We start from the raw sequence: 55,415 nt of genomic DNA on the forward strand, positions 1-55,415 counted from the left end.
TCGACGGGCTCGGCGAGAAGGTCGAACTCCGGCAGTCGAAGGGGGAGTTCAAGCCCTTCATCGCCGGCGGCGACGCGATCAGCGGGTCGGGCGGGCGCTGCTCGCTCGGCTTCAACGTGGTCAAGGACGGCGAGCCCTACTTCCTGACCGCCGGGCACTGCACCGAGGCCATCTCCACCTGGTCGGACTCCTCCGGCAACGTGATCGGCCAGAACGCCCAGTCCAGCTTCCCCGGCAACGACTTCGGCCTGGTCAAGTACACCTCGGACGTGGACCACCCGAGCGAGGTCGACCTCTACAACGGCTCCGCCCAGCAGATCACCGGCGCGGCCGAGGCCACCGTCGGCATGAAGGTGACCCGCAGCGGCTCCACCACCCAGGTCCACGACGGCACGGTCACCGGCCTCAACGCCACCGTGAACTACTCCGAGGGCACGGTGAGCGGACTCATCCAGACCGACGTGTGCGCCGAGCCCGGCGACAGCGGCGGCTCGCTCTTCTCGGGCAGCAACGCGATCGGCCTGACCTCGGGCGGCAGTGGCGACTGCACCTCCGGCGGCGAGACGTTCTTCCAGCCGGTGACGGAGGCACTGTCGGCTACGGGGGCCCAGATCGGCTGACGGCTCCGGCACCCGGTCGAGCCGGTGGGACCCTCAGGCTCACACCTGGGGGTCCCACCGGCTCGGGAGGGCCGGCCTGCGCCGGGCAACTCGCCTGCGTGCCGGACGGTTTCCTCGCTGACGCGAGCCGTCGTCAGCCGGCGGAGCTCCCGGTGAGGTCGACGGAGACCAGGACCGGTTCCTCGAGGGCAGGAGAAGACCCGGTCCAGTTCATCGCCGGCGGATGGCTCCCGGGGCCGCCGTCCGAGGTGAGCGGGGTCGTGGGGAGCGTCCGGCTGCGAGCCGCTGGGGGCACCCCCTACGGGGAGGGGGTATCGGACCCCGCGTCTGCGGCATGATCCGCCGGGCAGCCCGTAGTGGTCCAGGGCGGTTTCGGGATCGGGTGTCCGGAGGCCTCGGCGGGCCGACGTCATCGCCCGAGGGGCGAGGCCGATCTGACGGCCGGCCCTCTGCTGTCAGCGAATCCGCACGGCCGGGCGGTGACCCGGTGCTTGTGTGTCGGTATGGAGATCCTGGTTCTGGGCGGAACGGCATGGGTGGCTCGGGAGCTGTCGCGGCAGGCGCTCGAACGCGGCCATCGGGTGACCTGCCTCGCGCGTGGCGAGAGCGGAGAGGTCGCGGACGGAGCGACACTGGTCGCCGCCGACCGGCGCGCCCCGTCGGCGTACGAGCCCCTGCTCGACCGCGTATGGGACGCGGTCGTCGAGGTGTCATGGCAGCCGGGCTTCGTCCGTGGAGCGCTCGACGCGCTGGGCAGCAAGGCCGGGCACTGGGTGTACGTCTCGTCCGGCAACGCCTACGCCTCCCACGCCACGCCGGGAGCGGACGAGTCCGCGGCCCTGCTCGCCCCGACCGACCGCAGCGAGGTCGACCGCGAGTTGTACGGCGAGGCGAAGGTCGCCTGCGAGCAGGCGTCGACGGCCGCTGTGGGCGACCGCCTCCTCATCGCGCGAGCCGGGCTCATCGGCGGTCCGGGTGATCACAGCGGGCGCTCCGGCTACTGGGTCGCCCGCGCCGCACGCGATCCGCGAGGGCCGATGCTGGTCCCCGACACACCGGCCATGCCCACCCAGGTGGTCGACGTGCGGGACCTCACCTCCTGGCTGCTCGACTCCGCGGAGACGGGAACCACCGGCACGTACGACGCCGTCGGCCCGGTCGTTCCGTTCGAAGAGTGGATCGAGTTGTCCCGCGCCGTCGGCGGGCACACCGGTCCGGTGGTCACCGCCGAACCGGCGTGGCTGCTCGCCAACGGCGTGGCCCAGTACATGGGGTCCGAATCGCTGGCGATGTGGCTGGTCGAGCCGGGCTGGGAAGGGTGGTCGGCCCGGGACGGGTCCTCGGCGCGCGCCGCGGGGCTGCGTCACCGGCCCCCGGCGGAGACCCTGGCCGACACGCTGCGCTGGGAGCGCGAGCAGGGGCTGGACCGGGAAAGGCGCGCAGGCCTCAGCGCGCGGCGCGAGCGCGAGTTGCTCGACGCCCTCGCCTGACGGCGCTGGACCGGTCTCGCGCACCCGGGCGCCTGTACGGGCGCCTTCCGTCCCGGCTTCCCGACCTCGTGGCGGGCCCGGCCGCGAACCGGTAGGGCCACCACGTGATCATCGGGGGTTGCGTGGACTCCTGAAGATCGTGCGGTGGCCACAGACCACAGCGTGGACCCTGCCCGCCGGCGGGCCATGTCCGACCAGCTCATGGCCCGAATCACGGGCCGGTCCCGGCGAACGGACCCCGGCCCGATACGGCGTTTGCTGCGCCGCGCCCGCTGGGGCACCGATGCGGTCCGCGACGAGGCACGCGCCTACGCCGCCGAACACCGTCGGCACGCGCCGACCCTTGACGGGTCGCGGCTGTGCCGAGATGGACGCCGCCCGTCCCGAATCGCTGAATCACCCCCGCGTGAGGCGTGCCGCGGGGGTGTTCTCCTCCAACTGCTCCGCCCGGCCGGGGAGCTGACGGTGCGGGGTCTTTCCGGATGTCGTTCACCCTCCCAAAGAATCGCCGATGTGTTCGAATGCGGGTCGCTGACCGGGGCTGATGGGGTTAGAGTAATCGAACGAGCGTACGATGAACATATCGGGCTTATGGTCGAAAAGGGGTGGAGTGATGGAGGTGCGGCATGACGGGCTTCGCCCATCTGCACGTCGCGTCCGGTTACTCCGCCCGCTACGGCGCCTCCCATCCCGAGCAGCTCGTCCAGCGGGCGGCCGAGCGGGGCATGTCCGCGCTCGCGCTCACCGACCGGGACACGGTCACCGGAGCTGTTCGATTCGCGCAGGCCTGCATGAAGGACGGGGTCAAGCCGGTCTTCGGCATCGATCTGGCGGTGCGGGCCATCGCGCCTCCGCCGCCCGCCCAACACCGTCGCACCCCGGCGCGCGGCGGCGCGCACGTGATCGAGCCGCCGCTGCGGTTCGTGCTGCTCGCCCAGGACCGGGCGGGCTGGGCCCGGCTGTGCCGGATCACGTCGGCCGCCCATGTCGGGGCCGTGTCCGGTGTGCCGCCGGTGGTGCCGTGGGAGGCGCTGCGCGAGTACGGCGGCCCCGGTCTGACCGTGCTGCTGGGGCCGCTCTCGGAGCCGGTGCGGGCGCTGTCGGTGGGCCGGGAGGACGTCGCGGTGAAGCTGCTGGCGCCCTGGCAGGAGATCTTCGGGAGGGATGTTCGATTGGAAGCCGTCGCGCAGAAACGTTCCGGCACAGGTCCGGGATCCCTGCGCCTGGCCGCCCGCACCCTGGCGCTGGCCGACCGCACCGGCACCACCGCCGTACTCTCCAACGCGGTCCGCTACGCCGACCCCGACCAGCACCGCCTCGCCGACGTCCTGGACGCCGCCCGGCTGCTGCGGCCGATCGACCGGCGCCGCCTGGACAGCGGACAGCGCTGGCTCAGGGACGAGAGGGGGATGGCGGCCGTCGCCCGCATGATCACCGACTGCGCCGGAACGGACGCCCGCCGGGCCCACCGGCTGATGGCGGACACCGTCGCCACCGCGGACGCGTGCACCGTCGACCCGAAGGCCGACCTCGGCCTCGGCACCCCGCACCTTCCCGAACCGGCGCTCTTCGGCGCCGAGCCCGCAGCCGGCGGCGCGGCCCGGCTGCTCCGCCAGCGCAGCGAGGCCGGCCTGGCCCGCCGCGGCCTCGACCGTGACCGGGAGGCGCTCGCCCGGCTGGACGAGGAGCTCGCCGTCATCTCCCACTGGAACTACGACGCGTACTTCCTCGCCGTCGGACAGGTCGTCGCCGACATCCGGGCCAAGGGCATCCGGGTGGCGGCCCGCGGTTCCGGCGCCGGCTCGCTGGTCTGCCATGCCCTGGACATCGCCACCGCCAACCCGCTCGACCACAGCCTGCTGTTCGAACGCTTCCTCAGCAGGCGCCGGGAGTCGCTGCCCGACATCGACATCGACGTGGAGTCCGCCCGCCGCCTGGAGTGCTACGACACGATCTTCGAACGCTTCGGCAAGGAACGCGTCGCGGTCACCGCCATGCCGGAGACCTACCGCGCCCGCCGCGCCCTGCGGGACACCGGCCTCGCCCTCGGCATCCCGCCCGCCGACGTCGACCGGATCGCCAAGAGCTTCCCGCACCTGCGCGCCTGCGACATCACCGGTGCGCTCGCCGAACTGCCCGAACTGCGGCAGCTGGCGACGGAGATGGATCGCTACGGCCCGCTGTGGGAGCTGGCCGAGGGGCTGGACTCCCTGGTCCACGGCATGGCCATGCACCCCTGCGGCGTGGTCATCAGCGACGCCACCCTCCTGGACCGGCTGCCGGTGCAGCCCACCCCGCAGGGCGACTACCCCATGGCCATGGCCGCGAAGGAGGAGATCGAAGCGCTGGGCAACATCAAACTGGACGTCCTGGGTGTCCGGATGCAGTCCGCGATGGCCCACGCGGTCGCGGAGATCGAACGGACCACCGGCAACCACATCGACCTGGACAACCCCCGGCAGGTGCCGCTCGACGACGTCTTCGCCTTCAAGCTCATCCAGGCCAGTCAGACCCTGGGCCTGTTCCAGCTGGAGTCGCCCGGCCAGCAGGACCTGCTGTCCCGGCTCCAGCCCCGCGACGTCCAGGACGTCATCGCCGACATCAGCCTCTTCCGTCCCGGCCCGGTCGCCGGTGGCATGCCCGAGCGGTACATCGCCGCCCGGCACGGCGGCGCCCCCTCCTACGCCCACCCCGACCTGGAGCCGGTGCTCGCCGACACCTACGGCGTGACCATCTGGCACGAGCAGATCATCGAGACACTGCGGGTGCTGACCGGCTGCGACCGGGCCTTCGGGGAGATCACCCGGCGGGCGCTCGGCGACAAGGAGCAACTGCCCAGGATCAGGGACTGGTTCCACGAGCGGGCCCGCGCGCGTGGCTACAGCGCGGCCGTGCGGGACGAGGTGTGGAAGACGGTCGAGGCCTTCGGGGCGTACGGCTTCTGCCGCGCGCACGCGGTCGCCTTCGCCGTGCCGGCGCTGCAGAGTGCCTGGCTCAAGGCGCACTACCCGGCGTTCCTGCTGGCCGGTCTCCTCGAACACGACCCCGGGATGTGGCCCAAGCGCGTCCTGGTCGCCGACGCCCGCCGCGGCGGCGTCCCCGTCCTGCCCGTCGACGTCAACAGCTCCCGGGTGCGGCACACCGTGGAGAAGGTCGACGGAGACCGGTGGGGTGTGCGGCTGGCGCTGTCGGCGGTGCGCGGCATCAGTGAGGAGGAGGGTGCCCGGATCGAGGCGGGGCAGCCGTACGGATCGCTGTCGGACTTCTGGCAGCGGGCCCGTCCCAGCAGACCGGTCGCCGAGCGCCTCGCCGAGATCGGCGCGCTCACCTGTCTGCACGACGGCCGCCTCACGCGCCGTGACCTGCTGCTCCAGATCGCCGAACTCCATCGCCAGTCCCGCAACCGGACCGCGGGCTCAGGTCAACTGCCCATCGACGCGGGCGCGGTCGGCGGGGCGGAGCCGAGCGGCCTGCCGGAGATGACCGGCCGGGAGGCCCTCAGCGCCGAGCTGAACACCCTCGGCATCGACGTCTCCCGGCACCTGATGGAGCACCACCACCGGCTGCTCCGTGAGATCGGCGCGACCGACGCGGCCCACCTGGCCGCCCTGCGCGCCGGTCAGCAGGTCCTCGTGGCCGGGGTGCGGGCCTCCACCCAGACCCCGCCGATCGCGAGCGGCAGGCGGATCATCTTCGTCACCCTGGAGGACGGGTCAGGCCTGGTCGACCTGGCCTTCTTCGAGGACTCCCACCCGGCCTGCGCGCACACCGTGTTCCACAGCGGGCTGCTCCTGGTCCGCGGCACGGTCCAGGTGCGCGGCACCCGTCGTACCGTCGTCGGGACGATGGCCTGGGACCTGGACGAGATCGCCGCCGCCCGCCGTGACAACGGTCCCGAGGCGGCCCTGGCCCTGCTCGGCCGGAGCCGTCCGCATCCGACCCCCGCCCAGCCGCGGCGCACCCTGGCCGACGGCACCGCCGGCGCACGGCTGCATCCGTACGCCGACCTCCAACCGGCCGGCACCCGCTCGGCCGACCTGAAGAAGTTCGGCCACCGAAGCCCTGGGAGCGCGGGATGAGCGGGATGAGCGGAATGGGTACGCGGCAGCGGTACATCGCCCACCTTCACCTGCACTCCTCGATGGCCGAGGATCAGTACGCCGATGTAATCGAACTGGTGTCTGGTATCACGCCGCACGTCCAGGCCGTCCCGCCCAACGCCGTGCAGTTGGACCTGACGTCGGCGCTCCGGTACTTCGACCTGTCCCCGTACGACATGGTCCAGACCACGATGATGAGGTTGCAGGCCTTCTACGGCATCGACAGCAGTGCCGGGCTCGCGGGCAACCGCATGCTGGCGGCGATGGCGGCCGACGCCTCCGCGCCGGGCGGGACCACCTGGGTTCCCGCCGCCGACGCGGCCGAGTGGCTGTATCCACGACCGGTCACCGCGCTCCCGGGGGTCGGCCGGGCCACGGCGGAGACACTCGGCAGGCACGGCCTGCACACCATCGGCCAGGTCGTCGACCTGCCCGCCGGGACACTGCAGCGGCTTCTCGGCGCGGGTCCCGCCCGGCTGCTGGCCGAGCGTGCCCGCGGCCGCGACCCCCGCCCGGTCACCCCTTCGGAACCGGCGGCACAGCTGGCCGCCGACCTCGTGCTGGAACGGGACTGCCTCGACCCGGCGCAACACCACCGGGCAGTCCTGGGGCTCACCGAACAGATCGGCAGGCGCCTGCGCGGCGAACATCAGATCACGGGCCGGCTCACCCTCACCGTGCGGTACGCCGACCGCAGCTCCACCACCCGCACGCGTGCCCTGCCGGAACCCACCGACCACTCACCGGCCCTCGCCGCGGCAGCCCTGGGGCTGCTGGCCTCCCTCGGACTGCAGCGCGCACGAGTCCGCGCCTTCGCGATCCGCGTCGACAACCTGCTGCCGGCCGACAGCGCCTACCGGCAGCTCTCCCTGGATCCCGGCGACGCCCGTGCCCGCGCCGCCGAAGCCGCCGCAGACCGCGCCCGCCGCCGCTTCGGACCGGAGGCGGTACGGCCGGCCGCCCTGGCGAACTGAGGGCGACTGCCCACTGGGGTGCGGCGCGGTGGTGAGGCCGTCGACCTCGGTGCGTCAGTACGTCAGTTGGCCCACGGCGGCACGATCCTGCTGCCGTCGGCCAGTTCGGCCTCCAGGCCGATGGATGTGGTGACCCAGGAGAGCGCGGTGTGGTCGGTCGGGTTCTCGACGGTGAGGGTGGCGCCGGGGTTGACGATGACGGTGTCGCCGGCCCGGACGCGGTCGGTGCGGCCGTCGACGGTGATCAGGAGCTCGCCGACGAGCAGGTGGAAGATCTCCTCCCGGTTGACGGTGTGGGCGGGCGCCTTGGTCCCGGCCGGTATCTCCCCTCGCCAGGCGCACAGTTCCTTGCTGCCGGTGCGGGGAGTGGCGTACGAGACGAAGCGGGCGCCGTGGGTCTCGTGGGTGGTGGCCTCGGAGGAGCGGATGACGGGCACGGATGCCTCCCGGTGTGATGGTCAAGCTGCTTGACTACATGGTCAAGCGGCTTGACCGATGCGTCAAGGGTGTTTCAATGCCTCCGTGCAGAACTCCGAGGCCATGGCCCTGTCCGCAGCCCTGCTCGCCGCAGCCGGTGAGCTGACCCGGCGCATCAACGAAGGGGTCGTCGCCCGCGGCTTCGAGGGGATGAGGCCCGCCCACGGCTTCGCCTTCGCGCGGCTCGCGCCCGGCGGGGCCACCGTCACCGAACTCGCCGCGCATCTCGGGGTGACCAAGCAGGCGGCGAGTCAGCTTGTCGATGAAATCGTGCGCAGGGGGTATGCCGAGCGCCGGCCGCACCCCGAGGACGCGCGGGCGCGGCTGATCGTGCTCACCGGGCGGGGGTGGGCATGCACGCGGGCCGCGGAGGAGGCGGCCGCGGAGGTCGTGCGGGGCTGGGGCGAGGTGCTGGGGGAGGGGGAAGTGCGCGTGTTGCGGGACTGTTTGACCCGTATCGCGCCCTATGGTCCCCTCAGGCCCAGCTGGTGACACCCCATCAGGCGAGTGGTGGGCGACCGGTTACTCAGAAGTTTTACCGACGCGTAACTTCACGCTTGCACTACTCGTCCGTAACTTGATGAGTGAACAGCATCCTTCGTGATCCGGATCACAGGGCGTAAGGCCGTCGCAACTCCCTTGAGCCGCAAGGAGATCACCCGATGCTGCCCTGGAAACGAGTGCTCAGACCTCTGACCGCGCTGCTCCTCGCCGCCGCCGTCGCCACCGTTCCCGCCGCCACCGCCCACGCCTCCAGTGCCCCCACCACCGGCTGGAACGACTACTCCTGCCGCCCCTCCGCCGCCCACCCCCGCCCCGTGATCCTGGTCCACGGCACCCTCGGCAACTCCGTCGACAACTGGCTCTCCCTCGCCCCCTACCTGGAGGACCGCGGCTACTGCGTCTTCTCCCTCGACTACGGCCAGCTGTCCGGCGTCCCCGTCTTCTACGGCCTCGGCCCCATCGACAAGTCGGCAGAACAACTCTCCGCCTTCGTAGACAAAGTGCTCGCCGCGACCGGCGCCGCCAAGGCCGACCTCGTCGGCCACTCCCAGGGCGGCATGATGCCCCGCTACTACCTGAAGTTCCTCGGCGGCTCCGCCAAGGTGAACGCCCTCGTCGGCCTCGCCCCCGACAACCACGGCGCCACCCTCAGCGGCCTCACCAACCTGCTGCCGTACTTCCCCGGCGCCTCGGACCTGATCAAGGCCACCACCCCCGGCCTCGCCGACCAGATCCCCGGCTCCGCCTTCCTCACCAAGCTCAACGCGGGCGGCGACACCGTCCCCGGAGTGCACTACACGGTCATCGCCACCAAGTACGACGAGGTGGCCACGCCCTGGCAGAGCCAGTACCTGAGCGGCTCCGACGTCCACAACGTCCTGCTCCAGGACCTGTGTTCGCTCGACCTCTCCGAGCACGTGGCGATCGGGCTCTTCGACCGGATCGCCTTCCACGAGGTGGCCAACGCGCTCGACCCGGCCCACGCCGGCGCCACCACCTGTGCGTCGGCGTTCAGCTGAGCCGTCGCCCAACTGAACGCCGCCGGGGCCTGTCCGGCCTGAGCCGCCGGTCAGGCCCCGGAGCCATGCGGGATCAGCGCCGCGGCGCCCGCCGCCGCACCGACAGGAAGAGCGCGCTGGAGCCCAGCGCCAGAGCGGCCGCCCCGCCGATCGCGAGGTACGGCGTGGAGCCGTCGCCGCCGGTCGCGGCGAGCGTGGTCCGCGTACTACCGGCGGGCTCGGGCGCGTTGGCCTCCGTGACCGTGCCGCCGGCCGCGACCGCCGCCCTGCACGCGTCCGACGTGGGGCTCTCCGGGTTCTCCGCGTAACACTGGGCGACCCGGCTGACCGGGTCGCCCATCGTGCCGTGCGCGGACGCGGGCGCGGCGGCGAACGTGACCGCACCCACGCCGAGCGCGACGGCGACGGCGACCTGACGGCGTGCTGCGGGCATGCGGACACTCCTCGGAACGGTCCTCGGGGCGGGCTCGGTCGCGCCGGATCCCGTCGGGGGCGATCAGAAAGCTAGCCCCAAGAAACCGTGGAATCGCCTGCTGGGAGCGGGCGACGGAGATCCTTATGGTCGCCTTAAGGGAGTGTTCGGACTGCGCTCAGGTAGCTAGCGTTCACGCCATGACGAACGACGAGATCCGGCCCGCCCGGGCCGCCGACGTTCCGGCCGTGAAGGCCGTGACCGACATGGCGTACCACCACTACATCGCGCGGATCGGGGTGGTGCCGCAGCCCATGGAGGCGGACCACATGGCGAATGTGGCCGCGGGCCGGGTGTTCGTCGTCGGAGAGCCGGTGACCGGGCTCGTTGTCATCGAGGCCCACGACGACCACCTGTTCCTCGACAGCATCGCCGTCCGCCCCGACGCGCACGGCACGGGGGTGGGACGGCGGCTGCTGGAGTTCGTCGAGGCACGCGCGCGTGCGCTCGGCCTGCCCGAGATCAGGCTCTACACGAACGCGGCGATGTGGGAGAACCAGAGGATCTACCCGAAGTACGGGTACGAAGTCGTCGAGCGGCGGGTGGACGGGCCGTACGACCGCATCCACTACCGCAAGCGGCTGCACTGAAGGGGCGCGGGAAGATCCGGCACGGTCAGCCGTCCGGCCACCAGGTGCGTGCGATGTCCTTCCGCACCTCCGGGCGTCCGGCGGGGCGCTCGTCGGCCTCCTCGCGGATCCGGCGGCTGTCCGTCCTCTTCAGGGGCTTCTGCACGGTTGTGCGGCGCATGCCTGCCTCCTTCAGTGCCTACCGGGTTCCGTGTTGTCACGGAGGTAGACGCTTTTGGCGAGAGTTCCTCATCGGTGCCGGTCTGTCAGTGGTCGCTGTCACACGGATCGAGTGTCAGTGGTGGGTGTCACGCTGGGGGCATGACGAACGACAGTGATCGGACAGTTGCGGCGCGTGTCGACTGGGATGCGGAGGCCGCCACCTTCGACGCGCAGCCCGATCATGGGCTGGGCGCGCCCGAGGTCCGTGCCGCCTGGGCGGCTCGGCTCCGGGCGTGGCTGCCCGCCCTCCCCGCCGACCTCCTCGACCTCGGCTGCGGCACCGGCAGCCTGGCCCTCCTCGCCGCCGAGCAGGGCCATCGCGTCACCGGTGTCGACAGCTCCCCGGCGATGGTGGAGCGGGCCCGCGCCAAGCTGGCCGGCCGTGACGCGGTGTTCCTCCTCGGCGACGCGGCGGCACCGCCGGTGGGCGAGCGGCTCTTCGACACCGTGCTGGTACGGCACGTGCTGTGGACGCTGCCCGACCCCGCGCGCGTGCTGCGGCACTGGCGCGGCCTGCTGCGCCCCGGAGGGCGGTTCGTGCTGGTCGAGGGGGTGTGGGGGACCGTGACCCCGGTCGGCATACCCGCCGACCGGCTCACCGCCCTCCTCGCGCCGCTCGCCGCGGACGTGCGCGTGGAGCCGCTGTCGGCGCAGGCGATGCTGTGGGGGAAGGAGGTGGACGACGAGCGGTACGCGGTGGTGGCGACGGTCTGAAAGGGTTCACGGCAGCTGGGCCAGCAGGGTGGCGAAATCCGGCTTCCGGGCCAGGCCCTCCAGCGTGTCCAGCGCGGCCGCTGCCGCCGCCGCGGCCTCCGGGTCCCGCTCCGCCAGCCCGCTCTCCGCGAACTCGTCCTCGTCCAGGCGCCGTACGTCCGTGCCGTCGGCGGAGCGCCACAGGTCCAGGTCGAGGTCCTCGACGACCAGCCGGCCGCCGCTGAGCGTCGCCGGACGGGTGACGTCGCAGTACCAGCCCTTCAGCGCGCCGTCGGCGGCGCGGACCTCCTTCACCGCGTACCACCGGTCCCGCCAGTAGAACTCGGTGAAGACATCACCCTGTTCGAAGCGGACGAAGCCGAAGTCGCGTGGCGTGTCGCCGGCCCACGGGGCGCGTACGGCGATCCGGGTGCCGTCGTCGTGCAGCAGCTCGGCGGGGTACCGGATCTTCGTACGGCCCGCCTTGACCAGCACGACGTCCACCGTGCCCGCCGGCTCAGCCGAGTTCACGGACATACCTGACCTCCGTCGCACAGATCTCGTACCCGAACCACTTGTTGATCGCCAGCATCGGGCCGTTGCCGCTGTCGTTGCCCGTGAACGCCTGTGTGAAGCCGGCGGCGCGGGCGCGGTGCAGGGAGTCGTTCTTGGCGAGCTTGGCCAGACCCCGGCCACGGAAGGCGCGGGCCGTGCCGGTCATGACGGTGCCGTACCGGGTGCCGCCGTCGGTGCGGGCCGCGCTGAAGGCCGCGGGGCGGCCGTCGACCAGGACGACCGAGCTCAGCTCGTGGCTGAGCAGCGGATGCCGCCAGGTCTCGTCCAGCCAGGCCTCGTAGTCGGCGAACTCGATGTCGATGTCGCTCGGTTCGTCCAGCAACGTCTCCGCGTCGAGGTCGAAGAGCGGGCGCGGATCGTCCGCGAAGTCGGCGGCGGTGCGTAGTTCGACTCCGGGCGGCGGAGTCCGCAACGGGGGAAGTGCGCCGTGCGCGAGGTCGAGACGGAGGAAGTGCGCGGAGCGGCTCGCGGTGTAGCCGCGGCGCTCCGCGAAGGCGCGGTTGGGCGGGGCGTCCAGGACCCAGGCGTACGAGGTGCTCGCGCCCACCGCCGACAGGTGCGCCTCCGCCGTACGGGCCAGGAGGGCGCCGGCGCCCCGGCCGGTGCGCTCCGGATGCACGTACACGTTGGCGAAGCCCTGGCCCGGCTCCGTGCTCTCGTGGGCGAGGCCGACCTGGGCGGTGCCGATGACCTCGCCGTCCTCCTCCGCCACCAACTGGCGGAAGTGGGCGTCGGCGTGTGCGTGCGTGAGGTCGTGGACCAGGGACTCCGGGGTGTACAGCATGAAGGGGAGGGCGAGCTGCCGGACCCGGGCGAAGCCCTCGGCGTCGGACCGGACGTCGGGGCGCAGGTCACGCACGATCACTGTCATGGGGCGCACGCTATGCGGGACGTGTGCGGGGTGCCTCTCATTTTCCGGTGGGTACGGGAGAATCGGGCCGTGACCTTGAAGATCCACATCGATGACAGCGCGCCGCCGTACGAACAGGTGCGGGCGCAGATCTCCGAGCAGGCGCGGGGCGGGGTGCTCCCGGTGGGGTACCGGCTGCCGACGGTGCGGGGGCTGGCCGAGTCGCTGGGCCTGGCGGTGAACACGGTGGCCAAGGCGTACCGGGCCTTGGAGACGGACGGGGTGATCGAGACGCGGGGGCGCAACGGCACGTTCGTCGCGGCGGCCGGCTCGGCCGCGGCACGTGAGGCGTCGCTGGCCGCCCAGGCCTACGCCGAGCGGGCACGGCGGCTGGGGCTGGCCGAGGAGGAGGCGCTGTCCGCGGTACGGGACGCGTTGCGGGCGGCGTACGGGAAGGGCTGAGAGCAGCCCGGCACCGCCGAGATCCGCCGTCGCGGCTGATCACCACCGCGGCGGAAGAAAAAGAGCCGGTGGGAGGGGTCGGGTTGGCGGGGTGGGGTGAGTCGGCGGGACGATCAGCCACGGCGGTGGGATCCGGCGGTGCCGTACTTTGCTCGGCCCGGCGTGGCAAGTGCGGCGTCAGCCGCTCCTGCTCAGCTCCGGCGTCCTGGTCACCGTCAGCCCCGCCCGCCGCGCCGCCCTTCCGAACGCCACCGCGTCCCGTACCGCCGCCCCGCCCGGGTCGTTGTTGAAGTACGTGTAGACGTCGGCCTTCTGGGGATACGCCGTGGCGATACGGTCGATCCAGGTTTCCAGGGAGCGGCGGCCGTAGCGCGGCCAGGGGCGGGCCCGGCCCTGGTGGAAGCGGACGTAGGCCCAGTCGGTGGTGCGCCAGAGCGGGGTCATGGGGTGGGCCTGGACGTCGGCCCAGCACAGGGCCGCGCCCCGGGATTCGAGGACCTCGCGGGTCTCCGGCGTCCACCAGGAGTCGTGCCGGGGCTCGACCGCGACGCGGACACCACGCGGGAAACAGGACAGGCAGGCGTCCAGCAGCGGCGGGTCCGCCTTGAGCGTCGGTGGGAGCTGGAGGAGGACCGGGCCCAGTCGGTCGCCGAGACCCGCCGCGTGGGTCATCAGGCGGTCGACCGGCTCCTCGGGGTCCTTGAGGCGCTTGATGTGCGTGAGGTAGCGGCTCGCCTTGACCGCGATCACGAAGCCCGGCGGGACCCGGTCCCGCCAAGACGCGAAGTTCTCGCGGGTCGGCAGGCGATAGAACGCGTTGTTCAGCTCGACCGTCGCGAAGTGCGTCGCGTACTCCTCCAGCCACGAGCGCATGGGCACGTCGGCCGGGTACAGGACCCCCCGCCAGTCCCTGTACTGCCAGCCCGACGTTCCGATGAAGAGGGGCATACCTCCATCAAAGCACCGGCTAGAGGTACAGGCCCGCGTCCGCGCCCTCCCGCGCCCCCGGTACCGACGTCGGCGTCGTGCCCCGGCGCAGTGCGTACAGCTCCGCCAGGGTCGCCCCGTCCCGGCCCACGCCTTCCTCCGCGCCGAGCCAGTTCACCGCCTCGGGGTGGGTCAGCGGGCCCACCTCGATCCGGGCCAGGCAGCGGCCGGGGCGGACCACGGCGGGGTGCAGCCGCTCCAGGTCCTCGTTGGTGGTGACCCCGACCAGGACGTTGCGGCCCTGGCCGAGCAGACCGTCGGTGAGGTTGAGCAGCCGGGACAGCGCCTGGCCGGCCGTGTGCTTGGCCTCGCCCCGGATCAGCTCGTCGCAGTCCTCAAGCAGCAGGAGCCGCCAGCGGCCCTTGCCGGCGCCGTCCTCCTCGCCGATCGCGATGTCCATCAGATAGCCGACGTCGGAGAAGAGCCGTTCCGGGTCGAGGACGCAGTCCACCTGGCACCAGTCCCGCCAGGACCGGGCGAGGGTGCGCAGCGCGGAGGTCTTGCCGGTGCCGGGTGGTCCGTGCAGGAGGAGCAGACGGCCCGCGATGTCCTCGGGCGTCGTCTTCATCAGGTGGTCCATCGCGTCCGCGACCGGTGCCGTGTAGTTGGCGCGGACCTCGTCCCAGGTGCCCGCCGAGATCTGCCGGGTGGTGCGGTGCGGGCCACGGCGCGGGGAGACGTACCAGAAGCCCATGGTCACGTTCTCCGGCTGCGGTTCCGGCTCGTCGGCCGCGCCGTCCGTCGCCTCGTTCAGCACCTTGGCGGCCAGTTCGGCGGTGGTGGCGGTGACCGTGACGTCGGCGCCCCGGTTCCAGCGGGACACCAGCAGCGTCCAGCCGTCGCCCTCCGCGAGCGTCGCGCTGCGGTCGTCGTCGCGGGCCACCCGCAGCACCCGCGCCTCCTTCGGCAGCAGGGTCGCCCCGGAGCGCACCCGGTCGATGTTGGCCGCGTGCGAGTACGGCTGCTCGCCCGTCGCGAAGCGGCCGAGGAACAGCGCGTCGACGACATCGGACGGGGAGTCGGAGTCGTCGACGTTGAGCCGGATCGGCAGCGTCTCGTGCGGCTTGGCAGACATGCCGCCATGATCTGTCACCGGGGCCCGCAGCGCACCCGTTTTCCGAAGTGGGAGGGGAGTGTCGGGTGTGCACCGAGCTTCCGGAGTATCCCGGAGCGGCCGTGCACGCACCCCCGGAACGCCCACGGCCCTGTTACACAGCTGTCGATCGCCGATACCTGCCCCGGGGGCGATTTCCGCCGTTAATGTTGTCCTTGATGGGACGTCATGGGTGGAATTCGGGGGCTCGGCGGTGGCGGCTCACCGCCCTGCTCGGGGTGGGTGTGGCCGCGCTCGCCCTGATCGTGACACTGGTCAACACACTTCCCGGGGGCGGCGCGAGCACCGCGGGCACGACCCGCGACGGCGACAAGGTGCACGGCACCCCCGCCACCCCGCCGGACACCACCGAGCCGTCCGTGGGCTGGGGCTTCACCCACACCCGGTACAGCGCCGACGAGGGCAGCACGACCGCCACCGAGCGGGTCGAGGACCTGCTGTCCCAGGACGCCGGGATGCCGCAGGACCAGGCGATCATGGGCTGGGGCGCCGACAACCCGGAGCCGGTGAAGGGGCGTTACGACTTCGGCGCGCTGGACCGGCGCGTCGACTTCATGCGCAGGTCGGGCGGCACCCCGGTGATCACCCTGTGCTGCTCCCCGGACTGGATGAAGGGCGGCAGGGCCGGTGTGAACAACACCGACTGGAGCCAGGCCGCCCTGGAGACGGCGCCCACCCCGGACCACTACCAGGACTACGCCGACCTCGCCGCGACCGTCGCCAAGCGCTATCCGGACGTACGGCACTTCATCGTCTGGAACGAGTTCAAGGGCTTCTGGAACAACGCGAAGGGCCGCTGGGACTACGAGGGCTACACCGAGCTCTACAACCTCGTCTACAAGGCGTTGAAGGCCGTCGACAAGGACATCATGGTCGGCGGGCCGTACCTCGTCATGGACAGCTTCGACCCGCGCCAGACCGAGAACGCCTCCGCCACCCTCAAGGGGGACTGGGGCGTCATGGACCAGCGGGTGATCGACGCCTTCGACTACTGGAACGCCCACAAGGCGGGCGCCGACTTCGTGGTCGTGGACGGGTCGAGCTACACCAACGACGACGACATGCTGCCGAACGAGTTCGCCGCCACGGAGAAGCTCACCGCCGTCAGCGCGTGGGTGCGGAAACAGACGCACGACCTGCCGCTGTGGTGGGCCGAGTACTACGTCGAACCCGCCGACGGCCAGGACGAACGCGACGGCTGGACCGAGGACCACCGGGTCGCCGTCCAGGCCACCGGCATGATCGCCCTGGTCAGGGGCGGCGCCGACTCCGGCTTCTACTGGAACCCGGAGGACGAGAAGGGCGGCGACTGCGCCGGCTGCCTGTGGACCACGACCGATGACGGGGGCGGCGGGCGGGCGTTGCCGATGTACGGCCTGGTGTCGCGGTTCGGGAAGGCGTTCCCGCCGGGGACCAGGTACGAGACGGTCTCCGTCGCCAAGGACGACGTACCCAACGTCCGCGTCCTCGCCAGCGACAGGACGGTCCTGGTGGTCAACACCCTCGACCGGGCGATCAGCGCGCAGGTGGACGGGAAGCGGTTCGACATGAAGGCCTACGAGGTGAAGTGGCTCACCAGGTGAACCGGGTGAGCCACTTCGGAACCCTCACTTGATGGTCAGGAACCGCTGTACCAGCGAGGCCAGCAGCACCGACAGCAGCGGCAGCGAGAACCAGAAGCTGCCCTGGAGCCACCGCACTTGACGCACTCCGGGCCGGACCGCGACCCGGACCACCTCGCGCGCCGTCAGCAGCAGGATCAGCGCGACGGCGGAGAGACCGCCGATCACCGACCACGGCGTCCAGGTGATCCGCGGCCCGATCGGCCCCGGATCCGGTTTCTCCACCGCACCCGTGGGCTGCGTGCGCAGCGCGTACATGGTGGCGTCGGCGTTGACCAGGACCTTCGTCAGGTCCTGCCGGTTGTCCAGGTTCTGGATCAGCCGGCTCTCCCAGGTCGCCGAGTAGCCGGCGTCCATCCGGAGATAGGTGGCCTGACTCCTGTTGATCATCAGATACGAGTTCGGACCCGCGTCCTTCAACGCCTTCACCAGGCTCGACACCAGAACGGGATCGGTCGGCGCCAGTGTCGGCACGTAGTCGACCCGTTCCATGTCCTTCGCGCCCCACGGGATCGCCGGGGTCACGTCGTTGACCGTGTCGTTGCTCAGCCACAGCAGCCGTACCGTGGGCTTGTCGTGGGCGTAGACGTAGTCCATGGCGGCGACCTCGCCGGGCCTGACCCGCTCGAAGGACTCGTTGCCCCAACGCGCCACCAGGAAGCCGCCCATGAGCAGCAGCCCGGCCATGAGCGCGGCCACGGGGGCCAGGCTCACCTTGTCCTTCTCCCGCTCCTTCGCCGTGACCCCGGTGCGCGGGAACAGCGCGAGCCCGGCCAGCAGGGCCGCGCCCGGCACGGCGAACATGAAGACGCGCAGCGCCATCTCGCCGCCGTACGACTGCATGCCGAAGCCCAGGAACGGCACGAAGGTCAGGACCAGCAGGGAACGCTCGCGGTACTTGTGGAAGCGCCGGCGCCACCAGCCCCAGACGGCGAACACCATCATGCTCCCGGCCAGCAGGACCCGGACGTACAGGACCAGCTTGTGGGTCGAACTGCCGCCCTGGATACGGCCGGAGACCGAGGTGGAGACATTGCTGCCGACCCCGCCGACCCCGCCGAACAGCTCGTTGAAGTGCCCGGACCAGTACGGCTCGGCCATGAAGCCCAGCCAGACGGCCGCGACCACCCCGAACAGGATGGGCAGACCCCGCAGTTCGGACCGGCCGATCAGCACCAGGGCCGCCAGCACGCCCAGCATCACGAACGGGGTGAGCTGGTGCGCCGGGACGGTCGCCGCGTACAGCCCAATCAACACCAGGAGCAGCACGGCCTGTTGACGGCGGTCGGTCGGCTCGACCTCCGCCTCACCCGGCCGGAACCTGGTCCAGATGACGTGCGGAGCGCGGAACCAGACGAGCAGGATCGCCAAGAACATCAGATACAGCAGGTACGTGAAGCCCTGCGGGGAGAAGTAGTCCTGGCCGACCCAGCCGCACAGCGCGAAGATCCAGATGCCGGTCCACTTCGCCCGCCAGCTCGCCCGCAACGACCGTACGAGCAGGAACATCGGCGCCAGGTAGGCGAGCTGGATGAACGTCGGCCACCAGCGGATCACCTCGGTGAAGTCCGTGACCCCGCACGCCCGGCCGACGAACGCGGCCGCCGCGAAGAAGCCCGGCCAGCTCCAGCGGGCGTCCAGGTCCGGTACGGCCGAGCCGGTGCGGTCGATGTAGTCGATGAAGCCGAGATGCTGCCAGGCGGTCGGGAAGCGCGGCTCCGTCTCGATCACGGCGGGCAGGGCATGCAGCGACACGACCGTCGCCAGCAGGGTGACGAGGAGCAGCGCCCTGTGCTCCCGGCGCAGCCACAGCAGTGCGGCGAACACCGTGACCAGCAGGGCCGCCCCGGCCAGCGTCGGCAGCGGCAGCACCGAGATCAGCCCTAGCCCGCCCATCCGGTCCAGGTCGGCGTCGTCGAGCCGGGCCGCCGGCACCCAGTAGAGCAGCAGGGCGGCGACGAGCAGACAGCCGAGGACGACCCCTGTGCGGGTGGGCGTCAGCCGCTCCCGCAGTGAGCCCGTGGGCGCGGACTCCGCAGACTCCCGCGGAGCCTCGGCCGGCACCGCTGCATCCTCCGGCTCCCCCGGCTCCTCCGGTTCTGGTGCGACCGCCTTCCCGAACGGCGCGTCGACCTCCGCCTCCCTCAGCAGCGAGGCCTCGGCCGGCCCGAGCGAGGACTCCGAGTGCGGCTCCCTCTCCTCCACCGGCAACCCCAGATTCCGTGGCGGCCGAAGCGCCCACGTCGGCCGGTCGTCCGGTCGGACAACGGGCGTACCCGTGGGCGGAGTTCCCGGACCGGGCCGGACGTCCGGCCGCCGCTCCACATGGTCGAAGTCCACATGGATGCCGAGGGCGAGGGTGTCGGTGTCCAGCGCCCACGCCGGGCCCCGCCTGCGCGGTACGGCGGCGGGCGGCACCGTGGGGGTCCCCCCGCTCGAGCGAAGCCGGGAGTGGGGGAGGGTGCCCAGGTCGGCGAGGTCGCCGTCCGGTGCCATGTCCTCGGGGACCTCGGCCGGGGCCGCCCGGAGCGTCTTCCACAGCCGGGGCGCCGCGACGGTCACGATCACCGCGAGGCTGGAGATCTCGGCCACGCCCGCGCCGGTCAGCCCCATCCGGGGCAGGAGCAGCAGGGTCAGACCGAGCACCAGGACGCACAACAGGCCCTGCAGCCAGGCCAGTCCTGCGGTACGGCTCTGCGCGCGCAGCACCGCGAAGTACGTCTCCATCACGACCCGGAGCAGCGCGCCGACCGCGAACCAGCGCAGCAGCGGGGTCGCCGCGTCCGCGTAGCCGGGGCCGAACACGCCGAGGATCCAGGGCGCCCCGAAGAACAGCAGCGCGCAGAGGGGGATCATGATCCGGGCCATCCGCTTCAGCGCGGCCCGGGTGTTGGCGGCCAGCCGGGCCGGGTCGTGCGACCCCTCGACGGTCAGCGAGGCGCCCATGTTGATGGCGAGCAGGTTGGTGGTGCCGCCGATGGTGGTGGTGATGTAGAAGTACGCGTTGTCCTCGGAGCTGACCTGCGAGGCGATGATGACCGGGACCAGGTAGACCACGGCGAGGGAGAACAGCGAGCCGGTGTAGTCGCCGGCCAGGAACCTTCCGATCTCCTTCAGCGTGGGCGGCTTGGCGTGGTCCGCGGTCGCCTTGACATGCCGGGGCACCAGGCGCCGGAACACCAGCCAGCCCAGAGGTACGAACGAGGTGGCGATCGCGGCGACCCAGGAGACGAAGACACCGGCCATCGGGATCGCCGCCGCGAAGGCGACAAGCAGCGCCAGCTTCACAGCGGAGAAGACGGTGTTGCCCACCGGCACCCAGGGTGCGTTGCGCAGCCCGGTCAGTACGCCGTCCTGGAGCGTGAGCAGGTTCCAGGCGATCACCGCCACGACGAACCCGAGCCCGGGCAGCGGCCCGTGCAGGAAGCGGTACGACGGCCCCCACACGCCCAGCGTCGTCAGGAAGACACCGGCCGCCAGTGCCACGATCAGCGAACTGCCCGCGTAGGTACGGAAGATGAACCTGCCGGTCTGGCGCCCGGCGACCGGGATGAAGCGGGCCAGGGCGCCGGTCAGGGTCACCGCGGTGAGCCCGGCCAGGAGCTTCATGGCGGCGATGGCGGCGGAGCCCTGACCGACGGCCGACTCGGAGTAGTAGCGGGCCGCGGCCAGCCAGAAGCCGAGGCCCAGGACGGCGGAGATGCCGGTGTTCAGCATCAGCGCATAGGCGTTCCGGAAGAGTGGGCTGCCGCCGGACGAGCCGCCCCGTCCGGGCAGGCGAAGGCGGCGCCCCGACTGCTCGGGCGCCGCTGTGTCGGGTGTGTTGGCCTCTGTTGTGGTGGTCGTGTCAGACACGGGAACGGATGGCCTTCCGGCGGACCTGGCGTGCTCTGCGGAGAACGGCGTACCCCTTGGTGAGGGCACGGTCCCTGGCGAAGTTGCGGGCGATCGAGCGGCCTTCGAGCAGCCGCGCGAACTCCTCGGCGTCCGTACTGCGGCGCACGGTGACGCGCTGCAGCGCGAACGGACCCTGACGGCGGCGGGCGAGACCGTTGCCGACGGCGAGCGCCTGGGTGTACCCGGCCGCCCGCACGGCCTGCCGGACCCGGCGGCTGGAGTAGCCGTACGGGTAGGCGAACGAGGCGGGCGCGGCGCCCAGTTCGTCGGTGACGATCTCCCGGCAGCACACCAGCTCCGTGCGCAGCCGCTCGTCGTCCAGCTGGTCGAGCTGCGGGTGGGTGTGGCTGTGCCCGCCGATCTCGCAGCCCGCGCCCGCGAGTTCGCGGACCTGGTCCCAGTCGAGCATGGCGTCCAGGCCGCCTCCGGTGTCGTACGTGCCCCTGATCCAGCCCGTGGAGACGAACAGCGTGGACGCGAAGCCGTGCTTGGCGAGCACGGGCAGGGCGTGCCGGTGCACGCCCTCGTAGCCGTCGTCGAAGGTGATCAGGACGGGACGGTCGGGGAGCGGGCCGCCGGAGCGCCAGCCCACGGCCAGCTCGGCCGTGCCGACCGGGGTCAGACCCAGGTCGCCGACGAGCGCCATCTGCTCGGCGAACGCCTCCGGCGCCACCGACAGCGCGCGGGTGGCGTCGTTGGGCGCGGTCGCGACCGAGTGGTACATGAGGATCGGCACCGGGGTGTCACTCATGCGGCACCCCCGTCCGCGGCGGCGGACCGTCCGGGCGGTCCGGCTTCGATCCCGGCGACGGCGAAGGCCGCCCCGCTCCGCCGCGCCCGTACGCTCCCGACCACATAGCCGCCGGCCGCCGTGAGCACCCCGGCGACGATCGCGCCCGCCCGGCCCGCGCCGCCCGGCCGGGCCAGCAGGGCGTCCCGCAGGCCACGAGCGACCCCCGCGGGCAGCACACGCGTGGTGTACCGGCGTTCGGACTCCAGGCCCTTGCCGGCGCCCACACTGCGGGCGACCAGGGCCTTGGAGAGGCCCTCGGCGTAGGCGCGGGTGCGGAAGTACCCGAAGTGCTCACGGACTTCGGGGACCCGGTGGTGGATCACCGCGCGGTCGTCGATGAGCAGCACGGCGTCCGGGCGGGCCCGGGTGAGCCGGATGCACAGCTCGGTCTCCTCGCAGCCCAGCGGGCGCTTGTCGCCGTCGCGGCCGATGCCGGTGGCGAAGCCGCCCGCCGCGTCGAAGGCGGTACGCCGGAAAGAAGCGTTTCCGCCGAGGACGTTCCGGACCCGGACGCGGCCCGCAGGCAGCCCCCGGTAAGTGCAGCCGACGACCCAGTCGAACTCCTCCGGAAACCACTCCGGTCGGCGGCCCGAGGCCCAGATCGGCATGGTCCGGCCGCCGACCGCCATCACCTTCGGGTCGGCGTACCCCTCGGCGAAACGGCGCAGCCAGTCCCGCTCGGCCACGGCGTCGTCGTCGAGGAAGGCGATCACCTCGCCGTAGGAGGCGGCGATGCCCGTGTTGCGGCCCGCGGACAGGCCGCGGGGACCCGCGTTGGCGAGCACCCGCACCCCCGTGGCCTCCGCGTGCTCCTTGTACTCCTTCGTGAGCCGTTCCAGGAGCGCCGGGTTGTGGTCGACGACCAGCAGGGTCTCCAGCGCCGGATACGACTGGGCGCGCACCGAGGAGACCGCCGCGAGGATGTCCTCCCAGCGGTCCTCGGTGTACACGCAGATCACGACGGAGATGTCGGGATCGCTCAAGACGACTCTCCCTGGCCCGTGGTGAGCATCGGGGAGTGCCGTACCTGCCGGCGCAGGTCACGCCGGTTGGAGCGCTCCTTCAGGATGACCTTGAGCACCCGCAGCCCGTCGCGTACGGCACGCAGGTTGCTGGTGCCGTGGATGCGGAGGTACTCGTAGCTGGGGATCTCCTGCACCTTCAGGCCCGCCTTGACGACCCGGATGTTGATCAGGGTCTCGATCTCGAAGCCGGTGCAGTCGAGGTCGATCTTGTCGAGGCAGTACCGCCAGAACGCGTTGTATCCGTAGCAGAGGTCGGTGTAGCGAGCGCCGAACTTGCGGTTGACGACCGTGCACAGCGCCCAGTTGCCGAGCTTGCGGATGAAGGTCATGTCGTCCGTGCCGCCGCCGTTGGCGAAACGCGAGCCCTTGGCGAAGTCGGCGCCCGAGACCAGGGCGGAGACGTACGACACGATCTCGTGGCCGTCGGCCGAGCCGTCCGCGTCCACCATGACGATGATGTCGCCGGTGCACGCCTCGAACCCGGTGATGAGGGCATCTCCCTTGCCCTTGCCACTCTGTTCGACGACTTTCACTTCGGGCCACAACTCCCGCGCTACTTCTACGGTGTTGTCCGTGGAATTACCGTCCACAAGGACCACTTCATGTATCCAGCCGGGAAGCGTCTTGAAGACGTAGGGGAGATTCTCCGCCTCATTCATGGCGGGGATCACCACGCTCACCGGCGGTGTGATCGCCAGGTGGGAGGAGATCGGCCGGTATTCGGTGGCCATTAACGGATCTTGGCCCGAAGTCGGCTGACGCAGAACAGAACTCATGAGTCTTGTCCCTCTCGTCCGGTGGACCGCCCGCCCCTTGGGCGGCCCGCATTGGTGTCCGGTTCGAAAGGGGGGTTCTTCTCACCCGTGGCACGGAAAAAGGATCTCCGTATCCGCAGGTGAGCTGGCAAATCTGCCCGGTCTGCCGGCAAACGGCAGCCGGTCGCGCGGCACGACTCGGAAACGACAGTGGTCACACGAGAAACGACCGTGGTCATTGCAGTCACCGAGCACGGCACCCCCCTACCGCGCCCCGCTCCGGAACATCGCGGTCCTTGAGCCCTCCCCTAGAGCCGCTTGTTGACGATCCGATGCGGGTGAGATGTACGACGGTATTGATGATTGGACCAGTATGGCAAGTCCCGGAACTGGTCCTCACGTTTTTATTGGTTTGGCCGTTACGAAACTTTGGCCGACCTTGTTCTTCAACTCGAACGGATTTTCCCGGCTCGCCGGGACTTCCGTCGGAGAATTCGTTCCACCGGTCGCAGGAGTACCAGCAGAAGCACGAGAAGGCTGATCGCGGTCACGGCGACGATGCCGCCGCGCCAGGACCAGCGGTGGGTGGCGAGCATGCCCTGGGCGATCAGCATGTCCAGGGCGACGGCACCCGCCAGCGCGGTCAGCGCGCGGGCCGGCGGATCGAGTCCGCGCAGGGCCGCACCGATCGCCGCGGCCGGCGCGGCGATCAGGAAGAACAGCGCGAACGGCCCCCGTAACGACGAGCCCGAGTCGGTGAGCGCGAGCAGCGCACCGGTCCCGGCGACGGCCGTCGCGACCCCCGCGAACAGTGGCCCCAGGTCCCTCCCCGGTCCTGGTCGTGCCCGTTCGTCCGCTGTTGATGATGTCTTGAGCCGTATGGTCTGCATGGCCGACTTTGCCCCCCAAGGCGTCGGATGCCGGGCTTCAATGTCGCGCAGCCGAACTGGAGGCGTCAAGCAGGTCTCCGGACATGACCGTTCCCCGGAGACACCTGATGCCTCCGGGGAACAAGTCGCTCGATTCCGGTGCGTTCCGGTGATCGGTTACGACACGAGCTTCGGGAGTTTGCCGGGCGAGCCGGTGCGGCGCGCAGAGATCCAGGACCGAGCCGTGGTGGGAGGGGTGTGCGCGCGGCTTCGCGCGCACAGTTGACGACCTGTCACGGGCCAGTCATGGCCACGCAATCAAACGCGCCGGGAACGTACAGGATCGCTCCGGTTGGAGCCGGTTGAGAACCTGAACAGTTTTGGCATGGACACTTCCCGTCAACACGCGTAGTTGCTACGACAGTTGTGGCAGAGATCCTGCTAAAGGGAGGTTCCATGAGACGTTCCCGAATTACGGCATACGTGACTTCACTCCTCCTCGCCACCGGCCTCGCCCTCACCGGGGCGGCCGCGACGGAAGCGCAGGCCGCGACCGGGGGCTATGTGGCGCTCGGCGACTCGTACGCGTCCGGTGTCGGCGCCGGCAGCTACATCAGCTCGAGTGGCAGCTGCGACCGCAGCACCAACGCCTACCCCTACCTGTGGAACGCCGCCCACAGCCCGTCCTCGTTCTCGTTCCTCGCCTGTTCGGGCGCCACCACCGACGACGTGCTCTCCGGCCAGCTCGGCACGCTCAGTTCCTCCACCGCCCTGGTCTCCCTCACCATCGGCGGCAACGACGCGGGCTTCGCCGACGTCATGACGACCTGTGTGCTCAGCTCCGACAGCACCTGCCTGTCCCGGATCAGCACCGCCGAGGCGTACGTCGACTCCACGCTCCCCGGCAAGCTCGACAACGTGTACGACGCGATCAGCGCCAAGGCCCCCAACGCCAAGGTCGTGGTCCTCGGCTACCCCCGCTTCTACCTGCTGGGTACCACCTGCCTCGGCCTCTCCTCGACCAAGCGCACCGCCATCAACAACGCCGCCGACTACATCGACACCGCGATCGCCAAGCGCGCCGCCGACCACGGGTTCACCTTCGGCGACGTCCGCAGCGCGTTCTCCAGCCACGAGATCTGCTCCGGCAGCTCCTGGCTGCACAGCGTCAACTGGCTGGACATCACCGAGTCGTACCACCCCACCGCGGCCGGCCAGTCCGGCGGCTATCTGCCGGTCCTGACCAGCAACGCGTCCTGAGTCAACGGGGCCTGAGTCAACGGGTCCTGGGTTCTAGTACGAACTGGAGGGCGAAGGTGAAGCGGAGGCCCCGTCGGTCGGGGTCTCCGTCGTTTTGGTGCAGGTGACCGAGAAGGGCACCGAGTTGGACGTCGTCTCCACCGGGCTGCGCACCTCGACGGCGATCGCGTCGTTCAGCGTCCCGCTGTCGGACCAGGTCGTCACGGTCACCCCCGTCTGCCGGGTCTTCCCGCCGCCGGCCGGGAAGGACAGCGTCTTCCAGCCCTGGTCGTCCAGCTTCCCGTCCTTCAGGACCCAGCGGTACTGCACGTCCTCGGGCACGCTCCCCACCGTGAACGTCGCGGTGAACGTGGGCGCCTGCGCCGTCGACGGCGGACAGGACCCCGAATAGTCCGTGCGGGACCCGGTCACGCTGACCTTCACACTCTGCTGCGGTGCGCTGCTGCTCGCGGACGCCGACGGGGACTTGGACGCGGCGCTGCTGCTGCTCCGGCTGGGCGCCGGGGAGCTGAGGTTGCTGGCCGACTGACTGGCGCTGGCGTCGCCGCCGTCGCCGCCGTTGTCGCGGTTGAGGAGGGCGTACGTCAGTCCGCCGAGCGCGAGGACCACCAGCACCAGGCCGATGAGCAGCACGGTGCCCGCCCTGCGGTTGCCGTCGCGGTCGGAGGCGGGCGGCCGGCTGTCCGCCGGGGTGGGCGACGGGGGCGTGGGGGAGAACGGCCGGGTCTGCCGGGCGACGAGGGTCGGGGCCTCGTACGGCGCCGGGACCGGGACGGTGGGGGCCGTGCCCGGGGTGCCCCCGGCCGCGACCAACCGCAGGTCGCGCTCGGCCTGTTCGGCGGAGATCCGCGCGGCCGGGTCCTTGCGGAGCAGCCCCTCGATGACGGGGGTGAGCGGTCCGGCCCGGTACGGCGGCGGCAGCTCCTCGTCGACCACGGCCCGCAGGGTGCTCAGCGGGGTGTCCTGCCGGAACGGCGAGGCGCCCTCGACCGCCGCGTACAGCAGCACGCCCAGCGACCACAGGTCGGACTCGGGGCCGAACGCCCGCCCCAGCGCCCGCTCCGGGGCGAGGAACTCCGGTGAGCCGATCACCTCGCCGGTCATGGTCAGCGCCGAACTGCCCTCGACGGTGGCGATCCCGAAGTCGGTGAGCACCACCCGGCCGTCGTTCGACAGCAGCACGTTGCCGGGCTTCACGTCCCGGTGCAGCACCCCGGCGGCATGCGCGGCCCGCAGCGCGGACAGCACCTCGGCGCCGACGCCTGCCGCCCGCTGCGGGGACATCGGCCCCTCCGCCTCCAGCACGTCGGCGAGGGACACGCCCGGGATCAACTCCATGACGATCCAGGGCCGTCCGCCCTCCATCGCCACGTCGTACACCGTCACCACATTGCGGTTCGCGACCCGGGCCGCCGCCCAGGCCTCGCGTTCCAGCCGGGCGTACATCCGCTCGACGTCGGAGCCGGGCAGCCCGGCGGGCGCCCGCACCTCCTTGACGGCGACGTCACGGCCCAGCACCTCGTCGCGGGCCCGCCACACGGTGCCCATGCCGCCCTCGCCCAGCGGGGACAGCAGTCGGTAGCGGCCCGCGATCACTCGCTCACGGCCCGGCTCTTCGGTCACGGGTGCCCCCCACGGCAGCTCGCGCGAACTCATCACAAACGTAACTCAGAGAAGTGCGGATGCGGCCCCCTTGAGCACCAGTCCGGCGCCCAGGGCCACGACCACGAGTGCCGAGACGAGCGGAATGGTCCTGCGGACCAGCGCGGCCATGGGATGGGTGGTCCAGCGAGGGCGTTTGTCCATCACCCGAGTCATTCCCGTACCCAGCTTGACGACGGCGAACCCGGCGGCGGTCAGCGTCAGCGCGAGACCGACGCCGTAGGCGACCACGAGGAGCAGCCCGAACCACGCCTGACCGAGGGCGGCGGCACCGACGAGCACGACCACCGCCGAGGGGCTGGGGACGAGGCCGCCGGCGAAGCCGAGGAGGATGGTGCCGCGGAGGGTGGGGGCCGTGGGGTGGGTGTGGGTGAACCCGCCGTGACTGTGCGGCATGTCGGTGTGGCCGTGATCGGGGGCTGCGCCCCCGGACCCCCCTTCGGCCTGAACGGCCTCGTCCTCAATCGCCGGACGGGCTGGGTGGGGTGCGGGCCGGCCGTCGTCCTCGGGCGACCGGGTGGCCAGGGAGTGTGGCTGAGCGTCATGGCCATGGCCGTGAGCGTGGTGGTGGTCATGAGGGTGCTCGTCGCCATGAGAGTGGTCGTGCCCGTGATCGTGCGTAGGGCCGTGATCGTGCGTGTGTGCGTGGGCACGGGCATGCTCGTGGGCCCCGACCAGGGCCAGCTCCCGCTTCTCGGGCGCCGCGTGGTGGTGGTCGTGGTCGTGGTCGTGATGATGGTGACGGTGGGCGTGGGCCTGCTCGTGGGTCCTGTTCCGCCATGCCCTGCGGGTCAGGTTCGCGCCCGCGGCCAGGACCATGAGGCCGCTCGCGATGCCCAGCCAGGCGATCACCGACGGCGTGGCCGCCGAGCCCGCCGTGACCAGGACGCCGAGGGCGACCACGCCCAGGGTGTGGGTGACCGTGACCGACGCGGCCAGCGGGAGGACGTCGCGGAGGCGGGCGCGGCCGCCGCGGGCCGCTGCCGTCGCCGCCATCAGGGTCTTGCCGTGGCCCGGTGCGAGGGCGTGCATCGCGCCGAGGCCGATCGAGATGAAGAGCGCGAGCACCGCGAAGCCGACGGTGAGGTGGTGGCGGGCGACCAGGTCGGTCAGGGCCTGGGTCCAGCGGTCGATGCCCCGGGGCAGGATCTCGGCGCCCGGGGTGTCCTGACGTTCCTGGGCGAGCGCCGGGCCACCGGGCCGCACGCGGACGGCGGCGGCGGTGATGTCGGCCGGGGAGGAGAGCAGGTCCTTGGGGTAGCTGGTGAGTTCGTGGGAGACGGACGTCTTCGGTACGTCCGTCTTCGTCAGGGTCATCCGGTCGCCGCGCGCCGTGATCTCCCGCCAGCCGGGCCCGGTGTCGGCGCCCGCGCTGTGGAAGGCGAGCGTGGCCGTGGTGCCCTCGGGGAGGGGTGCGGTGAAGCGGCACTCCACGCGCAGGGTGTTCAGGCCCGCCTGGCCGGGGCGGAGTTCGGCGTGGCTGGTCCGCACGGTCAGCGGGGTCGTACGGCCGTCGACGGTGAGCCTGCTGCCGTCGGCCGCGGTCGTGCAGCGCTGTTCGGCCCACTTGGCGGTGCCCAGCCGCTTCAGGTCGGGCTTGGCCTGGGTCGCCGGGATCTCGGCGAGGTCCTCGACGTGGTCCACGCGGAGTTGCCCGGGGGCGGCGACGAGACCGTCGTACTTGTTGACGGTGAAGTTGCCGAGCGGGTGGGCGCTGGCGGCCGTGGCGGGGAGGAGGGCCAGGGCGCAGGCCGTGGTGAAGAGGGCGGCGATCCGGCGCAGGTTCACTTCGTGGCCTCCAGCGCCTTGCGGGCCGCACGGGCGCCCAGCGGGGAGAAGCCCGGGTTGAGCTCGAGGGCCTTGGTGAGGGCGGCCCGGCCGGCCGCCTTCTCGCCGTTGGCCAGCTCGATCATGCCCTGGTGGTAGAGGAAGGAGGCGTTGCGGTAGCCGGTGGCGGTGGCCCGACGGGCGTACGGCAGCGCTTCCTTGTCCTTGCCGTTGACGTGCAGCGCCCAGGCCAGCGCGTCCGCCGTGTGCACGGTGTGTCGGCGGGCCCACTCGGCGCGGGCGGCCTTCAGTGCCTCGGCCTTGTTGCCGTGGTCGGCGGCGGCGAGGGCCGTGTCGAGGTCGGCGTTGACGCCGTTGGCACGGGCGAGCGCGATCCACGCCTCGACGAGCGCGTACTGGTCCTCGGCCTTCTCCTTGTCGCCCTTGGCGTTCCGGTCCTCGTACAACTCGCCGAGCTCGACCAGGGGCTGGGGGAGCGGGTAGCGGGAGACGACCAGTTCCATGCCCTTGACGGCGTCGGCCCGGTCGCCGGTCGCCGCCTGGGCGCGGGCCCGGCCCTCCAGCGCGGGGAGGTAGTTCTCGTCGGCGGTCAGGGCGCGGGCGTAGTAGTCCAGGGCGCTCTTGTAGTCGCCCTGGTTCCAGGCGAGCAGACCGAGCTGGGCGGCCACGTAGGAGATGTCGCCCTTCGACGTGGCCGTCGACAGGGCCTGCTCCAGTACCCGCTGGGCGCCCTGCACGTCACCGCGCAGCTCCCTGACGTACGCGTACCGCGTGAACACCGGTACGCCCGGCTTGCGTTGGTCGGCGAGGTCGGCCGCCTTGCTCGCCTCGTCGTAGCGGCCGAGTTCGACCAGGGCGTCGATCCGGGAGGACAGGGCGTTCGCACTGTACGGGTTCTGCTCGAGGGCCTGGTCCGCGTAGGTGAGCGCCCGCGCGAACTCGTGCCGGGCGGCGGCCAGTGCGGCCTCGCCGGCCAGGGCCTGGTCGTTGTCCGGGGTGATCTGGAGCGCGCGCTTGAGCGACTTCTCGGCCTGCGGGTAGCGGGACGGGTCGCCCTTGGTGCGGGCCTGCTCGACATAGGCGAGGCCGAGGGTGGCCCAGCTGTCGGAGTCCTTCGGCTGGGTACGGAGATGGGCCTGGAGGGAGGCGATCGTCGTCTCGAGGTCCCCGCTCGCCAGCAGCGCCGGGTCCACCGCGCTCGACGTGGCCACCGGCGCCGTCCCGCCGTCCCGCGAGGACCCGAAGGCGATCGCCCCGCCGGTCAGCGCGACGGCCATCAGCAGGGCGGAGCCGGCGAGTTGGACCCGCCGCCAGTTCCGCCCCGCGGCGGCGAACCGGCGCAGGGCGGTGACGCGCTCGTCGTCCTTCGTCTCGGCGGGCTGCTTGTCGTTCGTACCCGGGGCCATGCCCTCTCCTAGTAACTGTTCGCGCGGGGCGGCGCGGCCCGCGCCGTGGGGGATTGGGTGGGTGCGGGCCGCGCCAGTCTTGAAGCGCCCCGAAGGGGGCGCCGGGGGTACCCCCGGCCGAAGGCTGGGGGGAGGAACTGCGCGACCGGCCACCGCCGACCCGCAGTCACCCCGCTGCCCTTGCCGGAACGGCGATCAGTACGGCCGCCGCATCCGCCGCCGCCACCAGCCGAACCCGGTACCGATCAGCAGCACGCCCGCCGCACCCGCGGCCGCCGAGCCCGCGATCAGCGTCATGTTGTTGTCACCGGAACCGGTCAGGGCGTCACCCAGCGCGCTCTTCGTGCTGCTGCCGGCCGCCGCCTTGGCGATCTTGCCGCGCGAGCCCGCCGTCGGCTCGGCCACGTACGGGAAGTACTTCTCGAAACTCTTGTCGTTCTTGTCGACCGCGTCGCCCAGGTCGTTCTTGGAACCGACCAGTTCGCCCTCCATGACCTGGAGCGCCTCGTCGATCACGTCGTCGGTGAGCCGGCGCCCGTTCGGGAAGCCCTGGTTGTCACCGTCCAGCACACCGAGCCGCTTGGGCTTGGCGGTGGGCTTGATGGACGTGTTGAGGCGGAGCATCTCCGACGGCTTCGCCTGCGGCTGTAGCGTGTTGAGGCCCTTGACGCCCGTCAGGAACACGCTGACGAGGTCGTTGCGGGGCTCCGAGGGCGCCTTGATGTGGTAGATCGCCTCGATGAGCTTCGGCAGTTCCGGGTTGGTGACGTTCTTCAGGAACTGCGCGTCGTCCTTGGGCTCGGACGCGTTGAACTTGTCCTTGTCCTTCTGCGGGTTGACGACCTCGTTGACCAGCGGGTTGCCGAGGCGCGAGACCTGCGCGTAGTAGCCCTGCGCGTTCCTGCGCTGGGTCGTCGCGTAGATGCCGACGGTCGGACGCGACGCCGACTGCCGGATCAGGGAGTTCGGCACCTGGAGGGCGATCGTGTTGACGTTGTAGCCCTTGAGGGTGTCGTTGCCGACCTCGCTCAGGTTGCCGCCGTACAGCAGGTCGAAGACGCGCAGGTCGGCGAAGAACGGGTCGTCCGCCTGGCCGGCGAAGGTCGCGCCGCCGTTGGAGGTCTTGTAGATGGCCTGGGAGCGCAGCTTCGCGTAGTCCGGCATCGACGCCTTGCCGACGTCCGACGGGGCCGCCGGGATGTTGTCGGCGATCCTCGTCTTGTACTGCTGCCTGCCGTTCCTGAGCTTGATCAGGTCCAGGTCGTACGACTGCGTGACGTTCAGGTCGGGGTCGTTCAGGCTGTCGACCACGCCCGTGTTGTAGAGGAACGTCTGCTTGTTCTTGATCTTGGTCTTGAAGGTGTAGCGGAAGATCAGGTCGTCCTTCGCGTCACCGTTGTTGTCGATGTGGATGTCGTACTGGGCGTCGTCGGCGAACTGGTAGAAGTTCGGGCCGCCGGCCGGTTCCTCGAAGGGGATGTAGTCCGACACGATCGTGGTGGTGTCGGACTTGTCCGGGCTGACGAACGCGTACAGGTCCGTGTTGTCGTACTGGGGGGTGCCCGAGATGAGCGGGGCCTCCCGGTGGGAGGAGGCGGAGGCCGCCCCCGGTTCCAGCGCGGCGACGCTGGCGGCTGTGATCCCGCCGGTGGCCAGTGCCCCACAGATGAGCGTGACAAGGCCCTTGCGCCCCGTGCCGCTCCTGGAGTTAAGAGGTGTCATGCCGTCCGTCCCTCGGTCCCAACTTGCTTGACGGACGGGTATACGGAGCCGGAGGGCCGTTTGGATTGGTCCGAAGAAAAAAATCTTTTCTTCCTGCTCGACCCGCGTTTTTGCCTTCCGCATACGTACTTCTGCCGGAGGTGTGTCAGTTGCGAATGCCTGGTGTGGGAGGACGGGCCGGGTGCGGCCACAGAAGGGGGAACGGGGTGGACGCGGACGAACTGCTGGTGCTTGTGGCCGGTGGCGACCAGAAGGCGTTCGAGGACCTCTACGGACTGGTGTCCGGGCCCGTGTTCGGGCTCGTGCGCCGCGTGGTCCGCGACCCCGCCCAGTCCGAGGAGGTGGCCCAGGAGGTGCTCCTCGAACTCTGGCGCTCCGCCGCCAAGTTCGACCCCGGCCGGGGCAGCGCCCTCTCCTGGATCCTCACCCTCGCCCACCGCCGCGCCGTCGACCGGGTGCGCAGCGCCCGCGCGGCCGGCGAACGCGAACAGCGTGAGGCGCTGCGAGCCGGCGAACCCGCTTTCGACCAGGTCGCCGAAACGGTGGAAGCCGGCCTGGAACGCGAGTGGGTGCGCCGCTGCCTGGACCGGCTCACCGCTCTGCAGCGCCAGTCCGTCACCCTCGCCTACTACGACGGCTACACGTACCGTGAGGTCGCCGAGCGGCTCAAGCTGCCGCTGGGCACGGTCAAGACACGGATGCGCGACGGACTCACCCGGCTGCGCGACTGCCTGGGAGGTGTGGCGTGAGCCTGGTCGGTCGCCTGCTGCACCGCGAGGACCTGCACTCGCTGGCCGCGCCCTACGCCCTGGACGCCCTGGAGCCCGGCGAGCGGCGCCGCTTCGAGAAACACCTGCGGGACTGCGAACGGTGTGCCGACGAGGTCCGGGCGCTGACCGAGGACGCGGTACGGCTCGCCTTCTCCACGGCGGCCCCGCCGCCCCTCGCGATGCGCGACCGGGTGCTGGCCGCCGTCCGCGCCACCCCGCAGGAGCCGGCCCCCGGCCAGGAGCGCGTGCCCAACCTGCCGCCGCACGTCTGGGGCGCGCAGCCCCCGCCGCCGCGCCGCCGGCCGCGCCCCCTGTTCGTGCCGTTCGCCACCGCCACCGCGGCCGCCGCGCTGGTCGTCGCCTCGCTGTTCGCGGTGCAGGCCGACCGGACGCAGAGTCAGCTCGACGCCGAGCGGGCCCAGTCGAGTGAGATCGCCCACGTTCTGGCGGCGACCGACGCCCGCGCGACCACCTACAAGGACGCCCAGGGCCGAAGTATCGGAGCGGTGGCCTCCGCATCGGAGGGAGAGGCCGTCGTCACGCTCAGCGGATACGGCACCCCGTCGAACGGCCGGGTGCACCAGCTCTGGCTCATGCGCCCCCGTGCGCAACCGCGCTCCCTCGGGCTCTTCAAGGCCGACACGCCCCTGGTCGCCACGGGTCTGGGCAAATCGGCGACGTCACTCGCGGTGACCGTCGAACCCGCCGGCGGGTCAGCGCAGCCCACCAGCCAGCCAGTTGTCCAACTCGCCCTGAAATCGGTTGGATTCGGAGAGTAGTCGAAGCGTGGTTCAAGAGGGGTCGTCAACACCCTTGCGGGGAAGGTGAATCCTGTGACCGCGATACACGAGTGCCCCATCGGGGCGATAGGGTTACCCTGCCCGGGCCGGGTGGACTCGTACGGGTGGGGAGTGACATGGATCAGATAACACGCAGCAGGGCGAGGGTTCCTGCGATCACCTGCGGGAGCGGTGCGACCAGCTCGCGCCTCGACCGCCATCTGTCGGTGCTGGCGGGTCCCGCCATACCGCAGCAGCAGGCGGTCGAGGCGACGTCGCTGATGCGTGAGCTGACCGCGCGTGAACCCGCGCGGCGCAGCGACCGGGGTGCGCGGGTCAGCCGCGTCTCCCTCTTCGCGCCGCTGCGCCGGCTGCGCCGTTCGCTGTTCGGCGGCAACAAGCACTGACCGCCCGACCGTCAGGCCCGCGCTCAGGCCGCCACGCCGTCCCGGCGCATCGCTGCGATCTCCGCGTCCGTCATCCCCACGGCACGCAGCAGCGCCTCGGTGTGCTGTCCGAGCGCGGGCACATCCCCCATCCGCGCCTCGTCCCCGCCCGGCAGCGTGATGGGCGGCAGCAATGCACGCAGCGGCCCGACCGGCGATCCCACTTCCCGCCATCGCTCCCGGGCCGCCAGCTGCGGATGCCCGGCCAGCTCGTGCAGGTCCCGCAGCCGCGCGCACGCGATCCCCGCGGTCTCCAGCCGTGCCAGCGCCTCCTCGGCGTCGAGCGCGTTCAGGGCCGTCCCGACCAGTTCGTCGGTCCGCGCCCGGTTCGCCACCCGCGCCGCGTTCGTCGCGAACGCCGGATCCGCACCCAACTCCGGTAGCCCGATCACCTGTTCGGCCAGCCGCCGCCACTCCCGGTCGTTCTGCACCGACAGCAGCACCCGCCCGCCGTCCGCGGTCGGGTAGGCGTCGTACGGCGCGATCACGGCATGCGCCAGAGCGGTCCGCTCGGGCGGCGTCCCGCCGTGGACGGTGTGGTGCAGCGGATGGCCGAGCCACTCGGCCAGGGCCTCCAGCATCGACACCTCCACCGGCCCGCCCCGCCCGGTGGTCCCGCGCCGCACCAGCGCCGCGAGGACGCCCGAGAAGGCGTACATGGCCGCCGCGATGTCCGCCGCGGGGATCCCCGCCTTCACGGGCTGCTCCGGCGTCCCGGTGACCGACACCAGACCCGCCTCGCACTGTACGAGCATGTCGTACGCGCGCTTGCCGGCGTACGGCCCCGACGCCCCGTACCCCGAGATGTCCACGGCGACCAGCCGGGGGTGCGCGGCGCACAGCGTGGCCGCGTCAAGACCGAGCCGGGCCGCGGCACCGTGGGCCAGGTTCTGCACGAAGACGTCCGCGTCCGCGACCAGCCGCCGCACGACGTCCAGGCCGCGCGGGTCCTTCAGATCCAGCGCGATGGACTCCTTGCCCCGGTTGCACCACACGAAGTGCGAGGCGAGACCGCGAGCGGCGGTGTCGTAGCCGCGGGCGAAGTCCCCGCCGTCGGTCCGCTCGACCTTGATGACCCGGGCGCCGAGATCGGCCAGCTGGCGGGTGGCGAAGGGGGCGGCGACGGCCTGCTCGACGGCGACGACGGTGATGCCTTCAAGAGGCAGCGGGAGACGGTCCATGCGCTGGATCATGTCCGGTGACCGGCGGGTTTGTCAGCAGCGCCCGTACCGGCGGACGGCGAGCGGCAGGAAGACGCCGATGAGGACCAGGCTCCAGGCGAGCGACCCCGCGACGGGGTGCGCCACCGGCCAGGCCGCACCGTCGGGGAGGGGAGCGTTGCCGAAGAGGTCGCGCAGGGCCGTCGTGACCGCGCTGATCGGGTTCCACTCGGCGAGCGTGCGCAACCAGCCCGGGAGGTTGTCGGTGGGGATGTAGGCGTTGGACAGCAGCGGCAGCACGAAGGTGGACGCGCCGAGCTGACCGGCCGCCTCCTCGCTGCGGGTGAGCAGGCCGAGGTAGATGCCGACGGCCGTGCAGGCGAACCGGAACAGGAGCAGCAGGCTAACCGCGCCGGCCGCCGCGGCCGCCGATCCCTCCACGCGCCAGCCCACGGCGAGGCCCACCAGGAGCAGCGGCACGGTACCCGCCGTGGTGACGACGAGGTCGGCGACCGCCTGCCCCAGCGGGACCGCGGCCCGGCTCACCGGCATGGCCCTGAAGCGGTCCATCACCCCGCGGTGGGTGTCCTGGGCGGCCTGGAACATCCCGGTCATGACCCCGCCGGCCGCGGTCGCGACCAGCAGCCCCGGGACGAGGAAGGAACGGTACTCAGGGCCCGGCATCGCCAGTGCGCTGCCGAAGACGTAGCCGAAGAACAGCAGCATGTTGACCGGCATCAGCTGGGTGAGGACCGCGAGGCCGGGGCTGTTGCGGACCCGGCGCAGCTGCCGGCCCGTCATCGCGGCACCGTCGTACACGAGCGCACTCATGCGGGGCTTCCCGTCAGTCGGAGGAACACGTCGTCGAGGGTCGGTGGTCTGAGGCTCGCGTCGAGCAACGGGACACCCGCCGCGTCGAGTTCGCGCACCAGGCGGGGGAGGGTGAGGGTCGGGTCCGTGGTGACGGCGCCGACGGTGTGCCGGTCGTGGTCGAACTGCGGCTCCCTGCCGGTGAGCCGGTCGAGAACCGCGGCCGCCTTCGGCAGCGCGTCCCGGTCGGCGACCACTGCCTGCGCGTACCAGCCGATGAGCGCCTTCAGTTCGGCGGGGGAGCCGGTCCGGGCCACCCGGCCCCGGTCGATCAGCGCGATGTCGTCGGCGAGTTGGTCTGCCTCCTCCAGGTACTGCGTGGTGAGCAGCACCGTCGTGCCCTCCGCCGTCAGCCCGCGCACCGCTTCCCAGACGCCGTTCCGGCCGGCCGGGTCGAGGCCGGTGGTGGGCTCGTCGAGGAAGAGCACGGCCGGCCGGCGGACCAGGCTCGCGGCGAGGTCGAGGCGGCGGCGCATACCGCCGGAATAGGTGGCTGCCTTGCGGTCGGCCGCCTCGGTGAGGCCGAAGCGGCCGAGGAGCTCGGCCGCCCGGTCGTCCGGCCTCGGCACCCGGAGCAGCCGGGCGAACAGGCGCAGGTTCTCGCGGCCGGTGAGATCGCCGTCGACCGAGGCGTACTGGCCGGTGACGCCGATGCTGCGGCGCACGGCCGCCGGGTCCCGGACCACGTCGTGCCCCGCGATGCGGGCGGAGCCCGCGTCGGGCCGGAGGAGGGTGGCCAGCAGCCGTACGACCGTGGTCTTCCCGGCCCCGTTCGGCCCGAGCAGTCCGCAGACCGTGCCCTGTCGCACGGCCAGGTCGAGACCCTGCAGCGCGGACACGGCGCCGAAGCGCTTCTCCAGACCTTCACTAAGTACAGCGTACGTAGTAGTCATGGGGTGACCATAGCGCACTACGTACGGTGTACGTAACTAGCATGGTGGGCGAGGTGATGATCGATGGCAGTCCGAGGGGCCGAACCCGAGGTGATCTGGGCCCGTCCGGAGCGCGCCGGGCGGGGGCCGAAGCCGACGTTCACCCGCGCCGACATCGCCGCCGTCGCGGTGCGGATCGCCGACGCGGAGGGGCTGGACGCCGTGTCGATGCGGCACGTGGCGGCGGGGGTGGGGTGCGGGACCATGTCCCTGTACAACTACGTCCCCCGCAAGGAGGACCTGTACGAGCTGATGGTCGACGCGGTCAGCTCGGAACACGAGCTGTGGGAGCCGACGGGGGACTGGCGGGCCGACATGATGCGGGTCGCCGAACAGACGCGGGAGCTGATGCACCGGCATCCCTGGCTGCCGCGTCTGATGTCACCGGTCTACGGGTTCAGCCCGCACGCTCTGCGCTATCTGGAGCACTGCCTGGCCTGCCTGGATCCGCTGGACGCGTCGTACGGCACCAAGTTCGAGCTGATCGCCATGGTGAACGGTGTGGTCACGACCTATGTGCGGAACGAGATCGACACGGCCGAACGGGTGCGGAACCTGCCGTGGTCCGAGGAGCGGGAGAACGCGGTGCGCATCGCCTATCTCGGAGGGCAGATCGCCTCGGGGGCGTATCCGCGGATGGCGGCGGCGTTCACGGAGGATGCGGGGCCGATTGATCTGGAGGGGGTTTTCCGGCGGGCGTTGGAGAGGGTTCTGGACGGGTTCGCGCCGTCTTAGGCTGCTGGTGGGTGGGGGTTGAGCGCGCCCACGCGGCGGCAGCCGCACATCCAATACAGCCCCGCGCCCCCGGGCAGGTGGGTCACAGCAAAGTGAACTGGCCTGCCGGGCCTTCCTCGTGGTGATCCAGAACCGAAGCCGGCCTGCGGGCTGTCCCCGGGGGCGGGAGTACGTCCGCTGCCGTCAGGTCGGCTGCCGTGATCCGTGTCTTGATCTCCAAGGCGGCCTGCTGGGCGCGGACGTCCGCCAGCAGGGCCAGGACCGTGATCAGTTCCAGCAGTTCCGAGGTCCATGCCTGGGACCAGGCCGGCGGGGTGATCGCCGGCAGTGTGCCCGGTTCCGCCGGCTGCGCCGTTCGTGCCTCGAACCACGCCTCCAGGACCCGCACCTCGCCCATCCTGAAGTCCCACGCCTCCGGCGGTACCGGGGAGACGCGGCCCTCGTCGAGGTGGAGGGCCTCCTCCTCCCTGTCGTAGATGAGCGTGAGGGGGCGGCTGGGCAGCGGAGCTCGGACGTACGGGCGGCGGCCGCCCGGGAGTTTGGGGCGGTCGCCGTCGCGGCGCAGCAGCCACAGGGCCCGGTGGCCGAGTTCCACGCCCCGCGCCCAGAGTTCGGTGTCGTCGGTGAGCGGGACGGCGCGGTCCGGGCGGACCGCGGTCAGGGTCCAGGCGAGGACGTCCAGCGGGGTGACTCCCCGGCCCAGGCGGTCGGCCAGGTGTTCCAGCAGGCCCGGCGCCAGATTCGGTTCCTCGCCGCCCGGCCGGCGGTACAGCGGGCGGATGCGGCCCGCGCGCAGGGCCGGGAGGAGGGAGGTCGCCAGCAGGGGCAGCGGCATCCCGTCCGCCGACTCCACCGCGAAGACCTGGTGGTCGTCCGTCACCCGCCACAGCTCCGGGCGGGCCGCGTCGATCAGGCGGTGGTCCGGGATCAGCCACTGTTCGTCGAACGGGGCGGCCAGGACGCGGACCGGGTCCGGACAGCGGCCCGAGGCGTCGGCGAGCGGTTCGGTGCCGCTGGGCTGGCCGGGGAGCTGGGCGACCGCGGAGTGGACCGTCCGGGCGCGGGTCGGTTCGAACAACGTCTCCCGGTCGGGTCCCGCGGCCTTGAGGAGGGCGTCCCAGCGGGCCTTCAGGGTCGCCGGGTCGGGGGCCGTCGGCCACCCTCGGCCGAGCCGTAGTGGTGCGACGGACCACGGCATGAGGTCCGCCAGCAGCGGAGCGTCGTCGTGCGTCACGCCCGGCATCGTACGACGACTTCAGGTGGCGTCGAGCGTGACCGTGAAGGAGAAACGGTCGCCGCGGTAGTGGATGACCACCAGGTCCAGGACCCGGCCGGCGGTGTCGTAGGTGACACCCGTGTAGTGCAGGATCGGGCTGAGGAGGGGGACTTGGAGCAGGCGGGCGGTCTCCGGGTCGGCCAGCCGGGCCTGCACCGTGTCCGTGATACGGCTGATGTCCGCGCCGACGACGTCCCGGAGCACCTTGGTCATCGGCTGTCGGGCCAGGTCCTCCGGGTCGATCCGCTCGGCCAGTTCGGGGCGGACGTGGTTGCGGGCGTGGTTGGTGGGCTCGCCGGTCTGCTCGTCGCTGCGGAGGCGGTGGTAGGCCGCCACCTCGGTGAGGTCCGGGAAGTACTCGGTGAGTTCGCCGGCGACGGGCACCGTGCCGTGCTCCAGCAGCTCCGCCGTCATCCCCGACTGCTGGGCCACGATCGCGTCCACCGAGCCGAGCAGCCGTACCGGGGTGCCGCGCCGGGCGTCCGGCGCGATGAAGGTGCCCCGGCGGCGGTGCCGGCTGATCAGGCCCTCGTCCTCCAGCTCCTTCAGGGCCTGCCGCATGGTCAGCACGCTGACGCCGTAGTGCTCCGCGAGCTGTTCCTCGGTGGGCAGCCGGAGCGGGTCCCGGGGCGAGCGGCCGAGTATCGAGGCGCGCAGCGACTGCGACACCTGGTACCAGAGCGGCAGCTTGCGGTTGAGGACGATCGAGTCGGGGGCGAAGGAGGTCACGGGCCATCCGTACCGTCGGGGGATCTTCAGTGCAAGGGGCGGAAGTGCCGTTCCAGGCCCTGCCACACGTCGTCGTAGCGCTGCTGGAGGTGTTCGGCGGTCGCCGCCTGCGGGGTGAGCGTCACCGGCCAGCGGGTCTCGAACATGAACGCCAGGCCGTCGTCCACCTTCTGGGGCTTCAGTTCGGCCGCGCTCGCCCGGTCGAACGTCTCCCGGTCCGGACCGTGCGCCGACATCATGTTGTGCAGCGACCCGCCGCCCGGCACGAAGCCCTCCGCCTTCGCGTCGTAGGCGCCCTCGATCAGCCCCATGTACTCGCTCATCACGTTCCGGTGGAAGTACGGCGGCCGGAAGGTGTTCTCGCCCACCAGCCAGCGCGGCGCGAAGACCACGAAGTCGACACCGGCGAGGCCGGGGGTGTCGGACGGGGACGTCAGCACCGTGAAGATCGACGGGTCCGGGTGGTCGTACGAGATGGTGCCGATCACATTGAAACGGCGCAGATCGTAGGCGTACGGCACATGTGTGCCGTGCCAGGCGACCACGTCCAGTGGGGAGTGGTCATATGTGGCGGTCCACAGGTTGCCGCAGAACTTGTTGACCACCTCCACCGGGCCCTCGACGTCCTCGTAGGCGGCGACGGGGGCCAGGAAATCCCGGGCGCCGGCGAGGCCGTTGGCGCCGATCGGGCCGAGGTCGGGGAGGCGGAAGGGCGAGCCGTAGTTCTCGCACACATAACCCCGGGCCGTGGCATCCAGCAGCTCCACACGGAAGCGGACCCCACGGGGGATCAGCGCCACCTGTCCCGGCTCCACATGCAGCAGGCCGAACTCCGTACGCAGCAGCAGACCGCCGTGCTCCGGGACGATCAGCAGTTCGCCGTCCGCGTCGGAGAAGACCCGCTCCATGGAGGCGTCGGCGTGGTAGAGGTGCACGGCCATGCCGGTGCGCTGGGCCGCGTCGCCGTTGCCGCCCAGGGTCCACAGGCCGGCGAGGAAGTCCGTGCCGGGCGAGGGCGCCGGGAGGGGGTTCCAGCGCAGCCGGTTCGGGTCCGGGGCGATGTCCGTGAAGGGAGCGGTGCGCAGCCCGCCGTCGCCGGCGGCCCTGGTGAAGGCCGGGTGGGCGGCCGAGGGGCGGATCCGGTACAGCCAGGACCGGCGGTTGTGGGCCCGCGGTTCGGTGAAGGCCGTACCGCTGAGCTGCTCCGCGTACAGGCCGAGGGGGGCACGCTGCGGGGAGTTGCGGCCCTCGGGCAGGGCGCCCGGCACCGCCTCGGAGGAGTGCTCGTTGCCGAACCCGGAGAGGTACGCCAGCCCTTCGGCGGTCTTCCGCGCCTCCCCGCGCTCTCGCTCGAACGCGCTCGCGCGGGAGGAACCCCCATCGCTCATGATCGCTCCCTGAACCTGCGTGCCATCGATTCCTATGCATCACCGTAGGATTGCGTGGGGGCGGGTGCAAGAGGGCCGGGATCATCCCGGCGACGGATGGCGAGAACCCGACTCCAGGGGGATCCGGTCCGCGGCGTGCTGTTCTACGCTCCCGGGCATGTCGTGGACGCGTGGACTGCCGGGTGCGCTCGCGGTCTGCGTGCTGCTGCTGGTCGCGGCGGCGGGGTGCGGGACCGGGACGGCGCACGGGCAGCGGGCGGCGGGGTCGCCCTCCCCGGTGGGCAAGATCCTCGACGACACGGACGAGAGCGGGCGCCACTACCGCGAACTGGACAAGAAGCAGGCGCCCGCGGTGGGCACGGTGGTCACCCCGGACCCGTCCGGCGGCTGGGACGTACGGCTCGACGTGCACCGTTTCCGGTTCTCCCGGGCGGGCACCGCGGCGAAGGCGGTCGCCGGCCGGGGGCTCGCCTACCTCTTCGTGGACGGCGGCCTGGTGGCGCGGCTGCGGACCTCCGCGTACCACCTGCCGGCCGGCCTCGTCCCGCACGGCACCCACCACATCACCGCCCGGCTCTACGCGGACGACGGCACGGTCTGGGCCGTGCACGGCAAGCCGGTGGAGAGCACGGTGGACGTCACGGCGTCGGGCGCGGAGACGGCGTCGCCGTCGGCGTCAGGGGCCGTGCCCGCCACCCCCTCGGCCACCGGCACCGGCGCGAGCAGCCCGGACGCCGGATGAGTGCATGGGCCATCCGTCCGCGTACCGGGGGGCGAGGTTCACCTGATCCCGGCGGAAAGGCATCATGAAGCCCGTGCCCCCAGCGACACCGCTTCGCAAAGCGCCCGTACAGCGCCGCAGCGCCGAACGGCTGACCCGGATCCTCGACGCCTGTGCCGACCTCCTCGACGAGGTCGGCTACGACGAACTGAGCACCCGGGCCGTCGCGGTGCGCGCCGGGGTGCCCATCGGCTCGGTCTACCGCTTCTTCGGCAACAAGCGGCAGATGGCCGACGCCCTCGCCCAGCGCAACCTGGAGCGCTTCACCGAGCGTGTCACCGAGCGGCTGAAGGAGGCGCCGAAGGGTGACTGGCGGACCGCGATGGACGCGGTGCTCGACGAGTACCTGGCGATGAAACGTACCGCCCCCGGCTTCTCCCTCGTCGACTTCGGCAACCAGATCCCGGTCGGCGCCCGCCACGCCGAACCCAACCGGAGAGTCGCCGACCGCCTGACCGACCTCCTCTCCGGCTACCTCGGCCGCACCCCCGACGAGGACCTGCGCCGCACCTTCCTGGTGGCCGTGGAGACCGCCGACACGCTGGTCCACCTGTCCTTCCGGGTGGACCCGGAGGGCGACGAGGAGATCATCAGGGAGATGCGGGAGCTGCTGCGGGCCTATCTGGGGCGGGTCCTGGACTGACGGTCCCGGGAGAACGCCCCGAATGGAGCGCCCCGTCAAAGGCGCGGGGCTGTATCGGCATGCGGCTCCGCCGCGTGGGCGCGACCGGCCCCACCGGCCCGCACTCGTACGACGACAGGGCTCCCCTCCCGACATACCGAACGGTATGCTCGCTCCCGGGTTCCACGACTCCTGGGAGGATTCATGCCCCGCACCGCCCTCCGCGTCTGCCCCCTGTGCGAGGCCACCTGCGGCCTGACCCTCACCATCGAGGGCACCCGCGTCACCGGAGCCCGCGGTGACCGCGAGGACGTCTTCAGCAAGGGGTTCATCTGCCCGAAGGGCGCCTCCTTCGGCGCCGTCGACGGCGACCCCGACCGGCTGCGCACCCCGCTCGTCCGCCGGGACGGCGAACTGCGCGAGGCCACCTGGACGGAGGCCTTCGACGCGGTCGCCGCCGGGATCCGCGGCGTCGTCGAGCGGTACGGCCCGCACTCCGTCGGGATCGTCCTCGGCAACCCCAACGTCCACACCGTGGCCGGCGGCCTCTACCCGCAGGTCCTGGTCGGCGCCCTCGGCACCCGCAGCGTCTTCACCGCGTCCACGGTCGACCAGATGCCCAAGCACGTCTCCAGCGGACTGCTCTTCGGCGACGCCAACGCGATACCGGTGCCCGACCTCGACCACACCGACCACCTCCTCCTCATCGGCGCCAACCCCCTGGAGTCCAACGGGAGCCTGTGCACCGCCGCCGACTTCCCCGGCAAGCTCAAGGCGCTCAAGGCCCGCGGCGGCACCCTCACCGTCATCGACCCGCGCCGCACCCGCACCGCCAAGCTCGCCGACCGGCACATCGCCATCCGGCCCGGCGCCGACGCCCTGTTGCTCGCCGCCATGGCCCAGGTCCTCTTCGAAGAGGACCTGGTGGACCTCGGGCAGCTCGCCCCGCACGTCGAGGGGCTCGACGAACTCCGCGCCGAACTGGGCGACTTCACCCCGGACGCGGTCGCCCGTGCCTGTGACGTCGACGCCGGGACCATCCGCGCCCTCGCCCGCGAACTCGCCGCCGCACCCACGGCCGCCGTATACGGCAGGATCGGCAGCTGCACCGTCCCGCACGGCACCCTCGCCAGCTGGCTCGTCGACGTCCTCAACACCCTCACCGGCAACCTCGACCGGCCCGGCGGCGCGCTTTTCCCGCAGGCCGCCACCGACCGGACCCCGCGACCGGCCGGACCCGGCCGGGGCTTCGCCCTCGGACGCTGGCACTCCCGGGTCAGCCGACACCCCGAGGCGAAGGGCGAGTTGCCGCTCTCCGCGCTCGCCGAGGAGATCGACACCGCGACGGCGGAGGGCGAGCCGATCCGGGCGCTGATCGCGATCGCCACCAACCCCGTCCTCTCCGCCCCGGACGGCGACCGACTCGACAAGGCCCTGGACTCCCTCGACTTCATGGTCAGCGTCGACCCCTACCTCAACGAGACCGCACGCCACGCCGACGTCGTGCTGCCCCCGCCGCCGCCCTCGCAGAGCCCGCACCACGACTTCGCCTTCAACACCCTCGCCGTACGCAACCAGGTCCGCTACTCCCGCCCCGCCGTCCCGCTGGAGCCCGGCCGGATGGCGGAGACCGAGATCCTGGCCCGCCTGGTCCTCGCGGCCGGTGGCATGCACGGCGCCGAACCCTCCGCGGTGGACGACATGGTCATCGGCCAGACCCTGGGGAAGGCGGTCAAGGAGCCCCACTCACCGGTGCACGGCCGGGACCCGCAGGAACTCGCCGGCCTGCTCACCGGAGACACCGGGCCCGAGCGCCGGCTGGACCTGATGCTGCGCCTCGGCCCCTACGGCGACGGCTTCGGCGTACGGCCCGACGGGCTCACCCTGGAGCAACTGCTCGCCCACCCGCACGGCATCGACCTCGGGCCCCTCACGTCCCGCCTACCCCAGCCGCTGAAGACCAGGAGCGGCAAGGTCGAGCTGCTGCCCGGGCCCATCGCCGACGACCTGCCCCGGCTGCGCGCGGCCCTCGGCACCAGCCCCGCGGCGCTCGTCCTCGTCGGCCGCCGCCACCTGCGCTCCAACAACAGCTGGATGCACAACGTGCCCGCCCTCACCGGCGGCTCCAACCGCTGCACCCTGCACATCCACCCCGAGGACGCCGAACGGCTCGGCGTGCGCGACGGCGCCGACGTCCGCGTCAAGGGCGCGGGCGGCGAGGTGGTCACCCCCGCCGAGGTCACCGACGGCGTCCGGCCCGGTGTCGTCAGCCTCCCGCACGGCTGGGGCCACGACCGCCCCGGCACCCGGCTCAGCCACGCCGCCACCACCCCCGGCGTCAACGTCAACCAGCTCCTCGACGGCAGCCTGCTCGACCCGCTGTCCGGCAACGCCGTCCTCAACGGCATCCCCATCGAAGTGACCGCAACCTCGTGACCTGGACTTTCGCGCTTATTGCTCGCGCGTCAACGTCTTGTTAACGACGTTTGACGCGACCTAACGTCGTCGCACCGCCGGCCCTGGTGGGAGTTCAAGGGCGAACGTTAGGTAATCCACTCATGCTGACCATCCTCGGCTTCGCCATGATCGCGACCTTCCTGGTCCTGATCATGCTGAAGAAGATGTCGCCGATCGCGGCGCTCGTGTTGATCCCCGCGCTGTTCTGCGTGGTCGTCGGCAAGGGCGCCCACCTCGGCGACTACGTCATCGACGGCGTCACCAGCCTCGCGCCCACCGCGGCGATGCTCATGTTCGCGATCGTCTACTTCGGTGTGATGATCGACGTCGGCCTCTTCGATCCGGTCGTCAAGGGGATCCTGAGGTTCTGCAAGGCCGACCCGCTGCGGATCGTCGTCGGTACGGCCGTACTCGCCGCGATCGTCTCGCTCGACGGCGACGGCTCCACCACCTTCATGATCACCGTCTCGGCGATGTACCCGCTGTACAAGCGCCTGAAGATGAGCCTGGTCGTGATGACCGGTGTCGCCGCGATGGCCAACGGCGTGATGAACACCCTGCCCTGGGGCGGCCCCACCGCCCGCGCCGCGACCGCGCTCAAGCTGGACGCGAGCGACATCTTCGTGCCGATGATCCCCGCGCTGGCCACGGGCCTGCTGTTCGTCTTCGCCCTCGCCTACGTCCTCGGCCGCCGCGAGCGCAAACGGCTCGGCGTGCTGACGCTGGACGAGGTGCTGGTGGAGGAACCGCGGACGGAGACCGTCCTGGTCGGAACCGCGACCGGAACCGCAACCGGCAAGGGCGCGCGGAGCGCCGGCGGCCCCGGCACCGGCGGCGCGGAACTCCCCGACGAACCTGAGGACGGCGGCTTCCGGGGCCTCGACCCGCACCGCGAGACCCTGCGGCCCAGGCTCTACTGGTTCAACGCGCTGCTCACGGTCGCCCTGCTCACCGCCATGATCATGGAGTGGCTGCCGATCCCGGTGCTGTTCCTGCTCGGCGCGGCCCTGGCCCTGACCGTCAACTACCCCCAGATGCCCGCCCAGAGGGCCCGGATCGCCGCGCACGCCGAGAACGTCCTCAACGTCTCCGGCATGGTCTTCGCCGCCGCCGTCTTCACCGGCGTCCTCCAGGGCACCGGCATGGTCGACCACATGGCCGAGTGGCTCGTCGGCAACATCCCCGACGGCATGGGCCCGCACATGGCCCTCGTCACCGGTGTGCTGAGCATTCCGCTCACGTACTTCATGTCGAACGACGGCTTCTACTTCGGCATCCTCCCGGTGCTCGCCGAGGCCGGCCAGGCCCACGGCGTCCCGGCGGTGGAGATCGCCCGCGCCTCGATCGTCGGCCAGCCGCTGCACATGTCCAGCCCGCTCGTGCCCGCCGTCTACGTCCTGGTCGGCATGGCCAAGGTCGAGTTCGGCGACCACACGCGGTTCGTCGTGAAGTGGGCCGCGCTGACATCGGTGGTGGTGCTCGGGGCAGGAATCCTGTTCGGAACCATGTGACACACCGCTTCGGGACTGTGTGACATACCACTGGGAGGTCTCCTCATGGCGCCCGGCAGGAACCGCGGCTGGCTGCTCCGTCTCGTCATCGCCTTCGGTTTCGCGCAGGGCGCGGTGTCGATGGCCCGCCCCGCCGTCTCCTACCGGGCGCTCGCCCTCGGCGCCGACGAACGGGCCGTCGGCGTCCTCGCGGGTGTCTACGCCCTGCTCCCGCTCTTCGCCGCCGTACCGCTCGGCCGCCGGACCGACCACGGGCGCTGCGCACCCCTGCTGCCCGTCGGCGTCGTACTGATATCCGGCGGCTGCGCGCTCAGCGGACTCGCCGGCTCCCTCTGGGCGATGGCCCTGTGGAGCGGGGTGATGGGCCTCGGGCATCTCTGCTTCGTGATCGGCGCGCAGTCGCTGGTGGCCCGTCAGTCGGCGCCGCACGAGCAGGACCGCAACTTCGGCCACTTCACCATCGGCGCGTCGCTGGGCCAGTTGGTCGGGCCGATCGCCGCGGGTGCGGTCATCGGCGGGCCGGACATGGCGGGCACGAGTGCGCTCGCGCTGGTGGTGGCGGGTGCGGGGGCTGCGGTCGCGTTCACGTCGCTGTGGCGCATCGAGGACCGTACGGTGGTCAAGTCCCGCGCGGCGGAGGGGGACCGGGTGCCGGTGGGCCGCATCCTGCGTGCCAGGGGCGTTCCCGCCGGCATGCTGATCAGCCTCTCGGTGCTGTCCGCGACCGACATCCTGACCGCCTACCTTCCCGTGGTCGGCGAGCACCGGGACATCTCCCCGGCGGTGATCGGCGTGCTGCTCAGTGCGCGGGCGGGGGCGACGATCGCCTGCCGGCTCGTCCTCACACCGCTGCTACGGCTGCTCGGGCGGCCGCTGCTGCTGACGGCGACCTGCTTCCTGGCGGCCCTGCTGTGCGCGGGGATCGCCGTCCCGGTGCCGGTGTGGGCGCTGGGCCTGATGCTCGCCGTACTCGGCTTCTGCCTGGGGGTCGGACAGCCGCTGTCGATGACGACGGTCGTCCAGGCCGCACCCGAGGGCGCCCGCTCCACGGCGCTCGCCCTGCGGCTGACCGGCAACCGGCTGGGCCAGGTGGCCGCGCCGGCCGGGGCGGGACTGCTGGCGGGAGTGGCCGGGGTGGCCGCGCCGTTCGTGATGCTGGGCGCGTTGTTGCTGGTGTCGGCCGGGGTGGCGGTGCGCTCGCCGGGGGCGGTGGGACGGGGTGAGGGTTCCGGTCCGGTGCCGCCGACGCGGCGAAAGGGCCCGGCGTTGCGCCGCACGAGCGATATCTGACGGCGCGTCGGACGTGGATGCCACGGGTTGTGGCGTGCATGAGTGACAGTCCAGACGAGAGGTCGATTTGTATGAAAATCATCTAACTCGGAGGAGCTTGCATGGTCACGCTCACACATCCGCGCACCGCCGGTTCCCGTGCGGGCGCCACCGTCATCCTCACCGCCATCGCCGCGGCGGGTGCGTCGTGGGTGGCGGCGCCGAACGCGGTGGCCCAGGGGGAGAACGGCGACATCAGGCTCCACCGTGTGGGCGTGCCCTTCGGTGTCTCGAAGGACGACCCGCTGGTCTGCAAGTTCTACCTGGACGCCGTCAACTTCGACATCCTCCGCACGATCGACTACACCATCACGCCACAGCCCCCGCTGCCCACCGCGGCCAGCGTCACCGGGACCATCCAACTCGCCGGAGGTGCCGGTCACACCGATCCGCTGGGGCTGGCGGACGGACAGTACCGGCTCACCTGGGTCGTGGACGGTGCCCAGAAGGAGAAGATCTTCCGGGTCAACTGCCATGACGGCAGGCAGGACGGGGCGCAGGGGCCGAACGGTTCGAACGGCCCGAACGACCAGAACGGCCCGAACGGCGGTCCCAATGATCCGAACGGCCCGAGCGGTCCGAACGGCCCGAACGATCAGAACAACCAGAACGGTCCGAACGGGCAGATCCAGGACAATCAGCGCGGCGACACGTCGTGGGGGCAGGGCGGTGACCACAACGGCCCGCAGGGCGGTGTGCACGCGGGCGGCGGTGGCATCGCCGACACGGCGGCCGCGTTCTCGCCCGTGGCCGCGGCCACGGCCGTCACCCTGGTCGCGGCCAGTGGAGTGGTGTACGTCCGGCTGATCCGCCGTCGGCCCCATGGCGCCGCGTAGGCGCAGACGCAGGCCCTGGTACCGGACCCGCACCTACCGCCTCGCCAGAACGACCCTGCTGGCGATCGTCCTGGTGGCAGTGGTCCGGTGGTGGGGGCACGACGGGCCGGCCGCGCCGGACGGGTCGGACGCCCTGGCGGCGGCCGGCCCGGGCGCGGCCGAGTCCGGGCCGCCGCCCCGCCCGTTGTCCCGGTCCCGGCCGACGTCGATGCGCATCCCGTTCCTGGGCGTCGACGCGCCGGTCATCGGAGTCCGGCTCGACCGGGGCCGGCAGCTGGAGACACCGCCGGTCGACGACCCGAAGCTGATCGGCTGGTTCCAGGGGGGCGCCACGCCGGGCGAGTCCGGCCTCGCGATCGCCGTCGGCCACCGTGACACCAGGACCGGGCCCGCCGTCTTCGCCGCGCTCGCCCAGGTGAAGCCGGGCAAACGGATCGAGGCCGGGCGCGCGGACGGCCGTACCGCCGTGTACACCGTGGACCGGGTGAAGGTCTATGACAAGGTCGGCTTCCCCGACAAGGAGGTGTACGGCCCGACCCGGCGTCCCGAACTCCGCGTGATCACCTGCGGTGGCCTCTTCAGCCGGAGGACGGGCTACACCAGCAACGTGGTGGTCTTCGCCCACCTGACCGCGACGAGGTGACCGGCCGGGGCGCCGTAGCTCGACCTGGACGAGTGAACTCCGGCGGGAAGCGGGGATTCGGGAGGGGCAACCCCTCTAGGAAGGGGGCATGCGCTCTCCTTCCCTCCGCAATCGGTCGGCCCTCGCCGTGGCCGGTCTGCTGCTCGCCGGCGCTCCGGCCGCGTACACGGCGCCGGCCGCCGACCATCCCTCCGCCGCACCGACGCGCGGCAGGCCGTACGTCGAGACCCGGCTGCTCTTCGGCACCGCCCGCCCGGACGGCGGGCCCGCCGTCACCGACCGGCAGTTCACGGCCTTCGTCGACAAGGAGGTCACCCCGGACTTCCCCGACGGGCTCACCGTGCAGAGCGGGCGCGGGCAGTGGCGGGACGCGCACGGGACGATCGAGAAGGAGCGGTCGTATGTGCTGGTCCTGCTGTATCCGGAGTCGGCGGCGAAGGGCAGCGACCGGAAGATCGAGGAGATCCGGCGGGCCTACGAGAAGGCCTTCGCGCAGGAGAGCGTGGGCAGGGTGGACGAACATGCCCAGGTCGACTTCTGATGATCCTGAGGTGTGTCCCGGGGCACGTCTGGCGCGCTAAAACTATCGCCGCTAGTTTGTGACTCGGACGCCACAGCCCCGCCAGGAGGACGCAGCATGAAGGCACACGACGGCCTGTACATCGACGGCGCCTGGCGCACCGCCGAGAGCAGGGACGTGATCGAGGTCGTGAACCCGGTCGACGAACAGGCCGTCGGCCGGGTCCCGGCGGGCGGCGCGCTGGACGTCGACACCGCCGTACGCGCCGCCCGTGCCGCCCTCCCGGTCTGGGCCGCCACCCCGCCCGCCGAGCGGGCCGCCCGGCTCGGCGCACTGCGCGATGCGCTCGCGGCCCGGAAGGACGAGATCGCCGAGACGGTCACCGCCGAGCTGGGCGCACCGCTGCAGTTCTCCCAGGCGGTCCACGCGGGCCTGCCGATCGCCGTCGCGGGCTCGTACGCCGAACTGGCGGCCACCCACCCCTTCGAGGAGAAGGTCGGCAACTCCACCGTCTACCAGGAGCCGGTGGGCGTGGTCGGCGCGATCACGCCCTGGAACTACCCGCTGCACCAGATCGTCGCCAAGGTCGCCCCGGCGCTCGCCGCGGGCTGCACGGTCGTGCTGAAGCCCGCCGAGAACACCCCGCTCACCGCCCAGCTGTTCGCGGAGGCGGTGCACGAAGCCGGCTTCCCGGCCGGTGTGTTCAACCTGGTCACCGGCCTCGGTCCGGTCGCCGGGCAGGCCCTCGCCGAGCACCCGGGCGTCGACCTGGTCTCGTTCACCGGCTCCACGGCCGTCGGCAAGCAGATCGGCGCGGTGGCCGGGGCCGCGGTCAAGAAGGTCGCCCTCGAACTGGGCGGCAAGTCCGCGAACGTCATCCTCCCGAGCGCCGACCTCGCCAGGGCCGTCAACGTCGGCGTGGCCAACGTGATGTCCAACTCCGGGCAGACGTGCAGCGCCTGGACCCGGATGCTGGTGCACGCCGACCGGTACGAGGAGGCGGTGGAGCTGGCGGCCGCGGCGGCCGCGAAGTACGGCGAGCGGATCGGGCCGGTCGTCAGCGCCGAGCAGCAGGCGCGGGTGCGGGGTTACATCGAGAAGGGCATCGCGGAGGGCGCCCGGCTGGTCGCCGGCGGTCCCGAATCCCCTCGCGAGCGGGGCTACTTCGTCAGCCCGACCGTCTTCGCCGACGTCACCCCCGAGATGACGATCGCACAGGAGGAGATCTTCGGCCCGGTCCTGTCGATCCTGCGCTACACCGACGAGGACGACGCCCTGCGCATCGCCAACGGCACGGTCTACGGGCTCGCGGGCGCCGTCTGGGCCGGGGACGAGGCGGAGGCGGTGGCCTTCGCCCGGCGCATGGACACCGGTCAGGTCGACATCAACGGCGGACGCTTCAACCCCCTTGCCCCGTTCGGCGGCTACAAACAGTCGGGCGTCGGCCGCGAGCTGGGCGCGCACGGCCTCGCCGAGTACCTCCAGACCAAGTCCCTGCAGTTCTGAGGAGGTCGCTGCGATGACTTTCACGGTCCGAGCCGCCGTACTGCCCGCCGTGGGCGCCCCGCTGTCGGTCACCGGGATCGAACTCCCGGACCCCGGCCCCGGCCAGGTCCGGGTGCGGCTCGCCGCCGCCGGTGTCTGCCACTCCGACCTCTCCCTGTCCGACGGCACCATGCGGGTGCCGGTCCCGGCGGTCCTCGGCCACGAGGGCGCGGGCACGGTGGTGGCCGTCGGCGCGGGCGTCACCCGCCTCGCCCCCGGTGACCCGGTCGTCCTCAACTGGGCGCCCTCCTGCGGCAGCTGCCATGCCTGCGCCCTCGGCGAAGTCTGGCTCTGCGCCAACGCGCTGAACGGCTCCGCCGACGTCTACGCCCGTACCGCGGACGGCACCGACCTGCACCCCGGCCTGAACGTGGCGGCCTTCGCCGAGGAGACCGTGGTCGCCGAGTCCTGCGTCCTCCCGCTGCCCGCCGGCATCCCGCTGACCGACGCGGCCCTCCTCGGCTGCGCGGTCCTCACCGGGTACGGCGCCGTCCACCACTCGGCACGCGTGCGGGAGGGCGAGACGGTGGCGGTGTTCGGCGTCGGCGGGGTGGGCCTGGCCACCGTCCAGGCGGCCCGGATCGCGGGCGCCTCCCGGATCATCGCGGTGGACGTCTCGCAGGAGAAGGAAGGGCTGGCGCGGGCGGCGGGCGCCACGGACTACGTCGTCGCCTCCGACACGACGCCCCGTGCGATCCGCGCCCTCACCGGCAAACAGGGCGTCGACGTCGCCGTGGAGTGCGCGGGCCGCGCGGTCAGCATCCGCGCGGCCTGGGAGTCCACCCGCCGGGGCGGCCGTACGACGGTGGTCGGCATCGGCGCCAAGACCGAACAGGTCACCTTCAACGCCCTGGAGCTCTTCCACTGGGGCCGCACCCTCTCCGGCTGCGTCTACGGCAACTCGGACCCGGCCCGCGACCTGCCGCTGCTCGCCGACCACGTCCGGGCGGGCCGCCTGGACCTGACCGCGCTGGTGACGGAACGCATCGCGCTGGAGGACATCCCGGTCGCCTTCGAGCACATGCTGGCGGGGAAGGGCGGCCGGGCGTTGGTGGTGTTCTGAACAGGCGCGTTCCGGACAGGCGCGTTCCGGACAGGAGTTTCTCTGAGCGGGAGTTTCTCTGAGCGGGGGGTCGTCACGTCGGCCTGCGGGCCTCCTCGGGCCGGGCCTCGTGCGCGGCCACGACCCGGGAGCTCCGCGGCCGCGACCGGGACACCGCGACACCGGCCAGGCACAGCACCCCGCCCGCGAGTGTCAGCGCGCCGGGCACCTCGCCGAGCGCCAGCCACGACATCAGGACGACCAGCGCGGGCACCGCGTAGGTGGTCGCGCCCATCCGGCTGGCGGTCGTACGGGCGAGCGCGTACGCCCACGTGGTGAAGGCCAGCGCGAGCGGGAACACGCCCAGGTAGAGCATGTTGAGGGTCGCGGAGAGCGGGGCGTCGGCGGCCTCGCCGACGAGTTGCCCGGAGAACGGCAGACACAGCACGGCGCCGATCAGACACCCGAACGTCGTCACCTGGAGCGCGCTCGCATGTCCGAGCGCCGGCTTCTGCGTGACGACGCCGCCGGCGTACGCGACGGCCGCGAGCAGGCACAGCACCACGCCGAGCACCGAGGAGCCGCCCTCGCCCGACATCGACAGACCGACGGTCACCGCGCCCGCGAACGACACGGCCATCCCCGCGAGCAGCCGCGGCGGCATCGGATCGCCGAGCAGCCGGGCGCCGAGCAGCGCGATCAGGATCGGGCCGATGTTCACGACGAGCGCGGCGGTGCCGGCGTCCACCTGCTGCTCGCCCCAGTTCAGCACCACGCTGTAGAAGCCGAACCAGAGGAGGCCGGACACCGCGATGCCGCGCCAGGCGGACCTGGGCGGGAGTCCTTCGCGCCGCACGACACAGAGGAGCCCGAGCACGAGCGACCCGGAGAGCAGCCGGCCGAGGGCGAGCGCGCCGGGGGAGTAGGAGTCGCCTGCGCTGCGGATCGACACGAAGGCCGACGCCCAGAGCACGACGGTGACGGCGGCTGCGGCGACGGGGAGGAGACGGGGGTCGGGCTTCTTCATGTGGTCGAGGGTAAGGAGAAGAGGGGGGCCGGGGCTGGCGGATTTCGGACGGGGGGCCGGTGGGTGGTCGGACGGGGGCTGGTGGGTGGTTGGTGAGCCGGGGTGGTGGGTGGAGGGGCTGAGACGGCAGGACGCCAGGCGTCGCGCACGCGCAGCAGGGTGCCGTACTCGGTCGCCATGACCAGGACGGCCAGGACGACGACCGGCGCCTGGCCGAGCTGTACGCCGGTGAGGCTCAGCCTGGTCGGGTCGCCGCAGCCGGCGGACCCGCAGGCCGCCACCGAGACCGCGCCGGCGCTCAGGGCGACGGTCGCCACGACGGTGGCGAGCAGCAGCCACAGCGGGCCGCGGACGGTCCGGAGCTTCGTCCACTCCGCGTGCGGGGCCGGTCTCACGCGTCCCTCCGGTGCAGCACCAGGGCCGCCGCGGCGGGCCCCGCCACCGCGTAGCCGGCCAGGACGGCGAGCCCGGCCCACGGGGCGAGCGAGATCCGGTTCGCCCACAGCACCGACAGCGGAAGCGCCCCACCAGAGGCGCGGGACGTCATCGACGCCCTAGACCGTCCCCTTCACGAGCGTGAACTGTTCACTCAACCCGTCCAGCAACGCCCGCAACCCCGTCTCGAACGCCCGCTCGTCCACCTTCTCCTGCTGTTCCGCGAGCAGATGCGCCTGCCCCAGATGCGGGTAGTCGGCCGGATCGTACGCGCTCGCGTCGTCCACGAAGCCCCCGGCGAACGACCCCAGCGCCGAGCCCATGATGAAGTACCGCATCAGCGCCCCGATCGACGTCGCCTGCGCCGGTGGCCACCCCGCGTCCACCATCGCGCCGTACACCGCGTCGGCGAGCCGGAGTCCGGCCGGGCGGCGGCCGGGGCCCCGGGCGAGCACCGGGACGATGTTCGGGTGGTCGCGGAGCGCCGCGCGGTAGGACACCGCCCAGTCGTGCAGCGCGGTACGCCAGTCCCGGCCGGCGTCGTGCGCGAGGTCTTCGAACATCGACAGGTCGACCTGCGCGCTGACCGAGTCCGCGACCGCCTCCAGGATCTCGTCCTTGGTGCGGAAGTGGTTGTAGAGCGAGGGCCCGCTCACCCCCAGCTCGGCCGCGAGCCGGCGGGTGGAGACGGCCGCGAGACCTTCCGCGTCCACGAGTTCCCGTGCCGCCCGGACGATCCGGTCGGTGCTGAGGAGGGGCTTGCGCGGTCGGGCCATGGCGCACATAGTAGGGCCGGAGGAAGAAACTAGCAGTGCTAATTTAAAGGGTGATCGCATGGTGAACCTGGGGCTCAGCGAGGAGCAGACCGCCGCACGGCAGCTCGCCCGGGACTTCGTCGACCGTGAGATCACCCCGAACGTGATCGCCTGGGACCGTGCCGAGGAAGTCGACCGGGGGATCGTGAAGAAGCTCGGCGAGGTCGGTTTCCTGGGCCTGACGATCGACGAGGAGTACGGCGGCTCGGGCGGCGACCACCTGTCGTACTGCGTGGTCACCGAGGAACTCGGCCGGGGCGACTCCTCCGTGCGCGGGATCGTCTCCGTCTCCCTGGGGCTGGTCGCCAAGACCGTTGCCGCCTGGGGCACCGAGGAGCAGAAGCGGCGCTGGCTGCCGGGGCTCACCTCCGGCTCGTACGTCGGCTGCTTCGGCCTCACCGAACCCGGCACCGGCTCCGACGCGGGCAACCTCACCACCCGCGCCTTTCGCGAGGGCGACGACTACATCGTCAACGGCACCAAGATGTTCATCACCAACGGCACCTGGGCCGACGTCGTCCTGCTCTTCGCCCGCTCCACCGACGCCCCCGGCCACAAGGGCGTCTCCGCCTTCCTGGTGCCGGCCGACACCCCCGGCCTCACCCGCCGTCCCCTGCACGGCAAGCTCGGCCTGCGCGGCCAGGCCACCGCCGAACTCGTCCTGGAGGACGTCCGGGTCCCCGCCTCGGCGATGCTCGGCCCTGAGGGCAAGGGCTTCTCGGTCGCCATGTCGGCGCTCGCCAAGGGGCGGATGTCGGTCGCCGCCGGCTGTGTCGGGATAGCGCAGGCCGCGCTGGACGCGGCCGTGCGGTACGCCGGGGAGCGCGAGCAGTTCGGCA

51 protein-coding genes and 2 pseudogenes (2 of these 53 cut by a window edge) are annotated in these 55,415 nt (G+C 71.8%); 26 read left to right on the forward strand and 27 right to left on the reverse strand.

What is annotated here, in order from left to right; genetic code table 11:
- The 4 genes from ACFY0P_RS40880 to ACFY0P_RS40895 form a co-directional block, all read left to right on the forward strand.
- Window positions 1-620 carry the 3' portion of a S1 family peptidase gene (locus tag ACFY0P_RS40880; RefSeq protein ID WP_388925556.1) on the forward strand. Its footprint begins 463 nt before the window's first position, so 620 of the gene's 1,083 nt are visible here — the last part of the coding sequence; the start codon falls outside the window, past its left edge; the stop codon is at window positions 618-620.
- A 503-nt stretch (window positions 621-1,123) separates the two neighbouring features.
- A complete protein-coding gene (locus tag ACFY0P_RS40885; protein WP_388925559.1) occupies window positions 1,124-2,110 on the forward strand; it encodes an NAD-dependent epimerase/dehydratase family protein in 987 nt (328 codons plus the stop codon).
- Window positions 2,111-2,736: 626 nt separating this feature from the next.
- A complete protein-coding gene (locus ACFY0P_RS40890) occupies window positions 2,737-6,189 on the forward strand; it encodes a DNA polymerase III subunit alpha (protein WP_388925562.1) in 3,453 nt (1,150 codons plus the stop codon).
- A 14-nt stretch (window positions 6,190-6,203) separates the two neighbouring features.
- Entirely contained in the window at window positions 6,204-7,184 is a 981-nt protein-coding gene (locus tag ACFY0P_RS40895) for an ImpB/MucB/SamB family protein (protein ID WP_388925890.1), read from the forward strand.
- Window positions 7,185-7,246: 62 nt separating this feature from the next.
- On the opposite strand, the gene ACFY0P_RS40900 is transcribed toward ACFY0P_RS40895, so the two are convergent.
- Window positions 7,247-7,621: a cupin domain-containing protein gene (locus ACFY0P_RS40900; RefSeq protein ID WP_388925565.1), complete on the reverse strand. Its 375-nt coding sequence runs from the start codon at window positions 7,619-7,621 to the stop codon at window positions 7,247-7,249.
- Between the two features lie 85 nt (window positions 7,622-7,706).
- Between ACFY0P_RS40900 and ACFY0P_RS40905 the strand changes: the two genes are divergently transcribed.
- Window positions 7,707-8,153 (forward strand): MarR family winged helix-turn-helix transcriptional regulator, encoded by a 447-nt coding sequence (locus ACFY0P_RS40905; protein WP_388925568.1) that lies wholly within the window; start codon window positions 7,707-7,709, stop codon window positions 8,151-8,153.
- Between the two features lie 170 nt (window positions 8,154-8,323).
- Window positions 8,324-9,184, forward strand: coding sequence for an esterase/lipase family protein (locus ACFY0P_RS40910; protein WP_388925571.1), 861 nt, complete (start codon window positions 8,324-8,326; stop codon window positions 9,182-9,184).
- 73 nt (window positions 9,185-9,257) lie between these two features.
- Here the strand turns inward: ACFY0P_RS40910 and ACFY0P_RS40915 are convergent.
- Both ACFY0P_RS40915 and ACFY0P_RS40920 read right to left on the reverse strand, forming a co-directional pair.
- Window positions 9,258-9,368, reverse strand: a pseudogene (locus tag ACFY0P_RS40915) (LAETG motif-containing sortase-dependent surface protein); the annotation flags it as partial.
- A gap of 54 nt (window positions 9,369-9,422) precedes the next feature.
- A pseudogene (locus ACFY0P_RS40920) lies at window positions 9,423-9,617 on the reverse strand (lytic polysaccharide monooxygenase); the annotation flags it as partial.
- A gap of 179 nt (window positions 9,618-9,796) precedes the next feature.
- Between ACFY0P_RS40920 and ACFY0P_RS40925 the strand changes: the two are divergent.
- Window positions 9,797-10,246 carry a GNAT family N-acetyltransferase gene (locus ACFY0P_RS40925; RefSeq protein ID WP_388925574.1) on the forward strand — a complete coding sequence of 150 codons (450 nt, stop codon included), beginning with the start codon at window positions 9,797-9,799 and terminating at the stop codon, window positions 10,244-10,246.
- Window positions 10,247-10,271: 25 nt separating this feature from the next.
- On the opposite strand, the gene ACFY0P_RS40930 is transcribed toward ACFY0P_RS40925, so the two are convergent.
- Entirely contained in the window at window positions 10,272-10,406 is a 135-nt protein-coding gene (locus ACFY0P_RS40930) for a hypothetical protein (protein WP_089102986.1), read from the reverse strand.
- A 140-nt stretch (window positions 10,407-10,546) separates the two neighbouring features.
- Here ACFY0P_RS40930 and ACFY0P_RS40935 point away from each other — a divergent pair, with 140 nt between their 5' ends.
- Complete coding sequence (locus ACFY0P_RS40935) at window positions 10,547-11,161, forward strand: class I SAM-dependent methyltransferase (RefSeq protein ID WP_388925577.1); 615 nt, start codon at window positions 10,547-10,549, stop codon at window positions 11,159-11,161.
- A gap of 6 nt (window positions 11,162-11,167) precedes the next feature.
- Here ACFY0P_RS40935 and ACFY0P_RS40940 read toward each other — a convergent pair whose 3' ends face one another.
- Together ACFY0P_RS40940 and ACFY0P_RS40945 are read right to left on the reverse strand one after the other, a co-directional pair.
- Window positions 11,168-11,677 carry a DUF402 domain-containing protein gene (locus tag ACFY0P_RS40940; RefSeq protein ID WP_388925580.1) on the reverse strand — a complete coding sequence of 170 codons (510 nt, stop codon included), beginning with the start codon at window positions 11,675-11,677 and terminating at the stop codon, window positions 11,168-11,170.
- Window positions 11,658-12,587 (reverse strand): GNAT family N-acetyltransferase, encoded by a 930-nt coding sequence (locus tag ACFY0P_RS40945; RefSeq protein WP_388925583.1) that lies wholly within the window; start codon window positions 12,585-12,587, stop codon window positions 11,658-11,660. Before ACFY0P_RS40945 ends, ACFY0P_RS40940 begins: the two co-directional genes overlap by 20 nt.
- A gap of 69 nt (window positions 12,588-12,656) precedes the next feature.
- On the opposite strand from ACFY0P_RS40945, the gene ACFY0P_RS40950 reads away from it, so the two are divergent.
- Complete coding sequence (locus ACFY0P_RS40950) at window positions 12,657-13,028, forward strand: GntR family transcriptional regulator (protein ID WP_388925586.1); 372 nt, start codon at window positions 12,657-12,659, stop codon at window positions 13,026-13,028.
- A 177-nt stretch (window positions 13,029-13,205) separates the two neighbouring features.
- Here ACFY0P_RS40950 and ACFY0P_RS40955 read toward each other — a convergent pair whose 3' ends face one another.
- Both ACFY0P_RS40955 and ACFY0P_RS40960 read right to left on the reverse strand, forming a co-directional pair.
- Entirely contained in the window at window positions 13,206-13,976 is a 771-nt protein-coding gene (locus ACFY0P_RS40955; RefSeq protein ID WP_388925589.1) for a DUF72 domain-containing protein, read from the reverse strand.
- 19 nt (window positions 13,977-13,995) lie between these two features.
- The gene (locus ACFY0P_RS40960) at window positions 13,996-15,090 is read right to left on the reverse strand and encodes a DUF5925 domain-containing protein (RefSeq protein WP_388925592.1); all 1,095 of its coding nucleotides are present in this window, start codon (window positions 15,088-15,090) and stop codon (window positions 13,996-13,998) included.
- Between the two features lie 197 nt (window positions 15,091-15,287).
- Here ACFY0P_RS40960 and ACFY0P_RS40965 point away from each other — a divergent pair, with 197 nt between their 5' ends.
- Window positions 15,288-16,712, forward strand: coding sequence for a xylan 1,4-beta-xylosidase (locus ACFY0P_RS40965; RefSeq protein WP_388925595.1), 1,425 nt, complete (start codon window positions 15,288-15,290; stop codon window positions 16,710-16,712).
- A 24-nt stretch (window positions 16,713-16,736) separates the two neighbouring features.
- On the opposite strand, the gene ACFY0P_RS40970 is transcribed toward ACFY0P_RS40965, so the two are convergent.
- The 5 genes from ACFY0P_RS40970 to ACFY0P_RS40990 all read right to left on the reverse strand — a co-directional run bounded on the left by ACFY0P_RS40970 (window position 16,737) and on the right by ACFY0P_RS40990 (window position 24,111).
- Entirely contained in the window at window positions 16,737-20,606 is a 3,870-nt protein-coding gene (locus ACFY0P_RS40970) for a lipopolysaccharide biosynthesis protein (RefSeq protein WP_388925598.1), read from the reverse strand.
- On the reverse strand, window positions 20,599-21,399 hold the full coding sequence (locus ACFY0P_RS40975; RefSeq protein ID WP_388925601.1) for a polysaccharide deacetylase family protein: 801 nt from the start codon (window positions 21,397-21,399) through the stop codon (window positions 20,599-20,601). Before ACFY0P_RS40975 ends, ACFY0P_RS40970 begins: the two co-directional genes overlap by 8 nt.
- Window positions 21,396-22,424 (reverse strand): glycosyltransferase family 2 protein, encoded by a 1,029-nt coding sequence (locus ACFY0P_RS40980; RefSeq protein ID WP_388925604.1) that lies wholly within the window; start codon window positions 22,422-22,424, stop codon window positions 21,396-21,398. The genes ACFY0P_RS40975 and ACFY0P_RS40980 overlap by 4 nt, the downstream gene beginning before the upstream one ends.
- Window positions 22,421-23,242: a glycosyltransferase family 2 protein gene (locus tag ACFY0P_RS40985; protein ID WP_388925607.1), complete on the reverse strand. Its 822-nt coding sequence runs from the start codon at window positions 23,240-23,242 to the stop codon at window positions 22,421-22,423. The genes ACFY0P_RS40980 and ACFY0P_RS40985 overlap by 4 nt, the downstream gene beginning before the upstream one ends.
- A gap of 425 nt (window positions 23,243-23,667) precedes the next feature.
- The gene (locus ACFY0P_RS40990; RefSeq protein ID WP_388925611.1) at window positions 23,668-24,111 is read right to left on the reverse strand and encodes a hypothetical protein; all 444 of its coding nucleotides are present in this window, start codon (window positions 24,109-24,111) and stop codon (window positions 23,668-23,670) included.
- A 435-nt stretch (window positions 24,112-24,546) separates the two neighbouring features.
- On the opposite strand from ACFY0P_RS40990, the gene ACFY0P_RS40995 reads away from it, so the two are divergent.
- The gene (locus ACFY0P_RS40995; RefSeq protein WP_388925614.1) at window positions 24,547-25,350 is read left to right on the forward strand and encodes an SGNH/GDSL hydrolase family protein; all 804 of its coding nucleotides are present in this window, start codon (window positions 24,547-24,549) and stop codon (window positions 25,348-25,350) included.
- Window positions 25,351-25,383: 33 nt separating this feature from the next.
- Here ACFY0P_RS40995 and ACFY0P_RS41000 read toward each other — a convergent pair whose 3' ends face one another.
- The 4 genes from ACFY0P_RS41000 to ACFY0P_RS41015 are packed head-to-tail and all read right to left on the reverse strand — an operon-like array spanning window position 25,384 to window position 31,928.
- Window positions 25,384-26,973: a protein kinase gene (locus ACFY0P_RS41000; RefSeq protein ID WP_388925617.1), complete on the reverse strand. Its 1,590-nt coding sequence runs from the start codon at window positions 26,971-26,973 to the stop codon at window positions 25,384-25,386.
- A gap of 45 nt (window positions 26,974-27,018) precedes the next feature.
- The gene (locus ACFY0P_RS41005; RefSeq protein ID WP_388925620.1) at window positions 27,019-28,800 is read right to left on the reverse strand and encodes a nickel transporter; all 1,782 of its coding nucleotides are present in this window, start codon (window positions 28,798-28,800) and stop codon (window positions 27,019-27,021) included.
- The gene (locus tag ACFY0P_RS41010) at window positions 28,797-30,359 is read right to left on the reverse strand and encodes a tetratricopeptide repeat protein (RefSeq protein WP_388925623.1); all 1,563 of its coding nucleotides are present in this window, start codon (window positions 30,357-30,359) and stop codon (window positions 28,797-28,799) included. The genes ACFY0P_RS41005 and ACFY0P_RS41010 overlap by 4 nt, the downstream gene beginning before the upstream one ends.
- Before the next feature lie 42 nt (window positions 30,360-30,401).
- Window positions 30,402-31,928 (reverse strand): DUF4331 domain-containing protein, encoded by a 1,527-nt coding sequence (locus ACFY0P_RS41015; protein ID WP_388925626.1) that lies wholly within the window; start codon window positions 31,926-31,928, stop codon window positions 30,402-30,404.
- A gap of 206 nt (window positions 31,929-32,134) precedes the next feature.
- Here ACFY0P_RS41015 and ACFY0P_RS41020 point away from each other — a divergent pair, with 206 nt between their 5' ends.
- From ACFY0P_RS41020 to ACFY0P_RS41030, 3 genes are all read left to right on the forward strand, one after another.
- Window positions 32,135-32,677: a sigma-70 family RNA polymerase sigma factor gene (locus tag ACFY0P_RS41020; RefSeq protein ID WP_293991811.1), complete on the forward strand. Its 543-nt coding sequence runs from the start codon at window positions 32,135-32,137 to the stop codon at window positions 32,675-32,677.
- Window positions 32,674-33,477 (forward strand): anti-sigma factor domain-containing protein, encoded by an 804-nt coding sequence (locus ACFY0P_RS41025; RefSeq protein WP_388925629.1) that lies wholly within the window; start codon window positions 32,674-32,676, stop codon window positions 33,475-33,477. Before ACFY0P_RS41020 ends, ACFY0P_RS41025 begins: the two co-directional genes overlap by 4 nt.
- Window positions 33,478-33,614: 137 nt before the next feature.
- Window positions 33,615-33,884: a hypothetical protein gene (locus ACFY0P_RS41030; RefSeq protein ID WP_093504935.1), complete on the forward strand. Its 270-nt coding sequence runs from the start codon at window positions 33,615-33,617 to the stop codon at window positions 33,882-33,884.
- Window positions 33,885-33,907: 23 nt separating this feature from the next.
- On the opposite strand, the gene ACFY0P_RS41035 is transcribed toward ACFY0P_RS41030, so the two are convergent.
- From ACFY0P_RS41035 to ACFY0P_RS41045, 3 genes are read right to left on the reverse strand one after another with little or no spacing between them, the layout of a single operon-like run.
- Window positions 33,908-35,104: a CaiB/BaiF CoA transferase family protein gene (locus ACFY0P_RS41035; RefSeq protein ID WP_388925632.1), complete on the reverse strand. Its 1,197-nt coding sequence runs from the start codon at window positions 35,102-35,104 to the stop codon at window positions 33,908-33,910.
- 33 nt (window positions 35,105-35,137) lie between these two features.
- The gene (locus ACFY0P_RS41040) at window positions 35,138-35,914 is read right to left on the reverse strand and encodes an ABC transporter permease (RefSeq protein ID WP_388925635.1); all 777 of its coding nucleotides are present in this window, start codon (window positions 35,912-35,914) and stop codon (window positions 35,138-35,140) included.
- Window positions 35,911-36,846 (reverse strand): ATP-binding cassette domain-containing protein, encoded by a 936-nt coding sequence (locus ACFY0P_RS41045; RefSeq protein WP_388925638.1) that lies wholly within the window; start codon window positions 36,844-36,846, stop codon window positions 35,911-35,913. Before ACFY0P_RS41045 ends, ACFY0P_RS41040 begins: the two co-directional genes overlap by 4 nt.
- 63 nt (window positions 36,847-36,909) lie before the next feature.
- Between ACFY0P_RS41045 and ACFY0P_RS41050 the strand changes: the two genes are divergently transcribed.
- Complete coding sequence (locus tag ACFY0P_RS41050) at window positions 36,910-37,620, forward strand: TetR/AcrR family transcriptional regulator (protein WP_388925642.1); 711 nt, start codon at window positions 36,910-36,912, stop codon at window positions 37,618-37,620.
- Window positions 37,621-37,702: 82 nt separating this feature from the next.
- Here the strand turns inward: ACFY0P_RS41050 and ACFY0P_RS41055 are convergent, their stop codons facing one another.
- The 3 genes from ACFY0P_RS41055 to hmgA are packed head-to-tail and all read right to left on the reverse strand — an operon-like array spanning window position 37,703 to window position 41,013.
- A complete protein-coding gene (locus ACFY0P_RS41055) occupies window positions 37,703-38,863 on the reverse strand; it encodes a type ISP restriction/modification enzyme (RefSeq protein WP_388925646.1) in 1,161 nt (386 codons plus the stop codon).
- A gap of 12 nt (window positions 38,864-38,875) precedes the next feature.
- The gene (locus ACFY0P_RS41060) at window positions 38,876-39,625 is read right to left on the reverse strand and encodes a GntR family transcriptional regulator (RefSeq protein ID WP_388925649.1); all 750 of its coding nucleotides are present in this window, start codon (window positions 39,623-39,625) and stop codon (window positions 38,876-38,878) included.
- A 26-nt stretch (window positions 39,626-39,651) separates the two neighbouring features.
- Window positions 39,652-41,013: a homogentisate 1,2-dioxygenase gene (gene hmgA / locus ACFY0P_RS41065; protein ID WP_388925652.1), complete on the reverse strand. Its 1,362-nt coding sequence runs from the start codon at window positions 41,011-41,013 to the stop codon at window positions 39,652-39,654.
- 157 nt (window positions 41,014-41,170) lie between these two features.
- Here hmgA and ACFY0P_RS41070 point away from each other — a divergent pair, with 157 nt between their 5' ends.
- From ACFY0P_RS41070 to ACFY0P_RS41115, 10 genes are all read left to right on the forward strand, one after another.
- Window positions 41,171-41,755 (forward strand): hypothetical protein, encoded by a 585-nt coding sequence (locus ACFY0P_RS41070; protein WP_388925654.1) that lies wholly within the window; start codon window positions 41,171-41,173, stop codon window positions 41,753-41,755.
- A gap of 64 nt (window positions 41,756-41,819) precedes the next feature.
- A complete protein-coding gene (locus ACFY0P_RS41075; protein WP_388925657.1) occupies window positions 41,820-42,437 on the forward strand; it encodes a TetR family transcriptional regulator in 618 nt (205 codons plus the stop codon).
- 183 nt (window positions 42,438-42,620) lie between these two features.
- Entirely contained in the window at window positions 42,621-44,852 is a 2,232-nt protein-coding gene (locus ACFY0P_RS41080; RefSeq protein ID WP_388925660.1) for a molybdopterin oxidoreductase family protein, read from the forward strand.
- A gap of 122 nt (window positions 44,853-44,974) precedes the next feature.
- Entirely contained in the window at window positions 44,975-46,384 is a 1,410-nt protein-coding gene (locus ACFY0P_RS41085) for a CitMHS family transporter (protein ID WP_388925663.1), read from the forward strand.
- Window positions 46,385-46,429: 45 nt separating this feature from the next.
- Complete coding sequence (locus ACFY0P_RS41090; RefSeq protein ID WP_388925666.1) at window positions 46,430-47,674, forward strand: MFS transporter; 1,245 nt, start codon at window positions 46,430-46,432, stop codon at window positions 47,672-47,674.
- Between the two features lie 101 nt (window positions 47,675-47,775).
- Window positions 47,776-48,549, forward strand: coding sequence for a hypothetical protein (locus ACFY0P_RS41095; protein WP_388925669.1), 774 nt, complete (start codon window positions 47,776-47,778; stop codon window positions 48,547-48,549).
- On the forward strand, window positions 48,536-49,192 hold the full coding sequence (locus ACFY0P_RS41100) for a class F sortase (RefSeq protein WP_388925672.1): 657 nt from the start codon (window positions 48,536-48,538) through the stop codon (window positions 49,190-49,192). The genes ACFY0P_RS41095 and ACFY0P_RS41100 overlap by 14 nt, the downstream gene beginning before the upstream one ends.
- 88 nt (window positions 49,193-49,280) lie before the next feature.
- Entirely contained in the window at window positions 49,281-49,733 is a 453-nt protein-coding gene (locus tag ACFY0P_RS41105) for a DUF3574 domain-containing protein (protein ID WP_388925675.1), read from the forward strand.
- Between the two features lie 96 nt (window positions 49,734-49,829).
- The gene (locus ACFY0P_RS41110) at window positions 49,830-51,218 is read left to right on the forward strand and encodes an aldehyde dehydrogenase family protein (protein ID WP_388925678.1); all 1,389 of its coding nucleotides are present in this window, start codon (window positions 49,830-49,832) and stop codon (window positions 51,216-51,218) included.
- 13 nt (window positions 51,219-51,231) lie between these two features.
- The gene (locus ACFY0P_RS41115; RefSeq protein WP_388925681.1) at window positions 51,232-52,320 is read left to right on the forward strand and encodes a Zn-dependent alcohol dehydrogenase; all 1,089 of its coding nucleotides are present in this window, start codon (window positions 51,232-51,234) and stop codon (window positions 52,318-52,320) included.
- 73 nt (window positions 52,321-52,393) lie between these two features.
- On the opposite strand, the gene ACFY0P_RS41120 is transcribed toward ACFY0P_RS41115, so the two are convergent.
- From ACFY0P_RS41120 to ACFY0P_RS41135, 4 genes are read right to left on the reverse strand one after another with little or no spacing between them, the layout of a single operon-like run.
- A complete protein-coding gene (locus ACFY0P_RS41120) occupies window positions 52,394-53,326 on the reverse strand; it encodes a DMT family transporter (RefSeq protein ID WP_388925684.1) in 933 nt (310 codons plus the stop codon).
- On the reverse strand, window positions 53,323-53,721 hold the full coding sequence (locus ACFY0P_RS41125; protein WP_388925687.1) for a hypothetical protein: 399 nt from the start codon (window positions 53,719-53,721) through the stop codon (window positions 53,323-53,325). Before ACFY0P_RS41125 ends, ACFY0P_RS41120 begins: the two co-directional genes overlap by 4 nt.
- Window positions 53,718-53,873: a hypothetical protein gene (locus tag ACFY0P_RS41130; protein ID WP_388925690.1), complete on the reverse strand. Its 156-nt coding sequence runs from the start codon at window positions 53,871-53,873 to the stop codon at window positions 53,718-53,720. The genes ACFY0P_RS41125 and ACFY0P_RS41130 overlap by 4 nt, the downstream gene beginning before the upstream one ends.
- Window positions 53,874-53,880: 7 nt before the next feature.
- Window positions 53,881-54,537 carry a TetR/AcrR family transcriptional regulator gene (locus tag ACFY0P_RS41135; protein ID WP_388925693.1) on the reverse strand — a complete coding sequence of 219 codons (657 nt, stop codon included), beginning with the start codon at window positions 54,535-54,537 and terminating at the stop codon, window positions 53,881-53,883.
- 61 nt (window positions 54,538-54,598) lie between these two features.
- On the opposite strand from ACFY0P_RS41135, the gene ACFY0P_RS41140 reads away from it, so the two are divergent.
- Window positions 54,599-55,415, forward strand: partial view of an acyl-CoA dehydrogenase family protein gene (locus ACFY0P_RS41140; protein ID WP_388925892.1) — the 5' portion only. 335 nt of this gene lie beyond the right edge of the window; the window shows 817 of its 1,152 coding nt (coding positions 1-817); it begins with the start codon at window positions 54,599-54,601; the stop codon falls past the right edge of the window.

It is taken from the genome of Streptomyces sp. NPDC001714 (genome assembly GCF_042892755.1).
Taxonomy (GTDB): Bacteria; Actinomycetota; Actinomycetes; order Streptomycetales; family Streptomycetaceae; genus Streptomyces.

Bases quoted from the DNA above. Each gene is read 5' to 3' on its own strand.
- ACFY0P_RS40885 (WP_388925559.1), top strand. From the start codon at position 1,124: ATGGAGATCCTGGTTCTGGGCGGAACGGCATGGGTGGCTCGGGAGCTG.
- ACFY0P_RS40890 (WP_388925562.1), top strand. From the start codon at position 2,737: ATGACGGGCTTCGCCCATCTGCACGTCGCGTCCGGTTACTCCGCCCGC.
- ACFY0P_RS40895 (WP_388925890.1), top strand. From the start codon at position 6,204: ATGGGTACGCGGCAGCGGTACATCGCCCACCTTCACCTGCACTCCTCG.
- ACFY0P_RS40910 (WP_388925571.1), top strand. From the start codon at position 8,324: ATGCTGCCCTGGAAACGAGTGCTCAGACCTCTGACCGCGCTGCTCCTC.
- ACFY0P_RS40925 (WP_388925574.1), top strand. From the start codon at position 9,797: ATGACGAACGACGAGATCCGGCCCGCCCGGGCCGCCGACGTTCCGGCC.
- ACFY0P_RS40930 (WP_089102986.1), bottom strand. From the start codon at position 10,406: ATGCGCCGCACAACCGTGCAGAAGCCCCTGAAGAGGACGGACAGCCGC.
- ACFY0P_RS40935 (WP_388925577.1), top strand. From the start codon at position 10,547: ATGACGAACGACAGTGATCGGACAGTTGCGGCGCGTGTCGACTGGGAT.
- ACFY0P_RS40940 (WP_388925580.1), bottom strand. From the start codon at position 11,677: ATGTCCGTGAACTCGGCTGAGCCGGCGGGCACGGTGGACGTCGTGCTG.
- ACFY0P_RS40945 (WP_388925583.1), bottom strand. From the start codon at position 12,587: ATGACAGTGATCGTGCGTGACCTGCGCCCCGACGTCCGGTCCGACGCC.
- ACFY0P_RS40955 (WP_388925589.1), bottom strand. From the start codon at position 13,976: ATGCCCCTCTTCATCGGAACGTCGGGCTGGCAGTACAGGGACTGGCGG.
- ACFY0P_RS40960 (WP_388925592.1), bottom strand. From the start codon at position 15,090: ATGTCTGCCAAGCCGCACGAGACGCTGCCGATCCGGCTCAACGTCGAC.
- ACFY0P_RS40965 (WP_388925595.1), top strand. From the start codon at position 15,288: ATGGGACGTCATGGGTGGAATTCGGGGGCTCGGCGGTGGCGGCTCACC.
- ACFY0P_RS40975 (WP_388925601.1), bottom strand. From the start codon at position 21,399: ATGAGTGACACCCCGGTGCCGATCCTCATGTACCACTCGGTCGCGACC.
- ACFY0P_RS40985 (WP_388925607.1), bottom strand. From the start codon at position 23,242: ATGAGTTCTGTTCTGCGTCAGCCGACTTCGGGCCAAGATCCGTTAATG.
- ACFY0P_RS40990 (WP_388925611.1), bottom strand. From the start codon at position 24,111: ATGCAGACCATACGGCTCAAGACATCATCAACAGCGGACGAACGGGCA.
- ACFY0P_RS40995 (WP_388925614.1), top strand. From the start codon at position 24,547: ATGAGACGTTCCCGAATTACGGCATACGTGACTTCACTCCTCCTCGCC.
- ACFY0P_RS41015 (WP_388925626.1), bottom strand. From the start codon at position 31,928: ATGACACCTCTTAACTCCAGGAGCGGCACGGGGCGCAAGGGCCTTGTC.
- ACFY0P_RS41030 (WP_093504935.1), top strand. From the start codon at position 33,615: ATGGATCAGATAACACGCAGCAGGGCGAGGGTTCCTGCGATCACCTGC.
- ACFY0P_RS41035 (WP_388925632.1), bottom strand. From the start codon at position 35,104: ATGGACCGTCTCCCGCTGCCTCTTGAAGGCATCACCGTCGTCGCCGTC.
- ACFY0P_RS41040 (WP_388925635.1), bottom strand. From the start codon at position 35,914: ATGAGTGCGCTCGTGTACGACGGTGCCGCGATGACGGGCCGGCAGCTG.
- ACFY0P_RS41045 (WP_388925638.1), bottom strand. From the start codon at position 36,846: ATGACTACTACGTACGCTGTACTTAGTGAAGGTCTGGAGAAGCGCTTC.
- ACFY0P_RS41050 (WP_388925642.1), top strand. From the start codon at position 36,910: ATGGCAGTCCGAGGGGCCGAACCCGAGGTGATCTGGGCCCGTCCGGAG.
- ACFY0P_RS41055 (WP_388925646.1), bottom strand. From the start codon at position 38,863: ATGCCGGGCGTGACGCACGACGACGCTCCGCTGCTGGCGGACCTCATG.
- hmgA (WP_388925652.1), bottom strand. From the start codon at position 41,013: ATGAGCGATGGGGGTTCCTCCCGCGCGAGCGCGTTCGAGCGAGAGCGC.
- ACFY0P_RS41070 (WP_388925654.1), top strand. From the start codon at position 41,171: ATGTCGTGGACGCGTGGACTGCCGGGTGCGCTCGCGGTCTGCGTGCTG.
- ACFY0P_RS41075 (WP_388925657.1), top strand. From the start codon at position 41,820: ATGAAGCCCGTGCCCCCAGCGACACCGCTTCGCAAAGCGCCCGTACAG.
- ACFY0P_RS41080 (WP_388925660.1), top strand. From the start codon at position 42,621: ATGCCCCGCACCGCCCTCCGCGTCTGCCCCCTGTGCGAGGCCACCTGC.
- ACFY0P_RS41085 (WP_388925663.1), top strand. From the start codon at position 44,975: ATGCTGACCATCCTCGGCTTCGCCATGATCGCGACCTTCCTGGTCCTG.
- ACFY0P_RS41090 (WP_388925666.1), top strand. From the start codon at position 46,430: ATGGCGCCCGGCAGGAACCGCGGCTGGCTGCTCCGTCTCGTCATCGCC.
- ACFY0P_RS41095 (WP_388925669.1), top strand. From the start codon at position 47,776: ATGGTCACGCTCACACATCCGCGCACCGCCGGTTCCCGTGCGGGCGCC.
- ACFY0P_RS41100 (WP_388925672.1), top strand. From the start codon at position 48,536: ATGGCGCCGCGTAGGCGCAGACGCAGGCCCTGGTACCGGACCCGCACC.
- ACFY0P_RS41105 (WP_388925675.1), top strand. From the start codon at position 49,281: ATGCGCTCTCCTTCCCTCCGCAATCGGTCGGCCCTCGCCGTGGCCGGT.
- ACFY0P_RS41110 (WP_388925678.1), top strand. From the start codon at position 49,830: ATGAAGGCACACGACGGCCTGTACATCGACGGCGCCTGGCGCACCGCC.
- ACFY0P_RS41115 (WP_388925681.1), top strand. From the start codon at position 51,232: ATGACTTTCACGGTCCGAGCCGCCGTACTGCCCGCCGTGGGCGCCCCG.
- ACFY0P_RS41120 (WP_388925684.1), bottom strand. From the start codon at position 53,326: ATGAAGAAGCCCGACCCCCGTCTCCTCCCCGTCGCCGCAGCCGCCGTC.
- ACFY0P_RS41130 (WP_388925690.1), bottom strand. From the start codon at position 53,873: ATGACGTCCCGCGCCTCTGGTGGGGCGCTTCCGCTGTCGGTGCTGTGG.
- ACFY0P_RS41135 (WP_388925693.1), bottom strand. From the start codon at position 54,537: ATGGCCCGACCGCGCAAGCCCCTCCTCAGCACCGACCGGATCGTCCGG.